The organism is Xanthomonas sp. BRIP62411 (assembly GCF_003993525.1).
Classification (GTDB): domain Bacteria; phylum Pseudomonadota; class Gammaproteobacteria; order Xanthomonadales; family Xanthomonadaceae; genus Xanthomonas; species Xanthomonas euroxanthea.
In genome coordinates this window covers 114725-172145 of record NZ_QEZI01000026.1, presented here as the reverse complement: position 1 = coordinate 172145, position 57421 = coordinate 114725, and the positions used below count along the sequence as shown (strand labels likewise).

The following is a 57421-nucleotide window of genomic DNA, read 5'->3' as shown; positions in this document are numbered from 1 at the left end:
GTCCAGCAACGTCAACGCCTGCTCGTGGCTGGTCACGCTGGCCTGCAGGTACTGCGTTTCGAACTCCTTGCCGTCCAGGCCTTCCAGGCGCTTGCGGGTGTCGTCGGCGCGGCTGGACGCGGCCTGCGCCAGCGTGCCGCTGCGATCGGGCGCAAAACGGCTGAGGTCGGTCAACGCTGCGCTGTGTGCCTCGTCCATCTTGCGGGCGAACTGCAACGTCTCGCCTTCAAGGCCCTTGACGACCGCCAGCTGCGCAAGCGTGCGCTCCTGCTCGTTGAACACCACCAACGCACCCAGTGCCTGCTTGCGGTCGCTGGACAGCATGGTGGCTGCACGCAGCGGGTCACCATGCGGCGGGGTGCTGCCGGCCTTCGCCGGCGCACTGAGCGACTGCTGTTGAACGTCGCGGTCGTTGTTCGTCGGGCTGGCCGTTTCACCGGTGTCGCCCTGACGACGCTGCCACGCCTTGTACGCCACGTAGCCCACCGCGCCGGCGGTCAGCATCTTGAAAATTCCCATCGTTGTCTCCTTGATTGATCGCGCCAGGCGCGGTCGTTGATTGTCGGGGTCGCATGGTCGCTGCAGGCATGAGCTGCCGGCGATCCAGCGTGGCAGTCGAGAGTGCGAGTGCGCGGGTTATCCAGACGTGACACGCGCATCAACGCCGCGTCGCCAATCGGGCGCGTCCACACCGTGCGCACGTGCCGTGCTGATGGACTTAACGGCGCGCCGCCAACACTGCACGGCGTTGCCGCATACCGACGGCCTTACGGGAGATCTTCATGCTTGCCCTCAACTACCACGGCTCACGCGATGTGCGGGTCGAAACCGTGCCGGATCCGACCCTTGTCGAACGCGACGATCTCATCCTGCGCGTCACCGCCACCGCCATCTGCGGTTCGGACCTGCATCTGTACCGCGGCAAGATTCCGGACCTGCGGCATGGCGATATTCTCGGCCATGAGTTCATGGGCATCGTCGAAGACGTCGGCCCCGATGTCACCGCGGTCAAACCCGGCGACCGTGTGGTGATCCCGTTCGTGGTGGCCTGCGGACGCTGCTTCCACTGCATGCTGCAGGAATTCTCCGCCTGCGAAACCACCAATACCGGCAAGGGCGCCGCACTCAACCACAAGGACATGCGCCCACCGGCGGCGCTGTTCGGCTTCAGCCACCTATATGGCGGTCTGTCCGGCGGGCAGGCCGAGTACGTACGCGTGCCCAAGGCCAATGTCGGGCCGTTGGTGGTGCCCGATGCATTGCACGACGAGCAGGTGCTGTTCCTATCCGACATCCTGCCGACCGGCTACCAGGCCGTCATCGACGCCGGGGTCAAGCAGGGCTCGACGGTGGCGATCTTCGGCGCCGGCCCGGTGGGCCTGATGGCTGCGGCATGCTGCCGCATGCTGGGCGCCGAGCGCATTTTCATGGTGGACCGGCATGCGTACCGGCTGGACTTCGCGTCCAAGGCCTACGGCATCATCCCGATCAACTTCGACGAGGTCGATGACCCGGCCGATGTGATCGTGTCGCAGACCGATGGCCGCGGCGTAGACGCCAGCATCGAGGCAGTGGGATTCGAGGCCGAAGGCAGCGCGATCGAAACCGCACTGACCAACCTGAAGCTGGAAGGCAGCAGCGGCGTGGCGATTCGTCAGTGCATTGCCGCAACGCGCCGCTGTGGTGTGGTCAGCGTGCCGGGCGTGTATGCCGGCTTCATCCATGCCTTCATGTTCGGCGATGCCTTCGACAAGGGCCTGAGCTTCAAGATGGGCCAGACCCATGTGCAGAAGCATATGCCGTACCTGCTGGAATGCATCGGCAATGGCGACCTCAAGCCCAGCGCGATCATCTCGCACCGCATGCCGCTGGCCGACGCCGCGCGAGGCTACGAGCTGTTCGACAAGAAGCAGGACGATTGCCGCAAGGTGGTGTTGACGCCGTAACCGTCAACAGCGCTGCAAACCCTGCAAACGCAAACGGCGCGGTCGATGACCGCGCCGTTTGCATTGCTCGTCGATGTGCGGCCTGGTCAGTCCAGCGGCTTGGCCGGCACGAACGGCGATACCGGGTCGCTGGCCGGAAAGGTTTCTTCCAGCGCATCGTCCTGCAAGGCGTCCTGTTTTTCCTTCTCGCTGCGTTGGTCGTCGTGATCGCCAGCCGAATCGGGCGCAGCTGCGTGGTTGTGGTCGGTGGTCATGGGGTCTCCTGTCGCGTGGATGCGGACCATCCAACGCTACGGTGGTCCGGCGACGGCACAGGTGAAAAACGTCTTCGCATCGGCACGACAAAGGCAACCGTTTAGGGACACCTCGGCTGCATCCAGCCACGCGGCGCGCTGCGGGCGCTGTTGGACGCTGGCAGCCGATGATCGCTGTGGATCCGGCAATCCAGGCCGTGATGCAGCGGAGCAACAAGGCATGCGTGGATGGATGCGCCCTGTGCGTTATGTCTGTCTGCGCATTGCACCGTTCGACATCGCCATCATGATCGGCATGGCGCGCGTTTATCTCCTTACCTGCCTGTCTTCTGTCGATGCCAACGTCGCAGCGTCGATGACGCACGCATACGACCGCACCATTGAGTGCCTCGACCGATGCCTCCGCGCGCGGCACCCGCACCGCAGGCCCACACGCAATGCACGCATCGCAGTGCCGACGACGCGGCCACCCAGGGCACTGCCGCAGCGCAATGCCCGTCTGCTGCATCCAAGGCAGGGGCCGGTTCACACCCCGGCACGCCCAGGGTGTATGGTGCAAGGGCGGCCGGACTCCGGTGTCGCCTTCACTCTATCTGGCCTTTTCCATCAAGAATCTCTGCGAACGCTGCGATGCCGTCTGTTGCCGGCTCACCGTCATGGTCGATCCATCCGACCGCATCCCCAACCACCTGACCAGCGTGACGCCGCAAGGCTGGCACGTGATGGCGCGTGACGAGGAAGGCTGGTGCGTGGCAATCGACGCGGCGCGCATGTGTTGTTCGATCTACGAGACGCGGCCGGCGATCTGCCGGCGTTTCGTCATGTCCGGGCCGTATTGCCGCGACGTGCGTGCCACCTACGACGACCAACGCCGGCGGGGCATTCCCTTGACGCTCTACAACGCATGAGGATTTCGCCATGAACAACTCCCGCCGTCAGTCGATGACCGTGAGCAATCAGCCAGGCAAGCCGCGGTTGTCCGAGCAGCGTCTGGCCGCCGATCTGGAGGCGTTCCAGCAATCCGGCGGCGCGATCGAGCGGCTGGGCGATACCCCGCTGCGTCGCGACAAGAAGCGTGGCGAGCCCGAGACCACGCCTGCGGTCGCCGTCAAACCGGCAGCTGCCAACGCCAAGTAAGCGTGCGCGGCGCCTGCCGGTACAACCGGCCCGCCGCAACCTGCGACCCTGGTCCTACAGCAGCTGCGCGCGATCGATCGCGCCAAGCCCTTGCGCCAGCGAGGCCATTTCATTGGCCAGGTTGATCATGTTGCCGCCGGCCTGTGCTGCGATGGCCATGATGCGCTGATAGGCATCCCAGAAGTCCGGTCCACGGCCATAGGCATCGTGGAACCCTTGCAGCTCCAGGACCAGCAGATCGGACACTTGCATGTCGGAGTGGTCCATTGCGTTCCCTCGTTGGGGGTTTCCCGGCCCGCAGCTTATACCCGTTCACCTAGCAAAACCGGCGCGATCAGACCGCCGGGGATTGAAACCTGAATTGGTTAGAGAGGGTGACCGGGGTGACATCACTGCGCAATTTCCGCCGCTGCCGCGCTGGTTGCGCCTGGCACCGTGGCGCCCCACGGCGCCAGGCAGCCGCCGGCACCTGCCGCGGAGAGGAGCCGGCTCAGCCAGCACCAGCGCGGCTGAATGCCGCCAGCCCTGCCCGCAGCCACAGGCGCTCCGGCCCTGGCGCGGGCGCCGAACCACGCACATTCCCGTGTAAAATGCGCGGTCTTTGACCGGACCAATGGCGAAAGCTGCTCCACGGGCGCCCTTGTCGGGCCCGGCGTTCATTCGCCTGCTCGCTCGCCTCACCGATGCCCACGTTGCCCAGTCCAACCATGCGCTCGCCGACCGGCTCAGCCAATGGATCGACTGGACGCGCGCGGTCGCCGTGTCCAAGGCGCTGGATGGCAAGCTGCCCGAGATCGAAGCGCTTCCCGAGACGCGCCGGCTCGACGTCGAGGCCTGCGCACGCGTGCGCACCGGGTTGGCGACCAGCAGCGTGGTCGACCTGGATGCCGTGGTCGCGCGCGTACGCCGCGATGCGCGCAGCGCCGCCGCTGCCGACAGCAACGCAGCGGCAGCCTTGCCTGCGCCCGACTATGCCCCGTTCCGCCAGCACTACCTGGCCATGCAACGCGCAATGCGCACCGCCACCGGCGACCTGCGTGGCCGCCTGCGCGACATGCTGGCCCTTGAGTCCGGGCAGATGGCGCGGCTGGCCGAGGTGGATGCGGTGATGGAGCTGACCTTGAGCCCGCGCGAGCAGACCCTGTTGAACCATGTGCCGACCCTGCTCGGTGCGCATTTCGAGCGTCTGCGCGATGCCGCGCAGGCGCCAACCCCGGCAGCCGACGGCGACGCCGCGCCACGCGCGGTCTCCGACGGCTGGCTGGATGTGTTTCGCAAAGACATGCAGAGCGTGTTGCTCGCCGAACTGGATGTCCGTTTTCACCCGATCGAAGGCCTGCTTGCAGCGCTTCGTACCCGCTAACTGGGACCTCATGTTCAGAACTCTCGTTCACCTGTGTGTGTTTGTCGTCGGCCTGTTGGCGGTTTGCTGGGTCGGCATCGGTTATCTGGGCTCCAATCCGCTGGGCGCCTGTGTCGCAGCCGTGATCGGCGCCTGCTATGTGGCCGGCGCGCTGGAGCTGTATCGCTATCGCCAGGCCAGCGCCACGCTGGACGATGCCGTTGCCGCGTTGACCACCGCACCAACGGCATTGAGCGAGTGGCTGGAGCGCCTGCATCCGAGCCTGCGCAATGCGGTGCGCCTGCGCATCAAGGGCGAGCGCGTGGCGTTGCCGGCACCGGTGCTGACACCGTACCTGGTCGGCCTGCTGGTGTTGCTGGGCATGCTCGGCACCCTGCTCGGCATGATGGCCACGCTCAAGGGCACCGGTTTTGCATTGCAGAGCGCCACCGACCTGCAGGCCATCCGCGGCTCGCTGGCCGCACCGGTGGAAGGCCTGGCGTTTGCGTTCGGCACCTCGATCGCCGGCGTGGCGACCTCCGCAATGCTGGGGCTGTTGTCGGCGCTGTGCCGGCGCGAACGGCTGCAGGCAGTGCAGCGGCTGGATCTGAAGATCGCCTCCGAGCTGCATCCGCACTCGGACGCGCACCAGCGTGGCGAAGTGTTCAAGTTGCAGCAGCAGCAGAGCGCGCTGATGCCGGCGCTGATCGATCGCCTGCAGACGCTGATGGGCAGCATCGAGCAGCAGAGCATCGCCGCCGATGAGCGCCTGGCCGCGCAGCAGGCCGAATTCCACGCCAGGAGCGAGGCGACCTATGCGCGCCTGGCCACGGCGATGGAGCACGCGTTGCAGGCCGGCGTGGCAGAAAGCGCACGCGCGGTGGGCGCGGCCCTGCAGCCGGCGATGGAAGCGACCATGACCAGCATCGCGCGCGACACCGCCGCGTTGCATGAGCGCCTCACCCACGCCGTGCAGCAGCAACTGGACGGCATCACCAGCGGCTTCCAGCACAGCGCCAGTGCCGCGGCCGCGCACTGGACCACCGCGCTTGCCACGCAGGAGCGCGCGCAGCAAGCGCTCGACACGCAGCTGCAGACCACGCTGGAGCAGCTCGCACAACAGGCCACTGCGGTGCAGGACGGCGTCAGCAGCGCCGTGCAGCAGCAACTGCACGCACTCAACGACGGCTTCCAGCACAGTGCGCAGACGGCCGCCGACCACTGGCAGGCCGCATTGGCCGCGCAGGAACGTGCGCACCTCGCCCTGACCGAGCAGTTGCAGGCCACGTTGGCGCAGATCGATCAGCGCAGCATCGCGGTGCAGGACGGCGTGAGCCACGCCGTGCAGCAGCAGTTGCACGCACTCAATGACGGCTTTGACCGCAGCACCGCCGCCGCTGCCGACCACTGGGCAGCGGTGCTCGCCGAGCAGCAGCGCGCAGGTGCCGCGTTGAGCGCGCAGTTGCATGCCACGCTCGCACAGCTCGCGCAGCAGACCACCGCGCTGCAGGACGGCGTGCACCAGGCCGTGCAGCAACAACTCGATGGCCTGAGCAGCGGCTTCGAAAGCAGCACCGCGGCGGCTGCCGCCACCTGGACCGCGGCAGTGGCCGAGCAGCAGCGCGCAAATCAGGTGCTGACGCAGGAATTGCAGGGCACGCTGAGCCAGTTCGCCAGCACCTTCGACGCACGCTCCAGCGCCCTGGTCGATGCGGTGTCCAGGCGCATGGATCAGTCCAGCAGCGAGACGGCCAGTGCCTGGAACGATGCGCTGGCGCAGCAACGCGACGCCAGCGCCGCCCTGGCGAGCCAGCACCAGGGCGCGCTGGCGGCCGCCACCGCCAGCTTCGACACGCATGCCGCCGCCCTGGTCGGCACGCTGCAGCAATCGCATACCGACCTGCAGGCCGCGCTGGAAGCGCGCGATTCCCAGCGCCTGGCGCTGTGGAGCGAGCGCTTCACCGCGATGAGCGCGGAGCTGACCACGCAGTGGGAACGCACCGGCGAACGCGTCACCCAGCAACAGCAGGCGATCTGCGACACCCTGGCCAGCACTGCCAGCGAGTTGTCCACGCAGGCGCAGGCACAGGCCAGCGCCACCATCAGCGAGGTGGCGCGCCTGATGCAGATCGCTTCCGAAGCGCCCAAGGCCGCCGCCGATGTGGTGGCCGAGCTGCGCCAGAACCTGTCCGAAAGCATGGTGCGCGACACCGCCATGCTGGAAGAACGCAGCAAGCTGCTCGCCACCCTGGACACCTTGCTCAACGCGGTCAATCACGCCTCCACCGAACAACGCGCAGCGGTGGATGCGCTGGTCACCACCTCGGCGGACCTGTTGCAGCGCGTGGGCACACAGCTCACCGAACAGATCGGCAGCGAAACCGGCAAGCTCGGCGCGGTGGCCGCGCATGTCAGTGGTAGCGCGGTGGAAGTGGCCAGCCTGGGCGAAGCCTTCGGCGTGGCGGTGCAGCTGTTCAGCGGCTCCACCAGCGAGCTCAACGCGCGCCTGCAGCACGTCGCCAGCGCCCTGGACGCCTCGCTCGCCCGCAGCGACGACCAACTGGCGTATTACGTGGCGCAGGCGCGCGAGGTGGTGGACCTCAGCATGCTGTCGCAGAAGCAGATCATCGAAGAACTGCGCCAGCTCGACCGCGGTCGCGGCGACGCCGGCGAGGCCGCTGGCGACGAGGCCAGCGCGGCATGAGCGACGAGATCGACATCGACGGCGAATCGGGCACACCGATCTGGGCCGCCTTCGGCGACCTGATGTCGGTGCTGCTGGGGGCGTTCGTGCTGATCCTGGTCGGGGTGATCGGCGTGCAGCTGCAGCTGTCCAGCCGCCTGGATGAAGAGGTCAGACAGCGCCAGGCCGAAGCGCAGCGCCGCAAGACGCTGGAGCAGGCGCTGGCCGCGCCCCTGGCCGCCGGCCGCGTGACCCTGGTCGATGGCCGCATCGGCATCCGCGGCAATGTGCTGTTCGCCTTCAATTCCGATCAGTTGCAGCCGGAAGGCCGCGAGGTGCTGAAGACACTGGCCGCGCCGTTGACCGAGTATCTGGCGGCGCGCGAGGAGATCCTGATGGTCAGCGGCTTCACCGACGACCGCCCGGTGCTGGGCGGCAACCGTCGCTACGCCGACAACTGGGAACTCTCCGCGCAACGCGCGCTCACCGTGACGCGTGCATTGATCGCCGAAGGCGTGCCGGCCGCGTCGGTGTTCGCCGCGGCCTTCGGCTCGCAGCAGCCGGTGGATTCCAATGCCGACGAGACACGCCGCGCCAGGAACCGCCGCGTGGAGATCGCGCCGATCGCGCGCCCTGCCACGTCGCGTGCGTCTTCTGCCGCCAAGCCCACAGCAGCCGCAGGCACGCGATGAGCACGCAGGCGACATCCGCGCACGCGCGCCTGCAGCGCTGGCGCAGCCAGGGTGCCGACCAGCTGGATCCGGTGCGGTTCCACCTGATGGAGACGCTGGCCGCGCGGGCCGGCACCCAGGCCGAGGCAGTGCGCCAGGTGCTGGAAGAAAAGCTGGGCAGGCTGGTCGATGCGTATGCGGCAACGGTGAAGCAAGCCGCACGCGGTCGTGTCGCCGGCAATGCCGCGCAGCCACTGCAACGCAGCGCGCTGGGCGCACTGGCCGAGCAGATGGCAGGCCATGCCGGGTTGATGGAAGTGGACAGCAGAAAGACCGCCACGGCCGACGCCACGCCGTTTCCCGAGCTGCCGGCGCTGGAGGATTTCCGTCGCACCTGGACCACGGTGCGCACCGCCAGCCAGGTGCGGCAGTCGCTGCAGGACGCCCCCAAGGACGCCGGCCCGCTCAATTCCAGCGTGCTGGTGCACCGCTGCATCAGCCTGATGCGCGAGTGCTCACCGGGCTATCTGCAGCACTTCCTCGGCTATGTCGATGCGCTGTCGTGGCTGGAACAGCTGCACAACGGTGGCGCGTTGGCCAGCGAGGACGCCGCGCCCGTGGCGCCCGGCAAGAAGCGCAGCAAGCGTCCTTCCACGCGGCGCAGCTAGCGCGAGCAATCACGCACGCTGCGCTGCACGCGCACGCGCACGCCGCTGGCGGACACCAGCATGGCGCACGCACGGTGCGGTGGCAGCCAGTCCGACGGCCTGCCGTCGTTCGCGCCCACCTGGCTCCTGCGTGGTCCATCGACCACGCAGGAGCATCGATCATCGCTCAGCGTGGCACCGCACCGCTGCTCAAAACCGCAGCCGCACACCCACCGTCCAGCTGCGCGGCGCGCCGGGATACACCCACTGCTCGCTGTAGGAGAACGCGGCGTAGCGGCGGTCGGTGAGGTTCTCGACCTTGGCATACAGGCGCAGGCGCTCGCTCAGGTCGTAATGGCCGACCAGGCGCCACACGGTGTATGCAGGCAGCACGAAGTCGGTATTGCTATCCACCGAACCCAGCCGCTCACCGGTATGCGACACGCCCACGCCCACCGCCGCACTGCGCTTGCCGGTCAACGGCTGCTCATAGTTGAGGAAGGCATTGCCGCTGAAGCGCGGCACGTTCGGAAAGCGGCGTCCCTCGGCCAGTCCGGTACCGGCGGCAGCTGCGCTGCTGCGCGTGACCTGCGAGTCGGTATAGGCCAGGCCCACCGAGGCGGCCAGACGCGGGGTCAGCCGCCCGAGCAGATCCAGCTCCACGCCCTGGCTGCGCATCTGGCCCACCGGCAGCGAAAAACTGGTGTCGGCCGGATCCAGGCTCAGCACGTTCTTCTTGTCGATGCGGAACGCGGCCAGCGTCGCTTCCAGGCCATCGCCGGGCTGCACGTATTTCAGGCCGGTTTCCAGCGAGCGGCTTTTCTCCGGCGCAAAACTCTGCCCGTCCGCCCCCACGCCGCTGTTGGGACGAAAGCCTGCCGCGGCGCTCGCATACAGCGACAGCGCCGCGTCGACATGGAAGATCACGCCGGCACGCGGGCTGACCACACCGTCGGAGGCGCGCTGCGTGGCGCCGCGCAAGTGGTTGTCGAGATCCTGCTGGTAGTGGTCGTAGCGCAGGCCGAGCAAGGCCTTCCAGCGCGCGCCCAGATCGAGCTGGTCCTGCGCATACACGCCCCACACCTGCTGGCGTTCTTCGGTGTCGGTGATCGTGGCCAGCCGCCCCGGCTGCGCAACGCCGTACTGCGGCGCAAGCACGTCGATGCTGTACGGCGTGGCCGCGGAGCGTGCGCGCTGCTGGAAGCGGCTGTCGTCGAAGCGATTGCCATCCACGCCGAACAACACATTGTGGGTGACGCCACCCATCTGCAAGCTGCCAAGCAGTTCGGCACGCGCGGCGATGTCGCGGCCCTGGTAATCGCGGTAGCGGCGCTCACGGCGCAGCGTGCGCTCGTCGGCCTGCAGCGTCCACGGTTCGGTGGAAAACCCGCGCATGCCGCTGTCGCGATAGGTCGCCCCGCCCTGCAGCGACCAGGTCTGGTTCACGCCATGCACCCCGAACACCTGGTGCCCGGTGGAATGCAGGTCGATATCGCCATCGCGCGGCTCACCCAGGAAACGCCCGGCCGGCAGCCGATTGGCATCGCCATCGATGGCGGTGACGCCGCGATCGAACGGCGCATGGATGCGCACGAATTCCAGCTCGTAGGACACCGTGGTATCGGGCGTCGGCATCCACAGCAGCGAGGGCGCCAGCAGCGTGTTGTCGCTGTCGACGGTGTCGCGGAAGCTGTGCTGATCCTTGTGCATGACATTCAGCCGATAGGCCAGGTTCTCGCCCAGCGGGCCGGTGCTATCGAGCGCAGCGCGATAGCTGTCAAAGCGCCCCGCCGACAGATCCACGCTGTGCTGCGGCTGGAACAGGGGCTTCTTGGTGACGATGTTGACCGCCCCGCCCGGCTCGCCCCGCCCGTACAACGCCGAGGCCGGGCCCTTGATCACCTCGATGCTTTGCGTGTTGGCGCCATCGCGCAGGCCGTTGTAGCCGCGGCTGGCGTTGAAGCCGTTGACCATGTAGTCCGAGCTGAAATTCGGGTCGCCGGTGAAGCCGCGCATCGAGTAGCTGTCCCACAACCCGCCCAGGTTGTTGGCCTTGGTGATGCCGCTGGCCAGCTCCAGCGCGCCGGCCAGATCGGTGACCCCGGCGTCCTCGAGCAGGGTCTGGTCCAGCACGCGCGCACTGATCGGCAGATCGCGCAGCGGCGCATCGGTCTTGGTGGCGCCGGTCACGCTCAAGGCGCGGTACGGCGTGTACTGGCTGCGCACCTGCACCGTATCCAGATCGCGCGCCTGCGGCTCGGCGGCCGCGGCTAGGGGGCTGACGCCTGCGCAGCTCAGTGCACCGAGCAAGGGCAGCGTGTTGGACAGACGGCGGCGCGGGGTGGACATCGGGCAGGACTCCTGAAGCACCCGGGCACGCTGGGCCCGGGTCGCACGTGAGACAACGAAGGTTGAGGGGTGAAACGCAGCCGCTATGACGCGGGATCGGCACTTGCATCGAAACCTGGCGCGCGCCCGAAGTCCTCGCGCGTGAATGGCCGGTCGCGGAACAGATAGCCGTAATAGAACGTCCGCAGCGCACGGTGATAGGCGCGGATGCGATCCTGATACGCCAGTTGCGCACGCAGGTCGGTGGCTGCCAGGCGCGTCAGCGCGGCCTGCAGCGCCACCGGCGGCAAGACGCTGGCCACGCGCTGCGCCAGCGCTTCGCGGCGCTGCAGGCCCTGGCGATACGCCGCGACCTGCGGCGCCACCTGCTGATCGCCGTTTTCGTGGAAGGCGAAATACCACTTGTAGTGGAACGCGCCGGTCAGCGGCGCCGAATCGGCCCACTGCGGGTGCTGCGCGTAGAAGGCCCGCATGGTGTCCTGGCGTGGAATGTCCCAGGCATGGTTGACCGCCTCGCGCTGCAGCCGCGCGATCTCGCTGCCTTGATTGACCGGCACCGCCTGGTTGATCGCCACATGCGCCAACGCCGGCGCCACCAGCGCCAGCACCACCCAGCAGGTCGCCAGGGCGGTGGCATGCGCGGCCGGGCGCCAATGGATGCGCCCGACCAGCACCGACAGCAGCACCCAGAACAGCAGATAGGCGCAGGTCAGTGCCAGCACCGCGAGTTGTTGCAGCAGCGGCACCGCATTGACACTTGCCGCGATCACAAACGGCACGCTCAGGCAGGCCAATACCGCAGCTGCACGCACCACCACGCGCCGCACCAGCAACGCCGTGCTCGCACCCGGCAGCGCCGCCAGCATGCGCGCGCGTCCGGCCTCGCGCTCACCCGAGCGCAGATCGAACAGCAGTGCGATCACGAACAAGGGCAGCAGGAACACCAGCACGAAGGCGTAGTCGAAGCGCCCGGCCAGTGCCAGCTCCGGGTTGTAGCTGTCGCCATCGTGGATCTGCGCTTCCAGGCCCAGCGCGCGCACACGCAGGATGTAGGGCGAGACATCGCGCATGCCCACCGCGGCAAATGCCAGTGGCGTGGGCAGGTCCCAGGTCGGGTGGAAGCTGTAGTAGGCCGCGCTGCCCGCGTCGTTGGAGCGCGCCACATAATCCTGCACCGCCGCGATATCTTCCTGTTGCAGCGCCGCGATGCGCGCGATGTTGGCGCGCTGCGCGGCGATGACATGCTGGCCGGAGAGCAGGCTGCACACGGTCAGCACCGCCAGCAACAGCAAGCCGGCCAGCACGGCGCGTGCGCGCAGCAACAGCAGCAGTTCGTATTTCCACAGCAGCATCAGCGCGCCACTCCCACACGCCGGCCCGCGGCGACCAGCAGGCACAGCGCAGCCAGCAGCCAGGCAGCGACCAGGCCGAGCGCGGCGCCGGCGGCCCGCAGCACCTCTGTCGTGGCCGGCGGCTGGAATGCGAACACCGGAATCTGCTGCCAATGCGCGGAGGAGATGCGCTTGCGTTGGTCGGCGCCGGCATCCTGCGCGGTGTCGTCGGCCATGCTCACCGCATCGGCCTGCAGCTGGTTGAGCTGCTGCACCAGCGTGTAGCGGTAACGCTCGGCCTGGGCGAGAAACCGCTCGTGCGCACGCAGGTCGGTTTCCGCCAGCGTCATCGACAACGTGCGCAGTGCAACCGTGGGGCTCAGCAAGGCGAACGTGCGCACCAGCAGATTCTGTTGCTGCTGGATGGCCGAATCGCGCGCGGCATAGCGCTCGAACAGGCCCGATGTCAGCCGCTCGCCTTCCAGCGCTAGCAGGCCCTTGTAGTTCACCGGCAGCTCTTCCACCCGCTGCACGCCATAGCGCGCCAGCGTCTGCTGCTTGAACTGCGCAAAGTGCGGGTCATCCGGGTTGTGGCTGTCGCCGAGGGTGCGCAGGTCGCGCTGGATCGCCACATCGGTTTCCAGCCGCGTCGGCAGGCGATATGCCGCACTGGCCACATCCGGCGCCAGGCGCGGCACCAGCAGGGCCAGCCACACCCACACCGCCAGCGACACCAGCAGCGCATCGCGGCCGCGCCGGCACAGCATCGACACCGACAGCACCAGCGCGCACCACACCAGCAGATACACCGCATACGCCAGTACCAGCAGTGCGACCCGCAGCGCCTGGCCCGGCAACAACGCAACCGGCACCAGCCCGACCAGGGCCGGCAATAAACAGGCCGCCGCCACCGCGGCAAGCGCCAGATATTTGCCGCCGAACAATTGCCGGCGCGTGGCACCTTGCAACAACAGCGCACGCAAGTTGCCGGTCTCCTGCTCGCGCGCCACCGCGCCATAGCCCAGGAACACCAGCAGCAGCGGCGCCAGCACCTGCAACACGAACGCAGGCGTCAGTTGTCCGAAGCGCACCAGCAACGAACTCTGGCGCACATCGCCGAAGTTGGCGGTGTTCTGGCGGTGGCCTTCCAGGAACATGCTGTTGCCGGTGAACGCGTCCACGCCGGCATCGAACGCAGCCAATGCAGGCAGCGGGCGATAGATGAAATGGCCGTAATGCACCACCCGATGGGGGTGGCGGTCCGGCTGCGCCTCGAAGGCCTGCTGTGCGGCCAGTTGCTGGCGCGCGCGGAACGCGGCCACCTCGCGCTGATGGTGCGCAGCGGTCAATGCCGCCACCAGCGTGAGCAGCATCAGCAGCACCACACCGATGGCGGCGGAACGATTGCGCGCCATGTAACGCAGTTCTTCGCGCGCGACCAACAGCACCGCACTCATGCAGCCTGATCCTGGTTGCGCGTAAAGCGCGCATGCAAGGTGCGCACGTCGAAGCCGCTGTCGCCGGCACCGATGTCCCCGGCGATGCGCCCGTGTTCCAGGAATCCGATCCGGTCGGCCACCTCCACTGCGCCGAGCAGGTCGTGGGTCACCATCAGCACCGCGCCGCCACGCTCGCGCACGCTGCCGACCAGCCGGTTGAAGTCGGCGATGGCGCGCGGGTCCAGGCCGGAGGTGGGCTCGTCCAGCAGCAGCACCGGCACCCGGCGCAACGTGGCCACCGCGATCGCCACCTTCTGGCGCATGCCCTTGGAAAACCCCGCCAGCCGCTGGCGCCAGGCCTCGTCCTGCAGACCGGCAGCGGCCAGCGCCTGGCCGATCTCGGCCTGGCTGCGGCGCTGGCCGGCCAGCGCCAGCAGGTAGTCGGCATTTTCCAGCGCGCTCAGGTGCTCGTAGAGCGCGACGTTTTCCGGCAGATAGGCCAGCCGCGTACGCGCGGCGCCGGGGTCGGCGACCGGGTCGATGCCATCGATGCGCAGGCTGCCGGCGCTGGGTTTGACGAAACCGAGCAGGCTGGAAAGCGTGGAGGACTTGCCGGCGCCATTGCCGCCCAGCAAGGCGTAGACGCTGCCGGAGGCGACCTGCAGATCCAGCCCCTGCAGCACGGCGCGGCCACGATAGGCCACATGGAGGTTGCTGATCGAGATCGCGGGAGCGGCGTGGGGACTGGAAGGCATGGCAAGGCAGCAGTTCGACGAAATGATACGTTATCACATTGCGATTGAGGCCTGGAATGCGCCGTCATCGCGAGACGACAGCTGCCCGATGCCGCCGCGACCGTCAAAGCAAGCGCCGCCGGTCAAATGTTACTGTATTACGCAACCGCCCCCGGTGCGTGCAGGTGTTCGGCAGTCCCTGCGACGCGCGTCTGCACCTGGAGAGACCCACCACCCAGGCACGCAGGCAGCTGGAACCGCGATGCGGCACGGCGCTCTTCAAGCGCCGCCGCCGTGCCGGCGCAGCCATGCAGGATCAGCACGCCTTGCCACGTCTTCTCCCTCAATCGAGATCCCGTACGTCCCACATGACTTCCGATACGCGCCCCTTTGCTCCGCACGCTTCGTCCCTTCCCGCACGCGCCCGCGACAACACCATGGCCGAGACCACGACCACGGCCGGCGGCGCCACGCGTGCCGCTGCCGGCCTGCTCGCCGCAACCCTGTTCACCGCCGCGCAGGTGGGTGCGCAGTCCATCGACACCAGCGCGCCACTCCCGCCGGTGCGCGCTTGGCATGGGGCCAGCGAGGCGTTGATCGCCCCGCCGGACGATCCGTGGAGCACGCCGGCGGAGCGCAGCGATTTCGCCAGCACGCCCAGTTACGACGAAACGCGCGCCTGGCTGGAACGCCTGGTCGCCGCCTCGCCGCTGCTGTCGTTGGAGGTCTTCGGCAAGAGCAGCGAGGGCCGCGACCTGCTGCTGGTACGCGCGCACAAGGGCGCCCCCGGCAAGCCGGTGGTGCTGGCGCAGGCCGGCATCCACGCCGGCGAGATCGATGGCAAGGATGCCGGCCTGATGTTGCTGCGCGATATCGCCCAACGCGGCAAGGACACCTTGCTCGACCAGGTGGATCTGGTGTTCGTGCCCATCCTCAATCCCGATGGCCACGAGCAACGCGGCCCGCTGATCGGCGCGGCCTTGCGCGGCCCGCAACAGATGGGCTGGAACACCACCACGCGTGGCATCAATCTCAACCGCGACTACCTCAACCTGGAAGCGCCGGAAACACGCGCGATGGTCGCGCTGCTGCACACCCTCGACCCGGTGCTGTACATCGACCTGCATGTCAGCGGCGGGCTGGATCATCAGTACGACATCACCTTCACCTTTGCCGGCTGGGGCACCTACGCACGCTCGCGTGCCACCGCCGACTGGCTGCAACAACGCTTTACGCCGGCGGTGAACACCGCGCTGCGCAGCCAGGGCCATGCACCTGCGATCTATCCCAGCCTCATCGACGAAGACGCGCCGCGCTCGGGCCTGCGTTACTCGCCGGAAGGGCCGCGCTATTCCACCGGGTATGGCGACTTCGCCGGCATCCCCACCGTGCTGGTGGAGAACCACCGCCTGAAGTCGTACCGGCAGCGCGTGCTGGGCGACTATGTGCTGCTGGAAGCAGCAGTGCGCGTGGTTGGCCGCGATGCAAGAAAGATCGCTGCGGCCAAGCGCGCCGATCGCGCCGCCCGCCCGCAGGAGCTGATGGTCGCCTGGGAACGCCTGCCACAGCCGATCGCCCAGGTGCCCTTCCAGGGCGTGACCTATACCCGCGCGTTCTCGCCGGTGACCGGCCGGCAGGAACTGCGCTGGGAAGGCCGCGACGAAACCTGGACCATGCCGGTGATCGGCTATCGCCAGACCCAGGCCGTAGGCTATCCGCTGGCCTGGTGGATCCCGCCCGGCAACGACGATGTGGTCGCACTGCTGCAGGCGCATGGCATCGCCTACGAACGCCTGCAACAGCCGCGCCAGCTCAGGGTGCAGCAGATCCGCGTGGTGAACCAGGCCGGTGCCCGGACAGCGCAGACCGACGCGGCGGACGAAGCCTTCCCCGCCGGCAGCGTCCGCGTGCCCGCCGATCAACCGATGCGCATGCTGGCGGCCGCGTTGCTGGAGCCGGCCAGCAGCGACTCGCTGCTGGCCAGCGGACGCTTTCGCAATGCCGGCAGCCCCGACAGCGGCTTGTACGGCACCGAGCTGGTGGATTTCACCGAGCGCGTGCTGCACAACGACGCCGCCCTGCGCGCCGCGTTCGAACGCAAGCTCGCAGACGATGCCGCCTTCCGCGCCGATGGCGATGCGCGGCTGCAATGGATCTATGCGCGCTCGCCGTACGCGGCGATCACCGGGTGGCGTTATCCGGTGCGGCGTCAGCTGGCAGAATGAAAATGTCGCATGCCGGTTGCAGACGGGGCGGCAGTAACCGTTTCCAGTCGCGCGTCAGCCGTTATCTGGCGACGCGTGCACGTAGCCGAACAGACTTTCGAAAGCGGCAACGCACCCGCGCCAAGTAACTGGCGCGTTTGCCCGAAGTAACTCAACAACGCCACGCCTGGCCTGCCAGTGCGTGGCGTTTTTTTTGCACGCGCACGCGCTGCAAAGGTGGCAAATGCCGGTTTCTGCCGTCTAAAACGCGCTGTGGCTGGTGTCACTTACTGGGTTCCACCGACGCGGACGATTATGTCCGTAGATAGTCACACCCGCTGTTTCAAACACGCCAATCAATTGCCGCGATAGAGCAAAACTATCGCCCGTTTTTTTTACGCGCGTTGGATTCTTAACCGGCCAATCCCGATTGTAAAAATCCTGCTAAAGCAACGATGCAGACGGCCGCTACCGCATTCCAGGGCGTCACGGCGCCCATCTCCGTTTTTGCCCGCGCGCCATCGATGGTGCTGCGTCCATCACCCACCCAGCCGAGATTTCAATGAAATTGACCGTCAAGCTTCTCAGTGGCGCCATCGCCCTGGCATCGTCGACCTGCGCCTACGCGCAGCAGGACGCGATGTTTTCCTTCAGCGGCTTCGGCACGCTGGGTGTGGTGCATTCGACCGAGGACCAGGCCGACTTCACGCCCGACATCCAGACCGTGGAAGGTGCCGGTGCCAGTCACTCCACCTCGGCACGCCCGGACTCGCGCATTGCCGGCCAGGTCAACGCCAACTTCACCGAGAAGTTCACCGGCGTGCTGCAGGTGACCAGCGAATACGCCGAGCGTGCCGATTACACGCCGAAGGTCACCCTGGCCCACGTGAAGTATCAGTTCGGCCCGCAGTTCGCCGCGCGCCTGGGGCGCATCACCGCGCCGCTGTACATGCTGTCCGAATACCAGCGCGTCGGCTACGCCACGCCGTGGGTGCGTCCGCCGTACGAGGTCTACAACTATCTGCTGCCGATGGACGGCGTGGAAGGCGTCTACACCATCAACGCCGGGCAGAGCGTGGTCAGCGTGCAGGGCTTCTATGGCCGCATCGACTCCAAGAAGGCCGACGTGGACGCGCTGCGCGGTCTGGCCATCGGCCTGGAATCGGGCGCATCCACCTTCCGTGCCGGCTACATCGTCGGCACCAGCACCTTCGACACACCGTCGCTGGATCGCCTGTTCTCGGCCTATCAGCGCATCAATCCCGCGCTGGCCGATCGCCTGACCACCTATGGCGTGGACGGCAGCTTTGCCAGCGTGGGTTATGCCTACGATCCGGGCAACTGGTTCCTGCGCAGCGAAGTGATCCGCGCCGATTACTCGCCTTCGCTCAACGGCAAGACCACCTCCGGCTATCTCAGTGTCGGCGGGCGCTTCGGCACGCTGACGCCATCGATCACCTATGCCAACGTCGATCGCAAGGGCCCGAGCATCGCGCCCGGCCAGGATCCGGTCGGCGTGATGACGCGCGCACTGGCGCAAGCCGAGAGCGGCCGTCACAGCTTCACCGCCGCGTTGCGTTGGGATGCGCGTGAGAGCGTTGCGTTCAAGCTGCAGGCCAGCCACATCAACAACAACGCGGGTTCGTTCGGATCGTTGAACAACATCCAGCCGGGCTTCCGTCCGGGCGGCAGCTACAACCTGCTGTCGGCCTCCGTCGACTTCGTGTTCTAAGAGAGCCCCCATGACCATTTCCAAGTGTTTTGCAGTCTCGCTGCTTGCCGCGTTGTCGCTGACCGCGTTCTGCGCCAATGCCGATGTCGTGGTGGTGATGGCGGCCAAGGGCGGCCCGGACAGCCTCAGCGCCGCGCAGGTGTCGCAGATCTTCCTGGCCAAATCCAGCAGCCTGCCCGGTGGCGGCGCAGCGGTGCCGATCGACCAGGAAGAAGGCGTGGCCACCCGCGATGAGTTCTACAAGAAAGTCGCTTCGCGCGATTCGGCGCAGCTGAAGTCGTACTGGTCGCAGCTGATGTTCACCGGCAAGGCGCAGCGCCCCAAGCGTGTCAGCGGCGACGACGCGGTCAAGAAGGCCGTCGCCGCCACGCCGGGCGCCATCGGCTACATCAGTGCCAGCGCAGTCGACCCGAGCGTCAAGGTCGTCCTGAAGCCGTGACCCGCCACCTGCTCGAGACTCACGTCATGAGACGCATCCTGTCGCTACCGTTGTTCTGGAAAATCCTGATGCCGGCCGCGGTGGCGATCCTTTGCCTATCGAGCTATGTGGCCTTCAGTACGCTGGTGTTCCACCGCAACAACGACCGCCTGGAAGCGGTACGCGACGTGCATTTCCCGCTGCTCGATGCCATGACACGCAACGTGGCTGCGCTGGACAAGCTCATCAACGGGCTCAACGGCGCCGCTGCCGCCGGCGATGCCGACATGTTGGCGGCCACCAAGCCGGTGGCCGAAGAGATCCACGCTTCCTACGTGAAACTGCAGAAGGCCGATCCGGCCAATGCCAGGGAGCTTGCCCGGCTGGGCAAGCAGTTCGACGACTACTACGGCCTGGCCCAGGGCGTGGCCGCCGCGTTCGTGGAGCAGCGCGAACCCGACGCGGCGCAGATGAGCGCCATGGCGCCGGCACTGGAGACCTATCGCACCACCCTGACCGCCATGCAGAAGCGCGCCGATGCGCGCTTCCGCGGCACCGTGCAGGAAGCGGTGGACAGCTCGGTGGCGGCAAGCATCGGCGGGCTGGTGCTGGGTGTGGTCGGTGCGGTGCTGTGCATCGCCTTCGGCTGGATCGTGGCACGCGCCATCACCCAACCACTGAACCGTGCGGTGGGCATTGCGCACGCGGTGTCCTCGGGCAAGCTGGACAACAGCATCTCGATCGACCGCAACGACGAGGTCGGCCAGCTGCTGCAGGCGATGGACAGCATGCAGCGCCAGCTGCGTCGGGTGATCCAGGCGCAGACCGAGATGGGCGACAGGCACGAGGCCGGCATGGTCAGTCACCGCATCGCCGAGCAGGAATTCCCCGGCGAATTCGGCAGCATGGTGCGTGCCAGCAATGCGCTGGTGTCCAGCCATATCGCGGTGACGATGCAGATCGTTGCATTGACCGAACGCTATGCCGCCGGCGACCTGTCGCAGCAGCTGGAGCCGTTGCCGGGCGAGAAGGCGGTGATCAGTCAATCGATCAACGATGTGCGGGCCAGCCTGCTGTCGATCAACGGCGAGATCAAGCGGCTGGCATCGGCCGCAGCCGCGGGCGACTTCAGCGCACGTGGCGACGAGACCGCGTTCGAGCATGACTTCCGCCAGATCGTGGTGGACCTCAATCACCTGATGGGCAGCTCGGACAAGAGCCTGGGTGCGGTGTCGCAGGTGTTGCAGGCGATTGCCGGCGGCGACCTGACCACGCGCATGCACGGCGACTTTGCCGGCGTGTTTGCGCGCATGCGCGACGATGCCAACACCACGGTGGACCGCCTGACCGACATCGTCGGGCGCATCCAGCACTCCTCGTCCGAGATCGATACCGCTGCCGGCGAAATCGCCGCCGGCAATCAGGACCTGTCGCGGCGTACCGAACAGCAGGCAGCCAGTCTGGAAGAGACCGCCGCCTCGATGGAGGAGCTCACCTCCACCGTCAGGCAGAACGCCGAACATGCGCTGCAGGCCAACGAGCTGGCACGCAGTGCGGCCAGTGTGGCCTCCAAGGGCGGCGAGGTGGTCAGCCAGGTGGTCGGCACCATGTCGGGCATCGAAACCTCATCGAAGAAGATCGCCGAGATCATTTCCGTCATCGATGGCATCGCCTTCCAGACCAATATCCTGGCCCTGAACGCGGCCGTGGAAGCGGCGCGTGCCGGCGAACAGGGCCGTGGCTTTGCGGTGGTGGCCTCGGAAGTGCGCACGCTCGCCCAGCGCTCGTCCGCTGCAGCCAGGGAGATCAAGGAGCTGATCGACGCCTCGGTGGGCAAGGTGGCCGAAGGCTCGGTGCTGGTGCACAAGGCCGGCACCACCATGACCGAGATCGTCGCCAGCGTGAACCGGGTCACCGACATCATGGGCCAGATCACCGCCGCCTCCAGCGAGCAATCGGCCGGTATCGAACAGGTCAACCAGACGGTGATCCAGATGGACGAAACCACCCAGCAGAATGCAGCGCTGGTGGAAGAGGCCATGGCAGCGGCCCGGGCGATGGAGAAGCAGTCCAGCACCCTGACCCAGTTGGTCTCGCTGTTCCAGCTGGAGCCTGCCGGCGCGCAGCAGCTGGAACGAGACGCCGCATAGGCGATCGACCGGATCGTCCCGCGATGTCCCCGACGCCCCTCTTCTGCATGGACTGCAGAAGGGGGGTTCCTGTATTCCCAGGCGGCAGACACGGGGGTGATCCGGCGTCGTTTCACGTAGCGCCATGCGCATGGCGCACCGAGGACGATCGGTGCGGTGTCCCGACGTCGCTCCCGGCGTGCTCCACCTGCCAGCCAGCGCTGGCTTACCCGACCTGGACATGCGGGGTTGTCCGACACCCGCGACCGCGCTTTGCCGATGGCCCAACGGCGCGCCATCGCGAAAGCCCGGTCCGGAAGGCGCGTCTGCGCACTCTATGCATACCCCTGTGCTTATCGCCTGCCGGGTCATATGCCGAACAATGCGCAAAACAGATCACAGTTCTGCGGAAAAAAGTGGCGCGACCGCACAGTCCTCACGGCTACGTCACCACCAAGCAACATTTGCGTGCGATAGCTGTCGCGCTCGCTGAACACCGAGCCAACTGTCCCCCATCCAGCGCGCGTTCCGCTGAGCGTCGATCTGCCCCCCGGCAGCCGGCGGTGGCCTCGTGCGTCCGATTGATTTCCAGGAGATTCACACCCATGCGCTTCCGGACTTTCTTCGCCGTCCTGCTCTTCACCGCTGCCAGTGCCAGCGCAAACGCCCAGGTCGTCACCCTCAACAAGGGGGGCTATACCTTGCGCTACGACTGCACCAACCACACCGCGTTGCGCTATGAGTACGTCCTGCAGGCCGATACCGGTTCGGCGGCGCGTCCGTCCAGCTTCAATCTGGATACCGAACTGCCCAGCGGCTGCGCCGGCCAGACCTCCACGGCCTCCTACGCCAGCGTGCGCACCGGCTACGATCGCGGCCACCTGGTGACCTCCAACCACATGGACTACAACGCGACCTACATCCGTCGCGCCAACCTGATGTCCAACATAGTGCCGCAGGTGGCCAGCTTCAATCAGGGCATTTGGGTGCGCGCGGAAAACGTGGCCGAGTGTTATCGCGACATCGCCAGCGTGCAGGTCTACGGCGGAGTGATCTACAGCGACACCACCAACGATTACTTCCTGAGCAGCCACGGCATCCGCACCCCGGATTTCTTCTGGAAGACGATCATCACCGCCAACCCCGGCGGCGGCACCCGCGCGATCAGCTGGCTGATTCCCAACAGCGCCAACCTCGGTTCGCTGGACAGCTACATCGTCAGCATCGACGAACTGGAAGACCTCTACGGCGCCAGCACCATCGGCATCACCGCACCGGCCGACGTCAAGGCCATGCTGCCCGCCACCACCTGGCCGCAGCCGAGCAATTGCGACCTGGGCTGAGCGCGGGCTGCGCGCGTCTCTCGCCGCGTCGATCAACAGCGGCTGACGCCATGTTGCGAGCAATCGTCAGGTGGGTGCGGACGGCGCGCCCGGAACCGGAGTGTCCGCATGGCCCTTGCCGATGCCGGGCACCGGCCGTGCCCGCCTGGCGCTGAGCGCAGCAGCCTGGCCAGCCGCGCTCCATCGCGGGGCGTGTGATCCAGCAGACAAGGTCCGGGATTCCCGGGCCTTGTCGTTGCAGGCAGCGCCACGCATGGCCCGCCGCAACGCGCACTCAGGCATCGGACGCGGCAAGCGCCGCAAACCAGTCCGCGTAGGGCGTGTTCTTGACCAGATGCCGATTGAAGTCCTTTGCGCCATCGCTCCACCACACCGGGCCGCGCTCTCCCAGCGCCGTCTTGGCACGGTCCACCGCCGCACGCGCCGTGGCCAGCCGCCCGGCATCGTCATCGCGCCTGGCCGCCTTGACCGCGCGCCGCGCATCCATCAACGCGCCGACCAGCCCGGCACGCACGTCTTCGCGCAGATGCGGGTTGGCGGTACGCCAGAGCCGGCCACGCACGATCAGATACCGGCCATCGGGCGTGGTGACGGGCGCAGTGGCGGCCGTCATTGCCAACGCACTCGCAAACAACCCCGTGACGTTGGGCAGGCCAAGCCGCGCCTACTCGACCCGCGCAAAGCGGGGACGCGCAACGCCGTCCACCTCGACCTGCGCGACGAACATCGCATACGGCCGCACCCACAGACCGACATCGCTGTCCAACGGGCGGTAGAGCACCAGCGGGGCCAGCGTCTCGCTGCAGCGCACGACGCCGAGCACGTCATAACGGCCGCCCTTGAAGTGGCGGTACTGGCCCAACGCGATGCTGGGTAATGGCGACAGAGAGGTGTCCATGGATGTCACAGGATGGGCAGCCCCCAAGTCTAGGCAGCCCGGTCCGCGACAGCCAGCACATGCCGCGCAACCGGCGGCATGCGGGTGTCACCGATGCACGGCGCGGACAACGCCGCGACGTGCTTACTGGTCGTCGTCCTCTTCGTCCTCTTCGTCTTCATCGCCCAGGTCGCTATCGTCCTCCACCGGGTCCTCGATGCCATCGTCGTCATCGATCTCGCTGTCCTGCGCAGGCCCTTCCTGGATTGGCGCAGTATCCCTGCCCGGCGCCTTGACGCCATTGGGCGGGGTCGGATCGTCCACGCCGCGATTGCCGTTTTCGTCGTTGCTCATGGTCAGCTCCAGCGGTGAAAGACCGCACGGCCACCCTCCTCCCGCCGATGTGACGTGCACGTGTGTCCTGCACGATCGCAGCGCAGCCCATGCCGGCCACGCCTGAGCCGAGCGGGCGCCACCGCATCCGGCCGGTGCCTGTGGCCGTACTGATGAAAACGCCCACGGAGCCACCCGCATGCCGAGCTTGATCCGCAACCTGGAAAACCTGCTCGCCGCCTGGAAAGCCGAGGCCAGCACCTTCGATGCCTGCGACATGCCGGCCTCCGCGCTGGCCTTCCGCGACTGCCACCGTCGCCTGTCCGCGTTGCTGGACGAACATGCGCGCCACACGGCCGCGCCAGTGGTCGAGCGGGCCGCGCACGAGCAGCAGAACTCAGTGCCCCAGCTGCAGGCGCGCGCCATCGCGCCGATGGGTCCCTAGGGTGTCGATCAGCGTGTCGCTGGCCTGATTCACGCCCATCACCTCGACCTCGGCGCCGTGCGCGCGCAGCTTGAACACCACCCGATCCAGCGCCGCCACCGCGCTGATGTCCCAGAAGTGCGCGTGGCTCAGATCGATCAGCACCTTGGGCGGCGTGCCCGGGAAATCGAAGCTGGCCACGAACTGCCCGGCCGATGCAAAGAACACCTGGCCGCGCACCGCATACACGCGCACTCCGTCGTCACGATCGCTGGCCTGCACCTGCAACATGCGCCCGACCTTGCGCGCAAAGAACAACGCCGACAGCAGCACCCCGGCCAGCACGCCGCGGGCCAGATCGTGCGTCCACACCGTGACCACGACGGTGCCCAGCATCACCACCGACGAACTCCCCGGGTGCGTGCGCAGATCGCGTAGCGAGCCCCAGCTGAAGGTGCCGATGCTGACCATGATCATCACCGCCACCAGTGCCGCCATCGGAATCTGGCGCACCCAGGGCGCGCCATACACCACCATCAACAGCAGGACGACGCCGGCCACCAGGCACGACAGGCGCCCGCGTCCGCCCGAGCGCACGTTGATCACCGATTGCCCGATCATCGCGCAGCCGGCCATGCCACCGAAGCACCCGGCCAGCAGGTTCGCCAGTCCCTGGCCTGCGCATTCGCGATTGCGCTGCGACGGGGTGTCGGTGAGGTCTTCGACAATCTGTGCGGTCATCAGCGACTCCAGCAGGCCCACCACGGCCAGCGTCGTCGACACCGGCAGCAGGATGCGGACGCTGTCCCACGTCAGCGGCACGTCCGGCAGCAGGAACACCGGCAGGCTGTCGGGCAGACGGCCCATGTCGCCCACGTTGCGGATGTCGATGTGCCAATACGCGCACACCGCCGTCAGCACCACGATGGCGACCAGCGGCGAGGGAATCGCCGTGGTGAAGCGCGGCAGCAGATAGATGATGGCCAGGCCCGCCGCACACACCGCATGCACCGGCCATGGCATGCCGACCAGCTCCGGCAGCTGCGCCAGGAAGATCAGGATCGCCAACGCATTGACGAAGCCGGTGATCACCGAGCGCGAGACAAAGCGCATCAATGCACCCAGGCGCAATGCCGCCGCGATCAGCTGCAGCACGCCGGCCAGCACGGTGGCCGCCAGCAGATACTGCAGCCCGTGTTCCCTGACCAGGTCCACCATCAACAACGCCATTGCGCCGGTGGCGGCCGAAATCATCCCGGGCCGGCCCCCGGCGATGGAAGTCACCACCGCAATGCAGAACGCTGCGTACAGCCCGACCTTGGGGTCGACACCGGCAATGATCGAAAACGCGATGGCTTCGGGAATCAGCGCAAGCGCGACCACGATGCCGGCGAGCACATCGCCACGCACGTTGCCGAGCCATTGCTGGCGCAACGAGAAAACTCTGGACATTGAAACGCCTCCGCGCACCGGCAAACACACGGCGCGACGACATGAACGTCAAACACCTGGACCTTCGCAGCAACTGCGAGCGCGTGATGCCTTAGGTCAGGGTGGTGTCATGTGTCGGAGGAAATCGCGCTGGACGAAGCTTCATGCTAACGCGCTGATGTCGGTGTGCACAACCGATGGCGCGCTGCTGCGCATGCACATCGAGCAGTCGAAGCCGGGCAACGCTGCCGATGCCGGAGCACCACCAACCAGGCCGCTGGAAGATGCGTGCTGGTATCGCATGGTGCCGCTGGCGCGGGGCAAGCTGCATGCGTCGCGGGCGCAGGGCATTGCCGGAGACGCCGGCTACATTCGGTGGATGTGCCGGACCAGCACGCGCCCTGTCGCTTCAGCCGCTGCCGGCAGCGCGTGGCTCAGTCATCGCCGAGCACACGCTCGCCCATCAGTTCGCGCTCGCGCTTTTCCAGTTCCTCGGCATAGCGCTTGCGCACGAAGCTTTCCGACAACACGCCCAGCACCTTGCGTTGGGCATCGATCACCGCCAGCTCATCGGCCTGCGTGGCGTCGAAGACCTTCATCACCGCCACGATGTCGGTGTCTGCCAGCAATGCCGCATCGCGGTGGCTGGCGTAGTTGCTTACCGGCGCATCGGCCTGCACGTTGTCCGCATACAGCACCGCCAGCGGCACCACACCGGCGTAATGGCCGGCGGCGTCTTCCAGCACCACGCGCTGCGTGGACCCCAACGGAAACCGCCGGCGAAACTCGCTCACCGTGGTGTCGTGCGCGGTGTGGTTGGCGTCCTTGCGCATCATCTTGCCGGCCGACAGATTGCGCACCCAGCCCACGTCGCGTGCACTGCGGATGTTTTCGCCACGCAGATGCAGGCGCCAGGTGGAGAACGAATAGCCAAACACCTGGCGCACCACCGTATTGGCCACCAGCACCGCCACCATCACCGCGCTCGCCAGCACAAAGTCGTGCGTGCCTTCCAGGATCAGCATGGCCATCGTCATCGGCGCACCGACAATGGCTGCCGCCAACGCGGCCATGCCCACCAACGAGGCGCTGGTGATATCCACCGCCGCGGCGCCGACCAGCAGGTTCAGGAATACCGCAAACAGGCTGCCCACCAGCGAGCCCATGAACAGCGAAGCGAAGAACAGGCCGCCACGGAAGCCGAAACCCAGCGAGATGCCCGACGCGATGCATTTGAGCACCAGCACACCGGCCAGTACCTGCAGCGTGCTGCTGCTGGTCAGGTCCAGGTGCAGGGCGCCATGTCCCGACGACAGCACCTGCGGCGAATACATCGCCAGCGGAATCAGCAGCAACCCGCCTACCACCGGGCGGCCCCAGATCGGCAGCGCGATCCGCCCCACGGCGCGTTCGATACCGGCCACCAGCCGCATCACCGCGATGCCGATCAACGCGCAGGTCAGCCCCAGCGCAATGTAGATCGCATAGTCGCGCGGCTGCAATTGATAGGCCACCGCCGCCGGCAACGAATACGGCGCGGCACCGAGCGCGTTGGCCATGAACGCGCCGGCCAATGCCGCTGCGGCCACCGGCGCAAGCGCCGAGGGCGTGTAGGCGCCGATCACGATCTCGAATGCGTAGAACGCACCGGCCAGTGGCGCCCCGAACGCACCGGCGATCGCACCGGCCGCACCGGCACCGACCAGCGTGCGCATGTCGGCCCGGCGGACCCGCAACACACGGCCCAGCTGCGACCCTGCGCCCGCGCCCATCTGCGTATAGGTCGCCTCCAGCCCCACCGACGCACCAACGCCGTTGGACAGCAGCGTCTGCACCGCAACGATCAGGTTGTCGCGCATCGACATCCGCCCGCCGTGCAGGGCATTGGCTTCCACCGCATCCACCAGCGGCCGCTTCCGCCGCCGCGCCAGCAAGGCCACCAGGCCCACCAACAGGCCGCCCAGCGGCAACACCAGCAACTGGGTGGTGGTGATCGCTTCGGCGGTGCTGAGCCGCTCGCCCGGCGCGAGCGTGTACAGCCAGGCCTGCAGTGCGTGCGCAATACCGGCCTGTACCACCATCAGTGCCGCGGCGATCAGCCCCACCACGGCTGCCAGCCCGATGAACCACAGATCGTTGGCGCGCAATTGCCGGCGCAACCACCCCAGCGGCCGGCGCCAGGATGCGACTGCCGGATGCACGACATGCGTGGGGTTGTGAGGAAATGGCTGCATGGAAGACCAGCGCTCCGCCGGATCAGGGTGCCGGCGCGCGGGGAGACGTCAGCGATGCGGCCTAGTGTGCAGCAACCTGGCTGACCTGCCGCAGTCTGGCCGCGGCAGGGCACGCAACGAACACGGCGGCGCAGCGGGCGCAGGCCACGCGCCGGGGGACGGCGCGCTCACCCCAGCGCACACAGCGGCGTTTCCCCGGGGCGCAAGGTCAGCACACGCACACCGGTACGCGTCACCGCCACGGTGTGCTCGAACTGCGCCGACAACGTGCCATCGCGCGTACGCACCGGCCAGTGATCCGGCTCGGCGCGGATCGCCGCCCTGCCCTGGTTGAGCATCGGCTCGATGGTGAACACCATGCCTTCCTGCAGCGGCATCCCGGTGCCGGCATGCCCGTAGTGCAGGATCTGCGGCTCCTCATGCATCTGCCGGCCGATGCCATGCCCGCAATATTCCTTCACCACGCCATAGCCCTGCTCGCGCGCATGCCGCGCGATCGCATGACCGATATCGCCCAGCCGCGCGCCCGGACGCACCGAGGCAATCCCCTTCCACATCGCCTGATAGGCAGCCCGCACCAACCGCCGCGCCGGATACGCCACCTCGCCCACCAGGTACGTCGTGCTGGAGTCGGCGATATAGCCGTTCTTTTCCAGCGTGATATCCAGATTGACGATCTGCCCGTTGCGCAGCACGTCCGCAGCCGATGGCACGCCGTGGCACACCACATCGTCGATCGAGGCATTGAGCACGAAGGGAAAGCCGTACTGCCCCTTGCTGGCCGGCCGTGCGTCCAGCTCATCGACAATCATCCGCTCGACGAAGTCGTTGAGTTCCAGCGTGCTGCGGCCTGCCAGCGGCAGCCGATCCAGCGCATGGAACACCTGCGCCAGCAACGCCCCGGCGGTGGCCAGCAGCGCAATCTCCGCCGGCTGCTTGATCATGCCCGCGCCGGTTTCAAGGATGGCGGCCGCACGCCCGCCGCACGCAGCTGCTGCGCCACGATCTGCTGAAACGACAACTCCGGATGCATCTCGCACAGCATGCCGACCTTGATCCAGAACGTGGCCTGCGCATTGATCGACCGGCTGGTCACCGTGCACGCGCGACGTAGCTGATCGTGCAGTTCGTCATCGATATTGACGATGCCCATGCAAGCTCCAATGTCAGGAATATACGAATCGTATATGAAACGTATATCCGCGCACAAACGCGGGTAAAGGCCCTCGGCTGCGCTCGGGGTATGCCAAGCGAACGCAGCCGGGAAGGAAACCGGGAACGGAGCGCTAGTGGCCGGCAACCGGCGAGCGTGCGCCCGCGGCAAACCCATGGCGTCTGGCACGCCATGCAATCAACCATCCGATGGCCAGCAGCAAGGCCATGGCAACCGGGAAGGTCTGCGCGCCCCAGTGGTCCAGCAGCACGCCGCCCACCACGCCACCGCCGGCGATGACGCTGTTCCAGGCCACCACATTGAGCGATAGCGCCACATCGGCGCCTTCGCCTGCGCTGTCGGCAAGTGCCGTCTGCAGCAGGGTCGCCGCACCGCCGAAGGTCAGCCCCCATGTCGCCACACATACGTAGACCACAGGTTGCACGTCCTGCAGGAATGCCAGCACCACCGAGATCGCGAGGAACGTTGCCAACGACACCAACACCGTGCCACGCAGATGCTGCTCCACCAGCCTTGCTGCCACGCCGATGCCAGCCAGTGCCGCAACGCCGAAGATCAGCAGCAACACGTCCACGCGATGTCCCAGCCCGGCGTGTACGGCGAACGGCGCCACATAGGTGTACAGGATGTTGTGGGCCAGCATCCACGCCATCACCGTGGCGAGCACGGGACGCACGCCCGGCGTGCCAAGCACCTTGCGCAGCGGCACCCGCTGCGCTGCCGACTGGCCCGGGTAGTCGGGCACCTTCAGCAGCACCCACACGATCAGGATCAGCGTCAATCCGGACATCGCCGCAAACGCACTCCGCCAGCCCAGCAGGCCTCCCATCCAGGTGCCCAGCGGCACGCCGAGGGAGAGCGCAACCGGCGTGCCCACCATCGCAATCGCCATGGCCCTGCCCTGCTGGTCCGGCTGCACCATGCGCCGCGCATAACCGGCAAGCAGGCTCCACGCCAGGCCTGCCGCTGCGCCGGCAAAGAAGCGCGCCGCCAGGGTCAGGCTGTAGTTGCTCGACAGTGCGGTGACCGAGTTGAACAACAGGAAGCCGACGATGGTGAGCAGCAGCACGTTACGCCGCCGCCACTGCTGGGTCGCAATGGTCAGCGGGATGGCGGCCATCACCGAACCCAGCGCGTACGCGGTCACCGTCTGCCCGGCCAGTGCCGGGCTGATGCCAAGGCCCGCGGACAGTTGCGGCAACAACCCTGCCGGCAGGGTTTCGGTCACGATGCAGATGAAACCGGTCATGGCCAGCGCCAACAGGGCGGCGATTGGTAATGGCGGCGGGATCGCACCGGCGGTGGATGCAGTTGGAGAGGTCACACGCTGTCCTTCGTTGGGGAGGGAGATTTCTGCACGGCTCGCTATATCTATATTGATCGATACACATCTAGACCAAAAAAAACAGGTCGTCTTGGGACCTGCCGGCCGGCAACACCACGCCATGATCTGTATCGTTCGATATATATATCCGCGCGGTGACCGCGTTGTCAACGATATCTGTATCGACTAGTCTTGATGTAGAGATCGGAGGGCGCCATGGCGCAAATGGGAAGGCCGCGCAGCTTTGACCGCGACGCCGCGGTCGAGCAGGCGCTTCACCTGTTCTGGGAACAGGGCTACGAATCCACCTCGCTGAGCCAGCTCAAGGCCGCGATTGGCGGCGGCATCACCGCGCCCAGCTTCTATGCCGCATTCGGCTCGAAGGAAGCGCTCTTCAGGGAATGCATGGACCGCTACCTGGCGACCTACGCAAAGGTGACCCACTGCTTGTGGGACACCACGCTCGGCCCGAAACAGGCGGTGGAACTCGCGCTGCGCCGCTCGGCCAAGATGCAGTGCGAGCGCGGCCACCCGAAAGGCTGCATGGTCACGCTGGGAGTGATGAGCGCGCCGTCGCCGGAGTTCTCGGCACTGTGCGCACCGCTGACGCGCTCGCGCGCCCGCACGCGCGCCGGCATCCGCGCCTGCGTGGACCGCGCCATCGCCAGCGGAGACCTCGGGCCGGCCGCCGACGCCGCCGCACTGACCTGTGTGTTCGACAGCTTCCTGCTCGGGCTCTCCACGCTCGCCCGGGATGGCATGAGCTTCAAGGCGATGGATGCCGCCATCACCCAGCTCATGGGGTTCTGGGACGCCCAGGCCGGCTAGGCAGGCCGCGCTTCAACCTGTGCGCCGCAGCGGCCAGGAACGGCAGCGCGCATTGCGCTGACTTTCTCAGTCGAAGGTGCCGATCGCAGCAAGCCGCACCAACTCGTCCACCACGTAGCGCACCTTCGGGCGCAAGTGGCGCGTGCGCGGCCAGAGCGCGTAGATTTCGATGCAATAGCCCGTGCACTCTTCCAGGACGAGACGCAAGCTGCCCGACTGGATGTGCGGGCGCACCAGCGAGATCGGCATCTGGCAGATGCCCAGACCTCCGATCGCAGCGTCGATGACAGCGTCCCCGTCATTCAACTGGTGCGTTCCTTCAGGTACGAAATCGCGGTCGGCCACCTTGCCGCCAAACCGCCAGCCGACAGGCTGGCCATTGCGGAAGCCCACGACGCTGCGATGCGCCTGCAGGTCCTTGATCGTGCGAGGAGTGCCGTGCGCGGCGAGATACGCGGGCGATGCGCATAACACCAGGCGCTGGCGTCCCAGCTTGCGTGCCACCAGGCCACCCGAACTTTCGAGTCCGCCAAACCGGATCGTCAGGTCGATGCCTTCCTGGGCCGGGTCGATCAGATGGTCATTGAAGGAGAGCGTGTAGTGGAGGTCGGGATGCGCTGCGCCGATGCGGAGCAGGATCGGCAACATGACGTGGCGGCCGAAAGACGAGGGCATGTCCACCCGCAGCCGGCCGGTGGGCAATGACGACTGCGAGGCCAGGCCGGCTTCTGCACTGGCGATCTCTTCCAACGCAGCAGCGCATGCGGCGAAGTAGGATTCGCCGTCGGCGGTAAGCGCGATGCGGCGCGTGGTGCGATGGAACAGGCGCACGCGCAGCCGCGCCTCCAGGCGGGCGATCGCCTTGCCCACCGCCGAACGCGAGATCCCCAGCGACGCGGCCGCCTCGGTGAACGTGCTGGAACGGGCCGCGGTGACGAAGGTGACCAGCCCATTGAGTGTCTCGACAGGAATCATCCGACTTCCGTTGGGGAATTGTTGTCCCCAATGACGGGACTCCTGGCACCTTTATGTGCATCGAAGTCAACCTTACCTTCTTTAGCCCTCCCCACCAAATACCCTCCCCCCATGACATCAACGATTTTCCAACCCTTCGACCTCGGCGACACCCGGCTGAGCAACCGCATCGTGATGGCACCGATGACCCGCGCCCGCAATCCGGAGTACGTTGCGAACGCATTGACGGCCACGTATTACGGCCAACGCGCGAGTGCAGGCCTGATTGTCAGCGAGGGCACGCCTGTCTCGCAGCAAGGCCAGGGCTATATCGACGTGCCCGGCATCTGGTCGCAGGAGCAGGTTGCCGGCTGGAAGGTGGTGACCGATGCAGTGCATGCGCGGCAGGGCAAGATCTTCGCCCAGCTGTGGCATGTGGGCCGCATGTCGCATACCTCGCTACAGCCCAATGGCGCCGATCCGGTGAGCGCGAGCACGCGCCCGGTTGCATCCAGCTCCAAGAGCTTTGCATTCATCTACCGCGAGGACGGAACGCGGGGGACGGCTGAGCCCAGCCCGGCGCGTGCGCTCGAGACCGAAGAAGTGCCGGGCATCGTCAGGGATTTCGAACAGGCGGCCCAACGCGCGATCGATGCAGGCTTCGACGGCATCGAGATCCACGCGGCCAATGGCTACCTCTTCGAGCAGTTCCTCAACCCGATCACCAACGACCGTGTCGACGCCTACGGCGGCTCGCTGCAGAACAGGGCGCGGCTCATCCTCGAGACCGTGGATGCGGTGGCAGCGCGCATCGGCTCGCGCAAGGTGGGAATCCGCCTTGCACCGAACAATCGCCAATTCGACATGCCCGCATACGCGGAGAGCGAGGCCAGCTACCTGTACCTGGCCGAAGAACTGGCCAAGCGCGGGCTTGCGTATGTGCATCTGAACGACAACCACGCAAACGGCTCTCCCGACATGAGCGAAACGTTCCTCGCAGCGTTCAAGCGCAGCTACGGCGGCACCGTGATCCTTGCGGGCAAATTGACCCTGGAATGGGCCACTCGGTTGATCGACCAGGGGGTGATCGACCTGGCCGCGTTCGGCCAGCCTTTCATTGCAAACCCGGACCTCGTCGCCCGCCTGCAGACAGGTGTCCCGCTCGCCACTCCGGATCGCGACACCTACTACGGCGGCGGTGCAGAGGGTTACATCGACTATCCGGCCGCAACCTGATCGCAACCTGACAAGACGCATCCACCGCGTCGATGCACCGCCGGCAGCTGCCGCTGCGCCCTGCGAACTCGCCTCCATGGGACATCGCAGCGCGCAGCGGCATGCTCCTGCGCGGGGCTGCAGCGCGCATGGAGGTGGACGCGAGTGACGCGTCGTCCCTTGCGCTGGCAGCATGCGTGATTGCCGGCGGCGCGCCATCGACCTGCAATAGCGCGCGCACAAACGCCGGGCAACGGGCGCCGAATGCCAGGTGGCGCGTGACACTGGCAACGACGACCACCAAGACCATGCGCTGCCGACGGCAAGACCGCCCAGCCGCAGCTAATTGCGCGGCAATTTCCCGGCCAACCTCAAATCAAACGCCTGCAGATCGCTGAGCCGACTGCAGAGCACCACGCTATCCAGGCGCGTGGCGCCTGCCACCATGGGCGGCGATGAACATTCCGACAGCCGACCGGCAGTAGGACTCGATTTCATGGCTGTCTTCTGCTTTCCGCGCATCGAAGCGCGCGATGATCAGCAGGTCGGCTCCCTTGAAAAGCGCCGCAAACAAGCGCGCGGACCCGAGAGGATCGGGCACGTCCAGCAGTGCCCGCTCATGCAACTGACGTAACAACGCCGCGATTTGGGCAATGACATACGCGGGGCCGCCCTCGTAGTGGAGCCTGCTCAAGGAATTCTGGTTCGTCTTGTCGGCCATGACCATGGCTTCAACGCTGCGGACATCCGGGCTCAACAGGGTGCGAAGCAGCGATGATCCAACGGCCATCAGTTGGTCTTCAGCCGGGCCGTCGACGCTTTCAGAAAACATCTGCGGCGCAAATTGGTGGCACCGGTCTGCGATGGCCGCGCTGAACAGCGCCTCCTTGCTCTCGAAGTGCCGGTAGATGCTGAGCTTGGAGATCTTCGCCCGCTGGGCGACCTTGTCCAATGTGGTCGCCTGGAAGCCCAGTTCCACAAAAAGCGCATAGGCAGCGTCGATGATCGTTTGACCAAGCGCCGCATTGGTTGGCCGGCCGCGCCGGCTTTGGCTGTTCTGGGCCACTCGAATTTGAGTCCTTGACAGTATCCTAATTCTGTATTTAGGATACTAACCAGTACCAAAAATGGCAACCCGCAGGCTGGCGCGTTTCCAGCTCCAGGCGTTTCGCCAGGCCGGCGGCCTCCTTCATTGACAGCTCGGTACCTATTCCTATGGATGACGTCATCATCATCGGCGGCAGCTTTGCAGGTCTCGCCGCCGCCCTGCAGCTTGGCCGTGCCCGCCGCAAGGTCACTGTCCTGGACACCGGCCGGCCGCGTAACCGCTTTGCCGGACACTCGCACGGCGTGCTCGGCCACGATCACAAGCCACCGCTGGACATCCTGATCGAGGCCCGGCAGCAACTTGCGCGCTATCCAACGATCAGGCTGATCGATGCGCGGGCCGAGCGGGTGTCAGGCGTTATCGACGATTTCTGCGTGCTCACCGACGATCACGAAAGCCTGAAGGCGCGTCGCCTGATCCTGAGCTATGGCGTTGTCGACCAGATGCCTGCGGTGCCGGGCTATGCCGAAAGCTGGGGGACATCCATCGTGCCCTGCCCTTACTGCGATGGCTTCGAAGTCGCCTCGCAACATTGGGGCCTGGTCTGGTCCGGCCCGCAGTCGATGCACCAGGTCCGGCTGTTCCACGATTGGACTGACAGGCTGACGGTCTTTGCCGATGGCCACGCCATTGCACCCGATCTGCGGGCCGATCTGGCAAGCCGCAACGTGCCTGTGGCCGATGGCCGGATGACCGGGATTGCCCGTCTCGGGGACCACGGTGCCACCATCAGCATCGATGACGGCTCCGACGTTGCGGTCGATATCCTGTTTGCGCATCCGCGCACCACGCCATCTGCAAGCCTGCACGAATCGCTGGGCTTGGCCACGGTCAACACGCCAACCGGCATCGCGCTCAAGGTCGACGAGCGCCGCGAAACCAGCATGCCCGGCATCTACGCCGCAGGCGACCTCGCCAATCCCGGAATGGCCTCGGTCACCACCGCATCATGGCAGGGCGCCACGGCGGGTATCGCCGCCCAGCAATCGATGCTGGTTTGAGACAGACCGACGAATGTCGAGCACATCACCTTCGATCTGCCACATCGCGGCTTCCACGCATTGCAGCGGCCGAGGGTCTCAACAACGACGTTGGGCCCGACTACGAAGTCCCCAACGGCAGATACAGTGTCAGCGCACTCTCTGCAGCCTCACGAAATCCGTAGCTCTTGTAGAACCCGGCTGCCTTCGTATGCAGAGCATCCACCAGCAGCACTCGCACGCCCAACTGCTCTCGCAGACTCAAGCAACGAGCGATCGCATGTGCCAGCAGGTAATCCCCATGCCCCTTACCCTGCTCTGCTGATGAAACCGCCAAGCGTCCCATCCGGATCGCGGGCACCGGGTAGTTGGGCAGGCGCTTGCGATCCTGCTCCTGTAACGCTGTCAGCAAGAGCTGGGCCGCTGACAAGGTGTAGTAGCCCAGAATGTTGCCAGCAACCTCATCATCCACCAGGACATGGGTCGTGCTGATGCCATCGCTGTGATGCTGCACCGCCTGCCGCCGCAGATACGCATCCAGTGTCGACTCCCCGCAGCTGAAACCGTTGCGGTCGTGCCGCTCTGGCTGGAGTTGCTCAACGATTAGCACGCACTTAGCCCTGCGCGACGCGGGCGAGCGCCTTCCTCAACTTGGCATTGGGCTGGAAGGGTGCGTCCAAGGCTTTCAGGAATCGCTTGGATTCCTCCGCCGACAACGTCACTGTCAACTCGGCGGCCATGACGCTCTCCGCCTCGCGCATGACCGCATCACGCACAAAGGCCGAAAGTGGCACGCCACGCAGATCGGCGGCACGGGAAATCCTCGCCTTGTCGGCCGGGTTCAATCGCAGGTCGAGACGGGCAGCAGCGTTGGTCATTGCAAGCTCCTATTTGTACGGAATATTACCGTACAGGCCGCCCGTGTCAAATAACCAGCCCCGCCACAGGCGGGCGTCGTGGTGGACCTTCAACGACCTTGGTGGCTTGGACAAGACAGCAGACAGGCGGTGCGCGTGACAACCGCTAGCGAGCAGACGGGCGCTTTGGCCAGTGCCTGGCATCAGAGGTTGGACAACATGGTTGCCTGCCTTGACCTGCAACGCGTGTGCTCGCTCGCCGGCTACAGCGCCCAGCCCGAAAGAGCGTCAGGCACGCCTACGCAGTGCCGGAGTTTCTCGAAATGAGCTCTGCCAACTCCAATGCTTTCTCGTTGACACGCGCCATGAGCTGGAGCGAGGATGCGTGCGTCGCCGCATATTCGGCGACCGGGATTGGCGTCCCGGAACCTGAGGCGCACCAGCGCCCATCGATCAATGCATGGCGCTTTTTTTATCGCTCGCATCATCGCGGGCGCATGCCGGCCAGCTTTATGGCGGGCGGTGCGCGGGGGTCGCAAGGCCCACCGGTCCTCAGGCCGGCACGCCAACCGCGTACCGTCCGTCACCCGGATTGGCGTCGGGGTGACGGATTTCCAAAACCTGAGGAAATCCACATGTCCTACGACACCCAAGAAACACCCGCGTCTGTGGCGCGTCAGATTGCCCAGCATGTTGGCCTGATCGCCCATACCTTCGAATGCAGCCATACCGCGTGGCTGAGCCGGTTGGCACGCGCCGCAAATACAGGTAAGGCCGTCCACGCCCTCACATTTGCAGACTGCAAAGCAGCGCTCGCTGCACTCGACGCCTTGCATGCGCAGATGCGGCGATGAGCACGCGCAAACAGTTCCGCGTCTGCACGGGCGTCACCCTCAGCTTCGAAATGATGCAGGGCTATGTGCTGGCCATGCTGCATTCCCACGCGCAACCCGGTCTGCCGCCGGTCCTGATCGCCTGCGAAGCCACCGGCTTTGATGACGTGTTGCCAGGCGGCGATGCGCAGAGCGTGGTGCTGGGCCGGTTGCATGTCTGCATGCATGAAGACCCGGCAGTTGATGTCCTCACTTGGCTGCGCAGGCAAGCGCACCGCAACGGAGCGGCACGATGAATACCGCACACGCAATTGCTTATCCATAAGACGCCAACTACGCGATCAGCGAAGAAGGACACGACGTTCCCCGGTAGTTGCCGAGCCACAACAATGGCACTTGGACGCGCGTCCAAGTGCCTGCTTTCTGGTGGTGGTCCACCAGGATTCGAACCTGGAACCAAAGGATTATGAGGCAGCACAATTGAGCTTATTTGACACTCACTTGGCTACGCTAATTTGCGGGCTGTACCTCTTGAGGTTGTTGATGAGGTTGGTTGGCACGTCAATTTTGAGCGTCGAGCTCAATAGCCAAGTCGCCATTAAATCGTGTACCGTTATATGGTGCACCAAATAAATGCAGGACAACTATGGCACGGAAACAGCAGAGCGTAGGTGAGCAGCTCTCGTTCGCGCTCTATGGCGCGGCTGGCCGAGTTACGCGGCTGCATAAACCCCTATTGGAACCACTTGGCCTGACCTTCCCCCAGTACCTGGTCATCCTGAACCTGCTAGACGGTGCCCCACAGACCGTAGGCGAATTGGGGTCCCGCCTTGGAATGGATCCAGGCACGCTCACCCCGCTGCTGAAGCGCCTGCAGGTCGCTGGCATGGTGACCCGCACACGTGACCTGGACGACGAACGTCGGGTACTGGTCGACCTTACTGACGCCAGCCGAGCGATCGAACGTGAGATCCGTGCGGTTAACGGTCAGATCAAAGCAGCCTGTCAGTTGACGGAGGCGCAGATCCAGTCGCTGTGCAAAACCCTCGAAGGACTGGCCCACCCAGCGCCGGAATGATCGGCATCTAAGGATGCCGCCAATGAGGATAAGAAAAACCATATGAAAATAGGAATTCTGGGCGCGGGCAGTATCGGTACGACGCTCGCGCGGAAGCTGGCTGCGGCTGGACACTTCGTGAAAGTTGCTAATTCGCGTGGCCCTGAGACAGTTGATCTGCATGCATTGGCAACTGGAGCGCAGGCGGCCACCGCCGAGGCAGCTGCGAACGGTGTCGAAGTTCTGATCCTGTCGATGCCACACGCCGGCTTTGCCGAGGCGAAACACCTCGTTACACCGCTCCCCGCGCAGACGTCGGTGATCGATACATCGAACTACTTCCCCCAACGGGATCGGGTCAATCCTGCGATTGAGTCTGGCGCCGTCGAGAGCCAGTGGGTCCAGGGCTTCTTCGGCCGGCCCATTGTCAAAGCATGGAACGCCGTCGCTGCGGCGCCTTTTGCCGAGTGCGGCCGACCACAGGGACATCCCGGACGCATCGCCATCCCTGTCGCCGCCGACCGTGCCCGTGACCGGCAAGTGGCAATGGCACTGGTAAACGATACCGGCTTCGATGGCTTCGACGCAGGCGTGCTTGAGCACTCCTGGCGACAGCAGCCCGGCTCGCCAGCGTATTGCACCCATCTCACCTACCCAGAAATCGGTGCTGCACTCGCTGCGGCCGAGCGCGACCGGCTTCCCAAACGTCGCGACTTGTCGGTCGCGATATTTGCAGAGCGGTTCGGTCACGGGGTCAATCCAGACGCCTGCACGATCACCAGGATCAGTCGCGCACTACAGATGTAACGCCAACAAGAGGTTCTATTGCCATGAAGATAGGAATACTTGGAACCGGGTTCATGGGTCGAGTCCTAGCCCGGAAACTCGCCGCAGCGGGGCATGACGTCAAGGTCGCAAACTCCCGCGGCCCTGGCAGCATCGCTGAAGAAATTCTTGAGACGGGCGCACATGCCGCAACAGCAGAAGAAGCGCTCCAGGATGTGGACGTGGTCATCCTGGCCATGCCCCATCCCGGCTTCGAGAAGATCAGGCACTTGGTAGCGGGCCTGCCCGAGCAGACAACGGTCATTGATATTTCCAACTACTTCCCCGGACGGGACCCCGTCAATCCTGAACTTGATGGTGACAAGGCAGAAAGCGAATGGGTACGTGACTACTTCGGCAGGCCCATCGCCAAGGCGTGGAACTCCATTGGAATGCTGTCTTTCGAAATCAACGGGCGCGGCAAGGGTGAGCAGGGGCGCATTGCCCTTCCCGTCTCGGCAGACCGGCCACAGGATCAGGAAATTGCCTTGCGCTTGGTGGAAGACACCGGATTTGATGGCTTCTACGCTGGATGTCTCGCCGATTCTTGGCGCCAGCAACCCGGCTCGCCGGTGTACATCACCGACCTGACTTTCGATGAGATGGGGCCTGCACTAGCGTCTGCAGAGCGGGACCGCCTGCCCAAGCGCCGTGACCTGTCCGCGCAGGTGTTTGCCGAGCGCGTGGGCGAGCGCGCATCCCCCGACGCAGAAACGGTGGTCAAAATCGCGCGTGCACTGTTCATTTAATAATTTGGAGATGCATATGAAGGCGTGGCAGGCGAGCTCCTTCGGAAAATCCAGCGATGTGCTGGAGCTGGTTGACGTTGACATACCCAGCCCTGGGCCTGGAGAGGCCCTGCTCAAGGTACTGGCGACGAACATCGGTCTGCCAGACCGCATGATGCTGGAAGGGCGTTACTTCTTGACTCCGCAGCCACCGGTGACGCCAGGCCAGGAAGTGGTGGGGATCGTGGAGGTGGCCGGGCCTGGATATCCCTTCCCCGTCGGCACGCGTGTGATCGGCGGCGCCAATTTCATGAGTGGTTCGGGTGGATTGGCCGAGTACTGCATCTCGCCGAGTGATGGAGCGGTACCTGCAGCCGATGACATGCCGGACGAGCAGGCCGCGGCGTTTCTCGGCACGTTTCACGTAGCCTATGTAGGGCTAGTCAATCGCGCTCGCGCGGGCGTCGGCGAGACTCTGTTGGTGCTGGGCGGAAGTGGTGGCACAGGTTCAACAGCAATCCAGCTTGGCAAAGCGCTGGGCCTCAGGGTGATTGCGACCGTCAGAAGCGCTGATAAAGCCGCATTCTGCACCCGACAAGGAGCTGACCACGTGATCGTGACCGGTACGGAGTCACTGAGCGAACAGGTACGCAAGATCACCAACGGCAAAGGCGCCGACATCGTGTACGACACGGTTGGCAATCCACTGGCGGAACCGGCGCTCGAGGCAATAGCCATCGGCGGGCGATACGTCCTGGTTGGTTTTGCAGGCGGGGCAGATTTCCCGAGGATCGAGCCGCTCAAGATCCTAACGCTAGGCATCTCCGTCACCGGTGCACTGCACAGCGTGCGTACCCCCGAAGAACAAGAAGATGCCGTCACTGTCCTCGGTAAGTTCTTCTCGGAGGGAAAAATCTCGATGCCCATCGACCAAGTCGTGGCCTTCGCTGATGTGCCTCAGGCCCTGGAGCACCTCGGGGGTGGGGTGAGTGGCAAGCTGATCGCACGAGTCGGCGTGAACTGACTCCGACACAGCACGCTGAGGGGGGAGTAACGGGAGCGGCCCGCCCCCCCGCCCGACATTGACGACGCTGAAGTGGCGCACAGTGAAAAGCTATCCAATCTGCGAAGCGTCAGTGTGTACCCGCAGGGCTTACCGCATCAGCCGTAACAACAACTCCCGGCATGGCGACGATCGTGATCGCCCTGCTTGCACTAGCAGCCTTTGCGCCAGCAGTCGCTACCCGCTGGTCACTGCGGCCAAGACCTGGGCCGCCAACGATGCCGGCTGGTTCACCATCCTGGCTGTCGCCGCATTCCTGGTAGTCGTGATCGGGGTTGCGGTGAGCGGTTATGGCCGCATCAAGCTGGGGCCGGACCACCGTCCACCGGATTGCAACTATGGCTTTTGGTTTGCAATGCTGTTCGCTGCAGGCATGGGCATCGGGCTGATGTTCTTCGGCGTCGCCGAATCCATCACGCATTACGCACTCCGCCGGTCGGCGTGCCGGAATCGGCGGCGGCGGCGCGCCAGGCGATGCGCATCACTTTCTTCCAGTGGGGCATCCATGCCTGGGCGATCTATGCTGTCGTCGCACTTTCCCTGGCCTACTTCGCGTATCGGCACAACCTGCCGCTGCGCGTGCGATCTGCGCTCTATCCGCTGATTGGAGATCGCGTCCACGACCCGCTCGGACACGCAGTGGATGCGTTCGCCGCGCTAGGGACCATCTTCGGCCTGGCCACCTCGCTCGGCCTGGGGGTCATGCAGATCAACGCCGGCCTGAACTATCTTTTCGGCCTGGAGGTCAGCACGCGCTCCGCGCGCGCCGGCATCAATGACATGGCTGGGTATTCGCCGATGGTCACAATGCTTGGCTTGCCGGCATACCGATAGCGGTGGCGCCAAGCCTTCGAGGCCGTGGGACGAACCTCTATGCAGAGGCCGTTCGAGTCCGCCACCCGAAAGGCGGCCACTTTAGGTTTGAGCGCGCGAAGCTTGGCATCCGTGAGCAGGGGAGTCAGATATTTGTGAGTCGGAGTAACCGGTTGCCGCTCCACGACTCACAGCCCGACTCACTATGTCGCCGGATGCAATTGGATACCACTGGACGTCAAAAGGCCCAAAACAGCTATTTTCGAGTAGTTTCCCGCGAGCCTTGGACTAACTCGGACGTCACTGGACTGCTTTTTGGTGGGCCCACCAGGATTCGAACCTGGAACCAAAGGATTATGAGTTTGTCGTCAACGCGCCCTGCCTAAGAAAATCAATCGTAAGGCAACGTAAGCAACTGAACAAAAAAGTAAGCTGCGACAGTAGCTTAGCGCAGCTTGGCGAAGATGGACAAAACTCAGCTCTGTACCGCTTGAGTACCGCTATCGGAAACAATCTTAAACCCGTAGACGTTCATGACGACTGCTCCCACGGGTTGACGACGGTCACACCTGTCGGCTGGAAATCGGCCGCGTTGCGCGTGACCACCGCCATACCGTGCACCAGGGCCGTCGCCGCGATGAGCGCGTCGCGTTCGCCGCGCTTGTCTGGTACGTGCAGCCGAGCACAGCGTTGCGCCACAGCGGTATCGATAGGCAATGTTCGCCCATAGAACTCGGGTAATACATGCTGCTCCAGCCAGGAGCGCAGTGTGGCCCCCTGGGCCAGGTCCCTGCGTTCAATCGACAGAACCCCAAGCTCTAGCTCCATAACTGTGATGACGGATACGAATAGGTCGGCGGCGTCAACACGTTCCGCCCACGCCGCCACATTGGCATCGGCCTTGCCGAGACTTACTTTTCGCAGCTCCGACAGCACGTTTGTATCGAGCACGTACATCATTCCAGATCAGCCGGCAGGGCTCCAATAGTCACGCGCGGTGGCTCGAACTCGATCTCCGCGACGCCTGGCATCGCTAGCGCATCGGCAATATTGCGCCGCTGCTTCGTGAGCCGCTGATAGTCCTCGAAGCTCAACAGCACGTGCGCAGGCTTGCCGCGATCCGTGATGAACACCGGACCGCTCTTGGTGGCCTTCTTTGCTCGCGTCACGTCCTGGTTCAGCTCGCGACTGGATAGGGTTGTGATGGTCATGCACGCTTCCGGAATCACCATGATGTAGTAACGTTACTACAAAATTGATTGGGAAGAAAGACGCTGCTCAAGACATCGACGTCCTTCACTAATTAACGAAAAGCGTGATCGAAGGCCATTTCAGGCCGACAAGGCCTTGAAACTCCCAAGGACAGCATCGCACCCTGAATAAAGATGGCCGTCTTCGCAGGACTGCACGCACGTCCCCAAGATGTGGGTGAGGGCATGGCTGCCGGCTACGGCGATACGGAGAGCGGATGAACGACAAGCGCCCGTATCGGCTAGCCAAACCGCGATCACAACACTAAGGCCTTACAGACGAATGCGGAAAGATTCACTTGCCTACGCCGGCTACTGGCGCAACTCGCTTGCAGATGCTGAGGCGGGACACGGGGCTCTGCAGCCCGCCGACGCACAAAAATTTCAGAACCTGTCCCGTGCGGAGCTGGATGTTGGCCGCATAAGCCAAGGCATCATCGATGCCTGCTTCGCCAAAGAAGCCGAACAGACCGAGTTCGTCGAAGTAATAATCCGCCCAAAGGTCTACGTGTCTCGCATTGAACACGGCAAACAGAGGCGCACCGGAGCACCAGCAATTGTGACGCCAATCATTGCACCCGCGATGCTGGCACGTGACGGCAGGCTGTATCCGCTCTCTCGAACGATCATGCCCCGCGACATTCTGGAACCCTTGGAACGCGGTACGTTCGCGGTCGGCGAAGTATCCGATCAGGATGCTTATCTCACCACGAACACCATTGCCGGGATCAACGTTGCGACAAATGACGGCGAGCCGCTCAGCGATGCCGAGTTCGACCAGGAATGGGCACGTTACAGGGCTGCTTGCGATCAATTGCTGGACCAGGTTGGTCAAGGCTGGCCTGGTGCTGAGGACGAATACGAACTCGCCAAACATGGGTATCTCCTGAAAAAGGAGTCGTTCCCGGCCAGCCAGCACATCCTCGCCCTCTACGACCATATCCGCACCGATTCGCCGACCGCCCCCCTATTCGATCGTTACGCCAGCACCGAGATTCCCTCTCCTGAACCCTGCTTGCCTGACAACGCCGCGTTCTCCAGGCGATTGGCGCATGCCAGCGACCAGTTTTCACTGGCAGCCGCGCAGCGCGATGCTTTGGCTCACCTGTTGGCTGCAGAAACAGGCGAGATCCTGGCGGTCAACGGGCCTCCCGGCACCGGCAAGACCACGCTACTGCTATCGGTGGTCGCCACACTATGGGCCGAAGCGGCGATCAATGACGATGAGCCGCCGGTCGTGGTGGCGGCCTCAACCAACAATCAAGCTGTCACCAATATCATTGATGCGTTCGGGAAGGATTTTGCAACTGGAGAAGGTCCGCTCGCCGGCCACTGGCTGCCCGGCGTCAACAGCTTCGGCGCCTACTTTCCTTCCGCAAGCAAAGAGCGCGAAGCATCAAAAAAGTACCAGACCAGCGAATTTTTCGAGGCGGTGGAGTCGGAGGCCTATGTCGCCAACGCGCAGAAGGCGTATCTAGACGCCGCTGGCGCTGCATTCTACAACATGGCTAGGGAACAGCTCCAAGTCCAGGCAGTTGTCGATGCATTGCGCGCGTCGATTCAAGCCGAAGCGAAAAAACTTACCGCCATCGAAAACGCATGGTTAGCGCTGCTCACCGCACGCTCAGCACTTCGAGCAGAGTTGGGCGAAGAGCCTGCCAACAGTTTGGCGCAACGCCGCCATCTGCATGAAACGTCACTGGCTGAGAAACGCGCGATCGACGAGTTGTCCGAGCAATGGGAGCACTATCTTGCAAAGGAATCTCTCGTCTACACCTTCTTCTCTTGGCTTCCGCCTGTCACCAAGAAGCGTATGCGGTTGGCTCGCTTGTTTCTGAAGCCGATCTGGCCCACCCAGTACGCGCAAGGCGCTTGGGAAACCATCGATCAGATCGAGTCGGCCGTTAAGGCTGTCGCCAGCAAAGCGGACCGGAATCTACGCGAGCAGATCCATAGCCTCGAACGCGGCGAAGCTGTCCTTGAAGCAGAGCGCGCTTGCCTCACGCACTGGCAAGCCGCGCTGGTTCCGCTCGACGTATCGCACCAGGCAAGCAGCTTGTCCATGGCTGATTGCGATTCGCTTGCCGACATGCGCATCCGCTTCCCGATCTTTCTGCTGACAACCCATTACTGGGAAGGCCGATGGCTGCTGGAGATGCAGGAACTGCTGCCTGGGATTGAACAAGAGCGAAAGAAAACTGGACGAGCCACTTTGGAAAAGCGTTGGCGGCGCCGCATGAAACTGACGCCCTGCATCGTCTCGACGCTCTTCATGCTGCCCAAGGAAATGCTGGTTTCTCGGCACAACGGCAGCGGCTTCGTTCCCGACTACCTCTATGGCTTTGCCGACCTTCTCATCGTCGATGAAGCTGGACAAGTGCTTCCGGAAGTCGCTGGCGCGTCATTTGCACTGAGCAAGAAAGCCTTGGTGATCGGCGACACATTGCAGATCGAACCGATCTGGTCGATTCCGCCAAGCGTTGACATCGGCAACCTGCACAGTGCCAAGCTGCTTTCAATCGAGAATCAGGAGGATGACTACGACCACCTTTCGCAGATCGGCAAGACCGTCGCTGGTGGCAGCGTGATGCGGATAGCGCAAACGTTAACCCGATACCATTACGACACAGATCTTGCACGGGGCATGTTTCTGTATGAGCACCGCCGCTGCTTCGACGAGATCATCGCTTACTGCAACGCGCTGTGTTACCGGGGCAAGCTCATTCCGACCCGAAAACTGAAAACCCAGGCACCTGCCGATCAACAGGATGGGCTGCCCGCAATGGGGTACCTCCACATCGACGGAATCTGCCAGAAGAGCGGCAGTGGCAGCCGGTATAACCTGCATGAGGCGGAAACCATCGCCGCCTGGATTTCAGAACACCGCGCTTCGCTGGAAGCCACCTACGGACAGCCACTGCACAAGATTGTGGGGGTGGTGACCCCCTTCGGCGGACAGGTGCAAGCGATCTCCAATGCCTGCCGCAGCGTGGACATCAAGGTCGGCAACGACGATGACGGCATGACTGTCGGGACCGTGCACTCACTACAGGGCGCCGAGCGCCCGGTAGTGATCTTCTCTCCGACGTACACCAAGCATGCAGATGGCGGCTTCATCGACCGCAGCACGAGCATGCTCAATGTTGCAGTTTCCCGAGCGAAGAATACGTTTCTGGTATTTGGCGACATGGATGTATTCGAGTCGGCTTCCATAACGAAGCCGCGCAGCCTGTTGGCCACCTATCTCTTCCGGGATTCCACCAACGCCCTCCACTTCAAACATCTGGTACGGCAGGACTTGCGGGGGACGGATGCTGCCATTCATCCCCTAAGGGACGCGCAGGAACACGACGCTTTTCTGCTAGCTTCCCTCGCTAAAGCAGGCCGCGAAATCCATATTGTCTCTCCCTGGATCATCCTGGATCGCATCAAGGAGATCGGCGCGCTCGTGGCCATGCGTGCCGCAATCCGGCGTGGCGTGAAAGTAACGGTCTATACGGATCCGGAATTCAACACTGACGGCAGCTACGAAGGACGTGATAAAAAACGCCAGACGCTAGACGCCACCGCCGCGATCCTGCGCGACGCGGGCATTCAAGTCGCTTTCGTCACTAGAGTTCACAGCAAGGTGCTGATCGGCGACGACGATTTGTACTGCGTCGGTTCGTTCAACTGGTTCAGCGCCAGACGGGACGCACAGTACGCACGCCACGAAACCTCTCTGGTGTATCGAGGACCGGGGCTGACAAGCGAGATAGACGTCATGCGAGCGAGCTTGCGGGACCGCATCAAGGGCGACTCGCACTGAGCTATCAGCGCAGGATGTCTGATCGCAATAAGCCACTCAGCCTTAGGAAGGACTGTTTTCCAAGACCGTGATAAAGCCAGTTTTCGGACTGTACCTTTAGCTTCTCTGCCTATATGAGACGAGGCATAAAATCCTGATTGAAGTGGTGGGCCCCACCAGTAACCACAAAAGAGCCCGCACGCCTTTTCTCACTTAATTCATCATCCCGTCGAGCATCTCAGTTACCGCCATTATTACCGCCAACAAATCTGGCGATCACGCCGCGTCCAGCTAGCGTTGCGTCTTGGGTGCGTCTAGATCAGTGCCGGAACTGTGTTCCATGTGATATGTGATAAGGGACGTCCCAGAAGGCTTGATCAGCGCGACCTAGCAACGCGCAAATTCTTCAGCGGAGCCTATCGGGAGCCCAGAGCACCGCCATTTCAGCGATTCGCTGGACGTCACGCATTGGATCCGAGTCGAAGCGCCTTAAATAACAGGCGTGGTAGTTCCATTCCTCCACGTACCTACTGCCGCCGTGCACCAGCTCATTGCGAAGCTGGAATAGGCACTTCGCTCTATTGATATCAACCTCTTCAAAACCAAGTTTGCCAAGGCCTTCTAGAATAGATGCCTCAACCGAGCCCATCCGCCCCAAGAGTGCGTCTAGGGCAACAAATAAATTCACAAATCCTGCAGTTCCGCTTGCATTTATCCCCATATTTAGGAAGTGTGCGGCCTTTTCAATCCTCGCAACCAAATCAGGCGGACATATCTCCAGCGCAGCAAACCAGCTGCTGACTTGCGATACTCCGGTCTGGTCCAAAATCACGTCATCCAAAAAGCGCGGAATCAGCGGCTCAGTATCGCTCCTCTCCCTCACTTGTTCGGGAGCCGAGACGTGCGGGAATTGCGCACAGTATTCGTAAGTGCGCACACTTCCCTTCAAGTATGGGTACGGGGCAGCCCTTGATGCGCAGGAAAACACCACTGCCAAGAAAGCACGCGCCTTTAGAATGTTTGAAGATTTAATGCCAGACCGTGTGCCGCTGGCATCTAATACCAAGACAGAATAATAATCTGCGGGCGGAGAAAAGGCTGGGTCTATGCCTGGACCGTCGGAAATGCCAGGCTTCCAACCATTGAAGACAAAGTCCTTCTGCAGGATCCGACTCCAGGCATCTCTATCCCCTACTGCCACGACGTCTATTCCGTAGCTCTCTACGCTAAAGCTAGGCAACTGCAATCGAGGTACAAGGAAGACCGTACAGTACCTTCCCATAACTATCGATAGATTTGCCTGCATAAGCGCAAAGATCTTGGCGGCGCATTGACTCACGTCTCCCTTAAGGCACTCGAAGAGGGTTGACCTCTTGGCGAAAACAACCTCATCTGCTAAGAATATATGTGAATCATTACAAGTTTCTTGGAGGGTCTTCAGCACGACTTCCTGAGCCGTCTTCTGATCACACCCCAAGAATTTGGAGGAGCTGCCGAGAAGCAACGATGCGACGCTCGTTCGGGCGATCCGAGCACGCTTATCGAACCACCATGAAATCGCAATTCCGGTCGGAAACGTAAACGGCCGATGGACCCCAGGAAAGAACTGCGCACTAGGCATTTCTCCTTCCGCAGGCCGTACCAGATGGATACTCTTCAAAAGGTTGAGGATCTGCGCGCGTTCTCGGGCGTGCATAGCGAGGCTCCAAGGTTTGAGTGACGATTGAACGCTGGAGGCAGTAAACAGCCATACAGCTCGATCGTGGCCGAGGATGCAGCACGACCGGGGCCTAGACTACAACTTCATTCGCGGCCTCTGCCCACTGACCTCCTAACCCGCGCGCGCAATCGTTGCCCCGCCACGCCTGCACGCTTCGTATGGGGCTTTCGGTGCGACCTGCATGCACGCAACCGCAACCGCAGCAACCCCATGGGTGGTACGCCAGGGGTGACGATATCCCTGCGGATCCACGCACCAGCTAGGCGTGCGGAACGCTAGACCCGACGTCCCCCGCCCCGAGTAGCGGCCGGGTTTAGAGTCCAGGGTTGATGATATCGATGTTGGCAAGATGTTGGGCATACGCGGACGGCGTCATGCCGCTGATCGCGTTCTTGGGCCGCTCCTCGTTGTATCCGCGTCGCCAGCGTTCGATTTCGGTGCGCGCGCAGTAACGTCGGGAACCAATGCTCGTTGAGGCATTCGTCGCGTAGCCGGCCGTTGAAGGATTCGACGTAGGCATTCTGGTTCGGTTTGCCCGGCTGGATGAGCCGTCGCTGCACACCGCGGGCATGCGCCCAGGCGACCATCGCCTTGCCGCAAAACTCCTTGCCGTTATCGGTTCGGATCACCTGCGGCAAACCGCGACTGTGCGCCAGTCGGTCAAGCACGTGCGTCACACCGTGGCCCGAGATTGCGCGCTCCACGTCGATGGCGACTGCTTCGTGGGTTGCATCATCCACGATGACCAGACACTTGATCACCCGACCGTCGGCGGTGCGATCGAACACAAAGTCCATCGACCACACCTGGTTGGCCTACGCCGGCCGCAACAGCGGCTGACGCTCGCCTACCGGGACTTTCTTGCGCTTGCGGCGGCGGACTTGCAGCTGCTGCTCGCGGTACAACCGCTCCACCCGTTTGTAGTTCACGAGGCGCCCTTCCTGTCGCAGTTTGAGATAGATCATGCCCACCCCATAACGGCGATGGCGATGCGCCAACGCAACAATGCGCTCGCGCAGCTCAACGTTGCGACCTTCGCGCGGGCAATAGCGCAGCGCACTGGCGCTCATGCCGATCACTGCCAACGCACGGCGCTCGCTGGCACCACGCCCGATCCACTCGCGCACAAGCGTACGACGCGCCGGTGCACTCACCACTTTTTTCGCAGCGCATCCTTGATCAGGTCGTTCTCGAACAGTTGCTCGGCCAGCAACTTCTTCAGCCGGCTGTTCTCGGCCTCCAGATCCTTGAGCCGCTTGGCATCGGAAACGCTCATGCCACCGAACTTGCTACGCCACAGGTAGTACGAGGCCTCATTGAAGCCATGGCGCCGGCATAGGTCCTTGATTGCCATGCCGCTTTCGGCTCGCGCAGAAAGCCGATGACCTGCTCGTCAGTAAAACGTTTCTTCACGTCCAATCTCCTTCGGGTAGGGAATTGGACTCCAAACTGCGGTGCTACTCATAATCGGGGGGACGTCGCCGGAGCAGCAGTACCTTGCGGCTAATCAAACACGAGATACGCAAACGGAAACGCGATTGCAAGAACTCGCACAAGCACGCGATAACAGCCAGGATGATATAACTAGGAACGGACCGCGAATGTAGTGATTGAATGTGATCCCAGCAGATTTTGAGGGTCGGCAGAGACTCGTGCAAAAAAAACAGCCAAAGTGAACTAACTCGCTGCCAATAAAGGTTCTTACACGAATTCCTGCCGACTCTCTATATCGGCTGAACCCATCATCAGGCGTACGCCGCTTCAAGTACCTGGTCGAGGTTGGTGATGCATTCAAGCATCTGCCGGACTATAGCTGCGTCGAACTCCTCCACCCGATCCTCTTCGTGGGTTCCCTTATTCAGATTGTTCCACTCGATCTTGTGTTTCTGGCCATGGCTCAGGATTTCGGCAAGGTGTGGCACCGCGTCTTGATACACGGTCACGTCGTTCCTGGAGAGAAGCTGATGCAGCCCCGTCGCCAGGCTCATGAGATCAGGGTCTCCCGGGCCGCGCATGCCCACACTGAGCTGGGTGGCCAGCCTTTTGTTGGCGATCTTCTTCCAGAGACGATTTAGCTCATCTTCGAAGGCTTTCCGAAGATAGCTCAGGCAATCACGCGTGCGCCCATCCGTGAAGCTCTGCTGGGCCACCATAAGATAGTGGCGAGGCGAATTGAGCTTTACGGCGATCTTCTTAGCAGCAATCGGCACCAGGAAATCGATCCGGGTTACAGTGTCTGTGTACTTCTTCAACGGCACGGCGTTCTCAAGGCGCTTCACGAAATCCTCGCCGTGCGTGGTGACGATCAGCTGTCTCTTGCCAACTTCCGCCGGATTCAAGATGAGGTCAATAATCGCGCTCCGATGCTCGTCGTCGATCGAGTTCACGACATCATCGAAGATCAGGAACGGTAGACGATCAGCAGTGATCTTCGCCAGCAGAATGGCGAGCCCGAGGCATCGGATGTGGCCTTCGCTGAGAACTTGGAGCGCATCGCATACATCCCCGTTCGCGAATTCGATCTGTATCCTCTCGCCGGCGGCTGTCGGCAACTGCAGGGACCTCAGACTATCAGACGGATGATCGTTCTTGTTGATCTCGTTGTAGAACTTAAGCGTCTTCTCATTGAGGTCTGCAGCTAGCGCCAAGGGAAGCGCAGCGTTGTAGGCCAAGAGCTTCTCGCGAAGCGATCCATACGCGGCGCTATAGCTCAGATTCCTTGCGATTCCAGGCTTCTCGGCCTCCACTTCCCTGATGAGATCCTCGTTCTCCGCATTGAATCTATCGATAGCCTGCGTTGCCTCTGTCTGACTGCTCGCGTTAGCAGCGGTGAGGGTCGAGATGGCAACAATTTCCTCAAGGTCACTAGCAATAGCGAGATTAGCTTGCTCGAGAATGCTAATTGCGACTTTGGACTGATCGACCTTTTCGTTGTGTACCGTGGTCGCTTCCTTGAGCGCCTGTAGGAGCTCGCGTCGCGACGTCATAGTTTGGAGGAATGACTCGATACCCGCGGCCCCTTCAGCCTCAGAAGCCTCGCCGCTGAGAGCGCTCAACTCAGGCGCTCGAACGAAGCCTATAGCTGAAGCGGCACCCGGAAGCTTGGTGATCCCTGCCTGTAGGGCCTGCCAACGGACTCTCAGCGCCTGGTCAATTTCCTTGATTCGTGCTTCCGCTGTCAGGGCGAGATCAAATTGCGCGAGTTTTGCCTCGGCGTTGCAATACGGGTCGACGGGCACGGCAAGTTGACCGTTTCGATAGAGCTCGGATGCGCAGGCGGGGCATTCATCCCCGAACTGGTCGCGGTTCCCCAAGATAGACGCGTATAGGTCTCGCAAGGACAGCTGGTGCTTGTACTGGTTGAGGAACTCGGCCGACTCCGCGCGCTCTTTGATGAGCAGCAGCAACCCTTCGGTGTCAACCAAGAGCCCGTCAGTTCCAGTACTTGGGGCCGTTTTAAGGTTCTGCAGTTGGCCGATCTGGGTGTGGTTATCCTTCTGCTTGCCGCCGTTGCCGTCCGGACCCGTCAAGCTGACTTTGATGTCATCCAGACTCTTGCACCCTGCATGCTTTGCGAGCAACGCAGCACCTCGCGCCTCAGCGGCCCTGTCCTTTTCAGGGAGACTTTCGAGTACGGCTTGGTGTCCAGCAAGGCCCTTGGCTAGGGTGGCCAGCTCCGTTTTCTTCCTCCCTACCAAATCTAAGTAGGACTCGAGACTTTCGTTGAACTGCCTTGCAAACGTGTTGAATTCATCCAAGCCGAACAGCGCCGCCAGGCGGGTCTGCTGCGCGGCCGGTGTATTGGCAGCCACGCGCGCAAAGCCATCGATTCGATTCTTTTCGATGAAGCAAAATTCGAAACTGCGGGAATCTGGCTTTATTTGAATGCCTTTTTCTGTCGCGGTATCTCCATACAAGATGGGCTTGATTGCCTTCCGCGACGTGGCGTTCTTGATGTAGTCCGCAATCGAAATCCGCTTTGATTCCGACTCGTGAATCGAACCAAGCAATGCGAACTCCAGCGCCTCACAGAGACTGGATTTTCCCGTCCCGTTCGGCCCGTAGACGAAGGTATAAGGCGTACTGAACTCGAAGGTGTGCTTATCGGAAAAGCCGCGAAAGTGCTCTACCTCTAGCTTTGTAAGCTGGAGAATGCTGCTCTCGTTGGAGTTCACCTCCTCGGCTACCGCTTCAAGTTCCGGGGACGCCCCATCCCCGTGATCGACGATCAGTTTCGCTACAAATCGACCACGCAGGCCCCCAGCCGATCCCACTGCCGCGATATCGCCGAACTTTCCAAGTATCAGGTTGGCCAACTTCTTTTCGTCATCGGTCATATTCGGGGCCGCTTTGACCACGAAGCGCTTGAATTCGGCTAGAGATTTGGTCATGTCCGTCCTGGAGGTAAATATCGTCGGTTGCAAGGTTGGGTTCGGTTAGCTCTGGCGCCTGCCCCCGGTCTGCCCAGAGGAGCAGTCTCAGAGAACGCAAGTGCGATAATTTGCGGAAGTTAACGCAGTGTCAAGGGTTGCCGCTTATCTGAACCAGGTCATGTTGCGTTGCCGTTGTGGAGGCGACGCCCCCCTTTGCAGGGTCAATCCACTGAGCTCTCAACGCTAGCTTCGGTACGCTAATTGTCGGCCGAGCTTATCCGCCAAAACTAGTAATATCTCAATATCGAAGTGTGCGCACACATTACCGGGCTCCGGCCTATCCTGCATTGTCCATTCTGCAATTTTTCGACCTCATTGCTGCGCTCACCGAATCACTCGACGCCGCACCCGATTTTCACCACTACTGCTGCCACCCTCTCTGCTATCACTAGCCAGGAATTTCGTCATGACGAAATTTCTCAGCTGGCTTTTCCGTCCCCATGCTCGTCAGCGTTTCTAACGCAAACCGTATGTTGTAGTGAGAAACCACCTAGGGCTCACCAAGTAGGTCCGTGTTGTAACCTTGAAAATTTCGTCATGACGAAAAAAAAGGACCAACGACACCGCGACTTCGAGCCAGAGTTTTACTAGCAGCTGGCATGGCTCATTACTGTGCACACAAGTTCCACGCTGAATCTGTCTTGCATCCATGAGTAAATTTTTTAAGCTCGACAAAATTTTGGGTTGTTAGCCAAAAAAAAACCCGCCTAAGCAGGGCCTCGTCCTTATTCACTTTGAACCTGACCACCTCTAGCTCGGCCCCAGTTCTTTCCCACGTTGCTTAGTACATGTTGTCGATATGAGGGATTCCATACCGTATTGCCAGCGATAAGGTGATTAGTTCGCCCAGCCGTCACCATCATGCCTGATTCAAGATCGCGGCGAGTGGAAACGGGGTTGACTGACCGCACCACGGCGGACCCTACTCCAGATGCCAGCAGCCAAGCCGCCCAAGGTGATCGCTGCAGACGTCATGCCCCCTGCAAGTGCAGCCCCTTTTTGATAAGCGACATACATAAGCCGCAGCATGACCACGATGATGATGACTAGGCGCACGCAGTCAAAAAATGGGCTTGCCTCGGCGCTGTCTATGTTTGTTGCGCCGACCACGGCAACGAAGATCTTCATGGCAAATGCCAGAACTGCGCTTACAAGCGCGATCTGCAATATGGCGGTAATCACCTCACCAAACCACCGATCAAAAAATGCTCTAGTGGCAGGCCACATAAGCAACATGATAAAAAATGGACCAATGCCAAAAAGCAATTCGAGCAGCGTTTTAGATGCGACGATCATTGCACCAGCAGGAGCGGCAATAATGAGAGTTGCAGTTGCAATAATAATTGCTTCAAAAAACTCTCCAATCATCATCCCGATTTCGGTCATACCCCTATCAGAGGCGCGGTTCCAAAGCTCGCTTGCTAAGGCCAGCCCCTTTCCGACCGACTGGTCAACAACTTGATAAACAGTGGCCGGACTCGCACCGTTGTCGCCTGAGAACGCCTGTGTTATTCCAACTTCCAAGCCGTGACCGGTAGCAACTATAAAGTTCATGTAGGTGCCTGCGCTCAATGCAAACGCGCCGATCAACGCAAATTCTCCGAAAGATATTATGAGCTGGGAAAACGGCCCATCAACTCGGCCCCGGGTCATCAAAATTCCAATGATGGAATAGTAAAGAGATCCCATAAGAACCGCAGTTCCCGCGATCTTTTCAATTACCACAGGAACCGTTGACTCGACATAAACACCCATCGCGTTTGTAATGGAGTCGCCTATGAACTGAAAAAATCATCGGGTCTGACATGTTTTATTTTTCCTTTTTTACAGAGGGCAGCGGGGAGTAACCGCGACGCGAATTAGCTATTTCGTTCTCTGCCTGTTGCGCGTTAATACAGTTCGGCGCTAGGCCCTTTTCGCCGGGGTTATTCTTGCAGGCCGTCAGCATCGCATTTCGTTGGTCTCTGTCGGACTTGTACTCCGCGACAGTCCGGATTGGCTCGTTGTTGTTGCAGCCAGCAAAAAAGGAAAACGAGCGAAGTCACATAGACAAACTTTTTCATAGTTACATCCTCTTGGTAGAGCGCGGAATTTGCGTGGGCGCAGCGGACACTTCCGAAGCAACTATTATTTGCCGTGTTGCAAGCCACCTCAGTGCCGCCTCCGGCATCCCAGCGCGTGTTGCATCTAGAAAACGCTGCCTGCCATTCACGAATGCAAGCGCGATGCAGGTCGCTGTCAAAGCGAACGCTACAATCTCCGCTTCCCAACTCGCAAGGCTCTTGATTCGGGGAATAGAAACTACAAGCGTGTCGTGTGCAATCCAGTAGAGAGCGACCAGTGCAAAGAACATTGCTACGATATCGAGGCAAAACATGTGTGCGTCGCCACGCAATGCTTCATTGAAACGAGAAGACCCAAATTTCCGAACTGAAAGCCAGAACCTGATAGGTAAATTCACGTATCCGATGAGTAGGATTAATTCGATGAAATGCCGCATAATTCCTCCTAGAACTCGACCGGATTCAAAGGAGAATAGCCACGACGCGAGTTTAATTTCGCATTGATTTCGCGTTGTCGTTGCTGCTGAATTTTTTCCTCAGCTACCGCCATCATCTGAAACAACTGGAGTTTGGTTTGCTCGTTGGCGATCATCGCTTGTTCGCTAGCGATGCGTCTTTGTAGCTCAGCGATCGCCTTTGGATCCTGTGTGTTGTTGATTTCGCCCATGAGCGAGCTGATCTGATCGAGACGTGATTTTGCAGCTTCATATGCATCGCCAACGAATGCCTTGTCCTGCGCCGGTTTCGCAGCTGCAGCCTGGCAGGCAGTTCGCTGCACATCGCCCACAAGACGTGCGCATGTGTCGAAGATCTTGTTAGCTTCGTAGATGGCTGCTGCCGAGCTGCTAAGGCCGCTGTACCCGCCATTGCGCACAGAGTCATAGACGCTTTGCCAATCCTGGGGCAAGTAGTCGCGCAATTCCGGATCGTTCATGATCTGACCCAAACCGCGCGGGCCAGTGACTGCGTCGTATTGCTTCTGCATTTGGTTAATCTGGCTGACCATCTGGTCATACTGTGCCTTCCACTTCGCTATCGTCTCGATCTGATTGATCGTAGAAGGAACGTCGGCCACGACGGTGACCGGGACACCGGCGTAGGCATAACCGCCGAGCATCAGCGAGCCTACGAGAAGAAATGATTTGTTGATCTGCATGAGTGCCACTCCTGTTGCGTTAGGAGGGGCGAGGCCGACTGTTCCGGCTGGGTCAGGAGGGGCTTAGCCTCCGCAGCTTCGCCTTTGGCGGTTAGCTCACTATGCGACCATTCTGTTCATGGTTGTCAGGGCCTTCTTTTCAGCCCGGCACCCGGTACGCACGAAGCGTTCTTGGGGCAACTCGACCCAGGGTCTTGGAAACGTATCGTCTTTACCAGTTGCTTCGGACGATGATTAGATTTTCGCTCAAATACGGTACATCTGCCAGATCTTCCAAAGCCTGATCGACGGTGCGGAACCATAGCTGCATGCCATACCTATCGACAACTACTCGGGATTCGGCGCCGTCGTTGATACGCATTGCGTATCCCCTCTTTCGTTCGGCATGTAAGATCACCTGAATTTCCCCTCTTCTTTCCAGACTGTCACAGTAGTCTTCGAGGTTATGAAACGATAAATGTTTATCAGGCGTCGTGGTGCTCATTAGCTTTTACGTTTTCACCCTAAGCATTGCACCTATCTGATCCATGTACGGCTTGCTGGCCCCTGGTGACGATCGCTGAAGGCTACGAACTGGCTCAATCGCTTTCTTCTCGCTCGTGCTCTTTCTTGCCTCCGATACGGCTACTCCAGCTACTGGCTCAAGTTCACCTCTCTCGTAGCCAACGTTCTGGGGTGGTCTTGATGCTGTTGGTCGAAAGCACTCCGGCAAGCTCGTCCAAGAGAAGCTGTGCTTCGTCAACGTCTATTCCAGCCATCAGCAGTTCCACTGCACGCCTTTGTGACGCATTTAATGAGCGCGGCCAGAAAAGTTCTCTTCCATCCGGGACGCCTGCATCTGTGTCGCCATCGTTTTTACCGTTGATGACCTTACACGCAGTAGGTTGTAGTGGTTTTTCATCAATAGTCTTAATTAAGTTGGTACTGCTCTTCTTGGTACTACTTACACTTGGTTTATCCCCCTGTGCACCAAGGCCTGAGAGACCATTGGATGAGTCGCCATGCTTTGGACGGCCATACCCCGGTTTTTGGGGGTATGGTTCAGGGTTTGATGTAGTCGTAGCGATGTGCTGCTCAGGCGTATCTGTGACAACTTGCAACCACTTTATTTTTCCTTGCGAATCACGCTCCCGCTTTTGCTGGAAGTAACCAGCAGCTTGCATTTCTCTCCGAGCGCGAAGCCACTGCTGCTCGCTCAACTTGAAGGTCTTACGTACATGCCAAATATTTAACTTGAAATCAGAACTTCTCCCAAGCATCCAGGATAGGACAACACGCGCCGTCTATCCCAATCGGCTGTCGGTCAAGATGTCATCAGGCACTGCCGAGAACGCACGACGTTTGATACTGATAAATTCGCTCATAGCTAGACTAGCCTGCAACGCAGTCGGCAGGCACTGCTTCTCCGTCAAGTGACAATGCATCCTTGACTTGAAGCGTTCGGAAGTAGACACGCCTCCCTACACGCAACATTGTGGGCCTGAGTTTTCGAGAAACCTCATTATTCGAGTACAGCGCTACACGCATTCCGTCGGGAGAACGTCCTAAAAGAGCGGCAACGTCAACCAACTTCATAAGCGGCCCATACTTCTGCA

Annotated in this window: 51 protein-coding genes, 1 other RNA gene and 4 pseudogenes (1 of these 56 only partly in view); 25 read left to right on the top strand and 31 right to left on the bottom strand. The window is 62.9% G+C overall.

All coding sequences use genetic code 11. From position 1 onward, the window contains the following. A protein-coding gene (locus EO139_RS19380) for a DUF4142 domain-containing protein (protein ID WP_126972042.1) crosses the window boundary here: on the bottom strand, positions 1-519 show its 5' portion. It extends 126 nt beyond the left edge of the window; the window shows 519 of its 645 coding nt (coding positions 1-519); the start codon lies at positions 517-519; the stop codon falls past the left edge of the window. Between the two features lie 263 nt (positions 520-782). Between EO139_RS19380 and EO139_RS19375 the strand changes: the two genes are divergently transcribed. Further along, a complete protein-coding gene (locus tag EO139_RS19375; RefSeq protein ID WP_104583183.1) occupies positions 783-1946 on the top strand; it encodes a zinc-dependent alcohol dehydrogenase in 1164 nt (387 codons plus the stop codon). Positions 1947-2032: 86 nt separating this feature from the next. On the opposite strand, the gene EO139_RS21485 is transcribed toward EO139_RS19375, so the two are convergent. Then, complete coding sequence (locus tag EO139_RS21485) at positions 2033-2200, bottom strand: hypothetical protein (RefSeq protein ID WP_164739097.1); 168 nt, start codon at positions 2198-2200, stop codon at positions 2033-2035. Between the two features lie 491 nt (positions 2201-2691). Here EO139_RS21485 and EO139_RS19365 point away from each other — a divergent pair, with 491 nt between their 5' ends. Both EO139_RS19365 and EO139_RS19360 read left to right on the top strand, forming a co-directional pair. Beyond that, a complete protein-coding gene (locus EO139_RS19365) occupies positions 2692-3108 on the top strand; it encodes a YkgJ family cysteine cluster protein (RefSeq protein ID WP_104650172.1) in 417 nt (138 codons plus the stop codon). A 10-nt stretch (positions 3109-3118) separates the two neighbouring features. Further along, positions 3119-3337 (top strand): hypothetical protein, encoded by a 219-nt coding sequence (locus EO139_RS19360; protein WP_104583181.1) that lies wholly within the window; start codon positions 3119-3121, stop codon positions 3335-3337. A 54-nt stretch (positions 3338-3391) separates the two neighbouring features. On the opposite strand, the gene EO139_RS19355 is transcribed toward EO139_RS19360, so the two are convergent. Beyond that, positions 3392-3604, bottom strand: coding sequence for a hypothetical protein (locus tag EO139_RS19355; protein WP_104583180.1), 213 nt, complete (start codon positions 3602-3604; stop codon positions 3392-3394). 346 nt (positions 3605-3950) lie between these two features. Between EO139_RS19355 and EO139_RS19350 the strand changes: the two genes are divergently transcribed. The 4 genes from EO139_RS19350 to EO139_RS19335 are packed head-to-tail and all read left to right on the top strand — an operon-like array spanning position 3951 to position 8701. Continuing rightward, positions 3951-4700, top strand: coding sequence for a DUF3348 domain-containing protein (locus tag EO139_RS19350; protein ID WP_164739927.1), 750 nt, complete (start codon positions 3951-3953; stop codon positions 4698-4700). A gap of 10 nt (positions 4701-4710) precedes the next feature. After that, positions 4711-7383 (top strand): DUF802 domain-containing protein, encoded by a 2673-nt coding sequence (locus EO139_RS19345; RefSeq protein WP_164739926.1) that lies wholly within the window; start codon positions 4711-4713, stop codon positions 7381-7383. Beyond that, positions 7380-8054 carry an OmpA family protein gene (locus tag EO139_RS19340; RefSeq protein ID WP_126972036.1) on the top strand — a complete coding sequence of 225 codons (675 nt, stop codon included), beginning with the start codon at positions 7380-7382 and terminating at the stop codon, positions 8052-8054. The genes EO139_RS19345 and EO139_RS19340 overlap by 4 nt, the downstream gene beginning before the upstream one ends. After that, a complete protein-coding gene (locus EO139_RS19335; RefSeq protein WP_126972034.1) occupies positions 8051-8701 on the top strand; it encodes a DUF2894 domain-containing protein in 651 nt (216 codons plus the stop codon). The genes EO139_RS19340 and EO139_RS19335 overlap by 4 nt, the downstream gene beginning before the upstream one ends. Positions 8702-8890: 189 nt before the next feature. Here the strand turns inward: EO139_RS19335 and EO139_RS19330 are convergent, their stop codons facing one another. From EO139_RS19330 to EO139_RS19315, 4 genes are all read right to left on the bottom strand, one after another. Next, positions 8891-11029: a TonB-dependent siderophore receptor gene (locus EO139_RS19330; RefSeq protein WP_126972032.1), complete on the bottom strand. Its 2139-nt coding sequence runs from the start codon at positions 11027-11029 to the stop codon at positions 8891-8893. Between the two features lie 83 nt (positions 11030-11112). Beyond that, positions 11113-12381, bottom strand: coding sequence for a DUF3526 domain-containing protein (locus EO139_RS19325; RefSeq protein ID WP_126972030.1), 1269 nt, complete (start codon positions 12379-12381; stop codon positions 11113-11115). Beyond that, a complete protein-coding gene (locus EO139_RS19320; RefSeq protein WP_126972028.1) occupies positions 12381-13817 on the bottom strand; it encodes a DUF3526 domain-containing protein in 1437 nt (478 codons plus the stop codon). Before EO139_RS19320 ends, EO139_RS19325 begins: the two co-directional genes overlap by 1 nt. After that, entirely contained in the window at positions 13814-14554 is a 741-nt protein-coding gene (locus EO139_RS19315; protein ID WP_126972026.1) for an ABC transporter ATP-binding protein, read from the bottom strand. Before EO139_RS19315 ends, EO139_RS19320 begins: the two co-directional genes overlap by 4 nt. Positions 14555-14970: 416 nt before the next feature. On the opposite strand from EO139_RS19315, the gene EO139_RS19310 reads away from it, so the two are divergent. The 5 genes from EO139_RS19310 (at position 14971) to EO139_RS19290 (ending at position 22359) form a co-directional block, all read left to right on the top strand. Continuing rightward, entirely contained in the window at positions 14971-16758 is a 1788-nt protein-coding gene (locus tag EO139_RS19310; RefSeq protein WP_241235984.1) for a M14 family metallopeptidase, read from the top strand. Between the two features lie 541 nt (positions 16759-17299). Continuing rightward, positions 17300-18469: a hypothetical protein gene (locus EO139_RS19305; RefSeq protein WP_104583172.1), complete on the top strand. Its 1170-nt coding sequence runs from the start codon at positions 17300-17302 to the stop codon at positions 18467-18469. A 10-nt stretch (positions 18470-18479) separates the two neighbouring features. Continuing rightward, positions 18480-18908, top strand: a complete 429-nt coding sequence (locus EO139_RS19300) for a substrate-binding domain-containing protein (protein WP_104583171.1) — start codon at positions 18480-18482, stop codon at positions 18906-18908. After that, a complete protein-coding gene (locus tag EO139_RS19295) occupies positions 18905-21037 on the top strand; it encodes a methyl-accepting chemotaxis protein (protein WP_104583170.1) in 2133 nt (710 codons plus the stop codon). The genes EO139_RS19300 and EO139_RS19295 overlap by 4 nt, the downstream gene beginning before the upstream one ends. A 584-nt stretch (positions 21038-21621) precedes the next feature. Beyond that, entirely contained in the window at positions 21622-22359 is a 738-nt protein-coding gene (locus EO139_RS19290; protein WP_104650158.1) for a DNA/RNA non-specific endonuclease, read from the top strand. 40 nt (positions 22360-22399) lie between these two features. On the opposite strand, the gene EO139_RS19285 is transcribed toward EO139_RS19290, so the two are convergent. From EO139_RS19285 to EO139_RS19270, 4 genes are all read right to left on the bottom strand, one after another. Next, positions 22400-22476: non-coding RNA, sX9 sRNA (locus tag EO139_RS19285), on the bottom strand. 157 nt (positions 22477-22633) lie between these two features. Then, positions 22634-22972: a hypothetical protein gene (locus tag EO139_RS19280; protein WP_126972023.1), complete on the bottom strand. Its 339-nt coding sequence runs from the start codon at positions 22970-22972 to the stop codon at positions 22634-22636. Between the two features lie 51 nt (positions 22973-23023). Next, entirely contained in the window at positions 23024-23257 is a 234-nt protein-coding gene (locus tag EO139_RS19275) for a DUF1653 domain-containing protein (protein WP_104650156.1), read from the bottom strand. 123 nt (positions 23258-23380) lie between these two features. Next, positions 23381-23590 carry a hypothetical protein gene (locus tag EO139_RS19270; protein ID WP_119128246.1) on the bottom strand — a complete coding sequence of 70 codons (210 nt, stop codon included), beginning with the start codon at positions 23588-23590 and terminating at the stop codon, positions 23381-23383. A 178-nt stretch (positions 23591-23768) separates the two neighbouring features. On the opposite strand from EO139_RS19270, the gene EO139_RS19265 reads away from it, so the two are divergent. After that, on the top strand, positions 23769-24014 hold the full coding sequence (locus EO139_RS19265) for a hypothetical protein (RefSeq protein WP_126972021.1): 246 nt from the start codon (positions 23769-23771) through the stop codon (positions 24012-24014). On the opposite strand, the gene EO139_RS19260 is transcribed toward EO139_RS19265, so the two are convergent. The 5 genes from EO139_RS19260 to EO139_RS19240 form a co-directional block, all read right to left on the bottom strand. After that, positions 23967-25445 carry a SulP family inorganic anion transporter gene (locus tag EO139_RS19260; RefSeq protein ID WP_241235983.1) on the bottom strand — a complete coding sequence of 493 codons (1479 nt, stop codon included), beginning with the start codon at positions 25443-25445 and terminating at the stop codon, positions 23967-23969. The two genes, EO139_RS19265 and EO139_RS19260, sit on opposite strands and share 48 nt — an antisense overlap. A 413-nt stretch (positions 25446-25858) precedes the next feature. Next, entirely contained in the window at positions 25859-27658 is a 1800-nt protein-coding gene (locus tag EO139_RS19255; protein WP_126972019.1) for a chloride channel protein, read from the bottom strand. A 167-nt stretch (positions 27659-27825) separates the two neighbouring features. Continuing rightward, positions 27826-28602 (bottom strand): type I methionyl aminopeptidase, encoded by a 777-nt coding sequence (map, locus tag EO139_RS19250; protein ID WP_126972017.1) that lies wholly within the window; start codon positions 28600-28602, stop codon positions 27826-27828. Then, positions 28599-28811 (bottom strand): ParD-like family protein, encoded by a 213-nt coding sequence (locus EO139_RS19245; protein WP_104583161.1) that lies wholly within the window; start codon positions 28809-28811, stop codon positions 28599-28601. The genes map and EO139_RS19245 overlap by 4 nt, the downstream gene beginning before the upstream one ends. A 133-nt stretch (positions 28812-28944) precedes the next feature. Continuing rightward, on the bottom strand, positions 28945-30156 hold the full coding sequence (locus EO139_RS19240; protein ID WP_343136471.1) for an MFS transporter: 1212 nt from the start codon (positions 30154-30156) through the stop codon (positions 28945-28947). A 216-nt stretch (positions 30157-30372) separates the two neighbouring features. On the opposite strand from EO139_RS19240, the gene EO139_RS19235 reads away from it, so the two are divergent. Continuing rightward, positions 30373-30984 (top strand): TetR/AcrR family transcriptional regulator, encoded by a 612-nt coding sequence (locus EO139_RS19235; protein WP_104583160.1) that lies wholly within the window; start codon positions 30373-30375, stop codon positions 30982-30984. Between the two features lie 66 nt (positions 30985-31050). Here the strand turns inward: EO139_RS19235 and EO139_RS19230 are convergent, their stop codons facing one another. Further along, complete coding sequence (locus tag EO139_RS19230) at positions 31051-31959, bottom strand: LysR family transcriptional regulator (RefSeq protein ID WP_104583159.1); 909 nt, start codon at positions 31957-31959, stop codon at positions 31051-31053. A 111-nt stretch (positions 31960-32070) separates the two neighbouring features. Here EO139_RS19230 and EO139_RS19225 point away from each other — a divergent pair, with 111 nt between their 5' ends. Next, a complete protein-coding gene (locus EO139_RS19225; RefSeq protein WP_126942206.1) occupies positions 32071-33174 on the top strand; it encodes an alkene reductase in 1104 nt (367 codons plus the stop codon). Between the two features lie 397 nt (positions 33175-33571). Here EO139_RS19225 and EO139_RS19220 read toward each other — a convergent pair whose 3' ends face one another. Then, positions 33572-34219 carry a TetR/AcrR family transcriptional regulator gene (locus EO139_RS19220; RefSeq protein WP_126972015.1) on the bottom strand — a complete coding sequence of 216 codons (648 nt, stop codon included), beginning with the start codon at positions 34217-34219 and terminating at the stop codon, positions 33572-33574. Between the two features lie 149 nt (positions 34220-34368). Here EO139_RS19220 and EO139_RS19215 point away from each other — a divergent pair, with 149 nt between their 5' ends. After that, positions 34369-35262: an NAD(P)/FAD-dependent oxidoreductase gene (locus EO139_RS19215; RefSeq protein WP_126972013.1), complete on the top strand. Its 894-nt coding sequence runs from the start codon at positions 34369-34371 to the stop codon at positions 35260-35262. 100 nt (positions 35263-35362) lie between these two features. On the opposite strand, the gene EO139_RS19210 is transcribed toward EO139_RS19215, so the two are convergent. Together EO139_RS19210 and EO139_RS19205 are read right to left on the bottom strand one after the other, a co-directional pair. Continuing rightward, positions 35363-35851: a GNAT family N-acetyltransferase gene (locus EO139_RS19210; RefSeq protein WP_126972011.1), complete on the bottom strand. Its 489-nt coding sequence runs from the start codon at positions 35849-35851 to the stop codon at positions 35363-35365. Between the two features lie 4 nt (positions 35852-35855). Next, positions 35856-36119: a DUF1778 domain-containing protein gene (locus EO139_RS19205; protein WP_104583154.1), complete on the bottom strand. Its 264-nt coding sequence runs from the start codon at positions 36117-36119 to the stop codon at positions 35856-35858. 614 nt (positions 36120-36733) lie between these two features. Between EO139_RS19205 and EO139_RS19200 the strand changes: the two genes are divergently transcribed. The 8 genes and pseudogenes from EO139_RS19200 (at position 36734) to EO139_RS21590 (ending at position 41438) form a co-directional block, all read left to right on the top strand. Then, positions 36734-36952 carry a hypothetical protein gene (locus tag EO139_RS19200; protein WP_126972082.1) on the top strand — a complete coding sequence of 73 codons (219 nt, stop codon included), beginning with the start codon at positions 36734-36736 and terminating at the stop codon, positions 36950-36952. After that, on the top strand, positions 36949-37227 hold the full coding sequence (locus tag EO139_RS19195; protein WP_164739925.1) for a hypothetical protein: 279 nt from the start codon (positions 36949-36951) through the stop codon (positions 37225-37227). The genes EO139_RS19200 and EO139_RS19195 overlap by 4 nt, the downstream gene beginning before the upstream one ends. A gap of 350 nt (positions 37228-37577) precedes the next feature. Continuing rightward, positions 37578-38009, top strand: a complete 432-nt coding sequence (locus EO139_RS19190) for a MarR family transcriptional regulator (RefSeq protein WP_104583151.1) — start codon at positions 37578-37580, stop codon at positions 38007-38009. A gap of 36 nt (positions 38010-38045) precedes the next feature. Further along, positions 38046-38795 (top strand): annotated as a pseudogene (locus EO139_RS19185) (NAD(P)-binding domain-containing protein); the annotation flags it as partial. Next, a complete protein-coding gene (locus tag EO139_RS19180) occupies positions 38717-39562 on the top strand; it encodes an NAD(P)-binding domain-containing protein (RefSeq protein ID WP_241235986.1) in 846 nt (281 codons plus the stop codon). The pseudogene EO139_RS19185 and the gene EO139_RS19180, both read left to right, overlap by 79 nt. A 16-nt stretch (positions 39563-39578) precedes the next feature. Continuing rightward, positions 39579-40565 carry an NADPH:quinone oxidoreductase family protein gene (locus EO139_RS19175; protein ID WP_126972007.1) on the top strand — a complete coding sequence of 329 codons (987 nt, stop codon included), beginning with the start codon at positions 39579-39581 and terminating at the stop codon, positions 40563-40565. 82 nt (positions 40566-40647) lie between these two features. Next, a pseudogene (locus EO139_RS21745) lies at positions 40648-40977 on the top strand (BCCT family transporter); the annotation flags it as partial. A gap of 68 nt (positions 40978-41045) precedes the next feature. Beyond that, positions 41046-41438 (top strand): BCCT family transporter, encoded by a 393-nt coding sequence (locus tag EO139_RS21590; RefSeq protein WP_206515166.1) that lies wholly within the window; start codon positions 41046-41048, stop codon positions 41436-41438. Here the strand turns inward: EO139_RS21590 and EO139_RS21835 are convergent. From EO139_RS21835 to EO139_RS19155, 3 genes are all read right to left on the bottom strand, one after another. Then, the gene (locus EO139_RS21835; RefSeq protein ID WP_343136470.1) at positions 41330-41602 is read right to left on the bottom strand and encodes an Arm DNA-binding domain-containing protein; all 273 of its coding nucleotides are present in this window, start codon (positions 41600-41602) and stop codon (positions 41330-41332) included. The genes EO139_RS21590 and EO139_RS21835 overlap by 109 nt on opposite strands. Before the next feature lie 346 nt (positions 41603-41948). Next, a complete protein-coding gene (locus EO139_RS19160; RefSeq protein WP_126972005.1) occupies positions 41949-42374 on the bottom strand; it encodes a type II toxin-antitoxin system VapC family toxin in 426 nt (141 codons plus the stop codon). Continuing rightward, a complete protein-coding gene (locus tag EO139_RS19155) occupies positions 42374-42628 on the bottom strand; it encodes a type II toxin-antitoxin system Phd/YefM family antitoxin (RefSeq protein WP_039421286.1) in 255 nt (84 codons plus the stop codon). Before EO139_RS19155 ends, EO139_RS19160 begins: the two co-directional genes overlap by 1 nt. Before the next feature lie 322 nt (positions 42629-42950). On the opposite strand from EO139_RS19155, the gene EO139_RS19150 reads away from it, so the two are divergent. Beyond that, entirely contained in the window at positions 42951-46475 is a 3525-nt protein-coding gene (locus tag EO139_RS19150; RefSeq protein ID WP_126972003.1) for an AAA domain-containing protein, read from the top strand. 385 nt (positions 46476-46860) lie between these two features. Here EO139_RS19150 and EO139_RS19145 read toward each other — a convergent pair whose 3' ends face one another. From EO139_RS19145 to EO139_RS19105, 8 genes and pseudogenes are all read right to left on the bottom strand, one after another. After that, positions 46861-47898, bottom strand: a complete 1038-nt coding sequence (locus tag EO139_RS19145) for a hypothetical protein (RefSeq protein WP_126972001.1) — start codon at positions 47896-47898, stop codon at positions 46861-46863. Positions 47899-48487: 589 nt separating this feature from the next. Next, a pseudogene (locus tag EO139_RS19140) lies at positions 48488-49587 on the bottom strand (IS3 family transposase). 332 nt (positions 49588-49919) lie between these two features. Then, a complete protein-coding gene (locus EO139_RS19135) occupies positions 49920-52565 on the bottom strand; it encodes an AAA family ATPase (protein WP_126971999.1) in 2646 nt (881 codons plus the stop codon). 912 nt (positions 52566-53477) lie between these two features. Further along, entirely contained in the window at positions 53478-54362 is an 885-nt protein-coding gene (locus EO139_RS19130; RefSeq protein WP_241235982.1) for a type IV secretion system protein, read from the bottom strand. A 55-nt stretch (positions 54363-54417) separates the two neighbouring features. Beyond that, positions 54418-54624, bottom strand: a pseudogene (locus tag EO139_RS19125) (EexN family lipoprotein); the annotation flags it as partial. Between the two features lie 491 nt (positions 54625-55115). After that, positions 55116-55826, bottom strand: coding sequence for a P-type DNA transfer protein VirB5 (gene virB5 / locus EO139_RS19115; RefSeq protein WP_126971995.1), 711 nt, complete (start codon positions 55824-55826; stop codon positions 55116-55118). A 211-nt stretch (positions 55827-56037) separates the two neighbouring features. Beyond that, a complete protein-coding gene (locus EO139_RS19110) occupies positions 56038-56310 on the bottom strand; it encodes a hypothetical protein (RefSeq protein ID WP_126971993.1) in 273 nt (90 codons plus the stop codon). A 163-nt stretch (positions 56311-56473) separates the two neighbouring features. Continuing rightward, positions 56474-57025: a hypothetical protein gene (locus tag EO139_RS19105; RefSeq protein WP_126971991.1), complete on the bottom strand. Its 552-nt coding sequence runs from the start codon at positions 57023-57025 to the stop codon at positions 56474-56476. Positions 57026-57421 lie beyond the last annotated feature (396 nt).

What these genes read in the sequence shown, in the direction of transcription:
- EO139_RS19235 (WP_104583160.1), top strand. Translation starts at nt 30,373, where the DNA reads ATGGCGCAAATGGGAAGGCCGCGCAGCTTTGACCGCGACGCCGCGGTC.
- EO139_RS19200 (WP_126972082.1), top strand. Translation starts at nt 36,734, where the DNA reads ATGTCCTACGACACCCAAGAAACACCCGCGTCTGTGGCGCGTCAGATT.
- virB5 (WP_126971995.1), bottom strand. Translation starts at nt 55,826, where the DNA reads ATGCAGATCAACAAATCATTTCTTCTCGTAGGCTCGCTGATGCTCGGC.
- EO139_RS19260 (WP_241235983.1), bottom strand. Translation starts at nt 25,445, where the DNA reads ATGTCCAGAGTTTTCTCGTTGCGCCAGCAATGGCTCGGCAACGTGCGT.
- EO139_RS19355 (WP_104583180.1), bottom strand. Translation starts at nt 3,604, where the DNA reads ATGGACCACTCCGACATGCAAGTGTCCGATCTGCTGGTCCTGGAGCTG.
- EO139_RS19225 (WP_126942206.1), top strand. Translation starts at nt 32,071, where the DNA reads ATGACATCAACGATTTTCCAACCCTTCGACCTCGGCGACACCCGGCTG.
- EO139_RS19325 (WP_126972030.1), bottom strand. Translation starts at nt 12,381, where the DNA reads ATGCTGCTGTGGAAATACGAACTGCTGCTGTTGCTGCGCGCACGCGCC.
- EO139_RS19310 (WP_241235984.1), top strand. Translation starts at nt 14,971, where the DNA reads ATGGCCGAGACCACGACCACGGCCGGCGGCGCCACGCGTGCCGCTGCC.
- EO139_RS19175 (WP_126972007.1), top strand. Translation starts at nt 39,579, where the DNA reads ATGAAGGCGTGGCAGGCGAGCTCCTTCGGAAAATCCAGCGATGTGCTG.
- EO139_RS19245 (WP_104583161.1), bottom strand. Translation starts at nt 28,811, where the DNA reads ATGGGCATCGTCAATATCGATGACGAACTGCACGATCAGCTACGTCGC.
- EO139_RS19330 (WP_126972032.1), bottom strand. Translation starts at nt 11,029, where the DNA reads ATGTCCACCCCGCGCCGCCGTCTGTCCAACACGCTGCCCTTGCTCGGT.
- EO139_RS19345 (WP_164739926.1), top strand. Translation starts at nt 4,711, where the DNA reads ATGTTCAGAACTCTCGTTCACCTGTGTGTGTTTGTCGTCGGCCTGTTG.
- EO139_RS19155 (WP_039421286.1), bottom strand. Translation starts at nt 42,628, where the DNA reads ATGACCATCACAACCCTATCCAGTCGCGAGCTGAACCAGGACGTGACG.
- EO139_RS19375 (WP_104583183.1), top strand. Translation starts at nt 783, where the DNA reads ATGCTTGCCCTCAACTACCACGGCTCACGCGATGTGCGGGTCGAAACC.
- EO139_RS19360 (WP_104583181.1), top strand. Translation starts at nt 3,119, where the DNA reads ATGAACAACTCCCGCCGTCAGTCGATGACCGTGAGCAATCAGCCAGGC.
- EO139_RS19350 (WP_164739927.1), top strand. Translation starts at nt 3,951, where the DNA reads ATGGCGAAAGCTGCTCCACGGGCGCCCTTGTCGGGCCCGGCGTTCATT.
- EO139_RS19265 (WP_126972021.1), top strand. Translation starts at nt 23,769, where the DNA reads ATGCCGAGCTTGATCCGCAACCTGGAAAACCTGCTCGCCGCCTGGAAA.
- EO139_RS19150 (WP_126972003.1), top strand. Translation starts at nt 42,951, where the DNA reads ATGCGGAAAGATTCACTTGCCTACGCCGGCTACTGGCGCAACTCGCTT.
- EO139_RS19230 (WP_104583159.1), bottom strand. Translation starts at nt 31,959, where the DNA reads ATGATTCCTGTCGAGACACTCAATGGGCTGGTCACCTTCGTCACCGCG.
- EO139_RS21485 (WP_164739097.1), bottom strand. Translation starts at nt 2,200, where the DNA reads ATGACCACCGACCACAACCACGCAGCTGCGCCCGATTCGGCTGGCGAT.
- map (WP_126972017.1), bottom strand. Translation starts at nt 28,602, where the DNA reads ATGATCAAGCAGCCGGCGGAGATTGCGCTGCTGGCCACCGCCGGGGCG.
- EO139_RS19275 (WP_104650156.1), bottom strand. Translation starts at nt 23,257, where the DNA reads ATGGACACCTCTCTGTCGCCATTACCCAGCATCGCGTTGGGCCAGTAC.
- EO139_RS19305 (WP_104583172.1), top strand. Translation starts at nt 17,300, where the DNA reads ATGAAATTGACCGTCAAGCTTCTCAGTGGCGCCATCGCCCTGGCATCG.
- EO139_RS19280 (WP_126972023.1), bottom strand. Translation starts at nt 22,972, where the DNA reads ATGACGGCCGCCACTGCGCCCGTCACCACGCCCGATGGCCGGTATCTG.
- EO139_RS19190 (WP_104583151.1), top strand. Translation starts at nt 37,578, where the DNA reads ATGGCACGGAAACAGCAGAGCGTAGGTGAGCAGCTCTCGTTCGCGCTC.
- EO139_RS19215 (WP_126972013.1), top strand. Translation starts at nt 34,369, where the DNA reads ATGGATGACGTCATCATCATCGGCGGCAGCTTTGCAGGTCTCGCCGCC.
- EO139_RS19365 (WP_104650172.1), top strand. Translation starts at nt 2,692, where the DNA reads ATGCCCGTCTGCTGCATCCAAGGCAGGGGCCGGTTCACACCCCGGCAC.
- EO139_RS19205 (WP_104583154.1), bottom strand. Translation starts at nt 36,119, where the DNA reads ATGACCAACGCTGCTGCCCGTCTCGACCTGCGATTGAACCCGGCCGAC.
- EO139_RS19270 (WP_119128246.1), bottom strand. Translation starts at nt 23,590, where the DNA reads ATGAGCAACGACGAAAACGGCAATCGCGGCGTGGACGATCCGACCCCG.
- EO139_RS19110 (WP_126971993.1), bottom strand. Translation starts at nt 56,310, where the DNA reads ATGAGCACCACGACGCCTGATAAACATTTATCGTTTCATAACCTCGAA.
- EO139_RS19320 (WP_126972028.1), bottom strand. Translation starts at nt 13,817, where the DNA reads ATGAGTGCGGTGCTGTTGGTCGCGCGCGAAGAACTGCGTTACATGGCG.
- EO139_RS19255 (WP_126972019.1), bottom strand. Translation starts at nt 27,658, where the DNA reads ATGCAGCCATTTCCTCACAACCCCACGCATGTCGTGCATCCGGCAGTC.
- EO139_RS19335 (WP_126972034.1), top strand. Translation starts at nt 8,051, where the DNA reads ATGAGCACGCAGGCGACATCCGCGCACGCGCGCCTGCAGCGCTGGCGC.
- EO139_RS19130 (WP_241235982.1), bottom strand. Translation starts at nt 54,362, where the DNA reads ATGGGTGTTTATGTCGAGTCAACGGTTCCTGTGGTAATTGAAAAGATC.
- EO139_RS19195 (WP_164739925.1), top strand. Translation starts at nt 36,949, where the DNA reads ATGAGCACGCGCAAACAGTTCCGCGTCTGCACGGGCGTCACCCTCAGC.
- EO139_RS19290 (WP_104650158.1), top strand. Translation starts at nt 21,622, where the DNA reads ATGCGCTTCCGGACTTTCTTCGCCGTCCTGCTCTTCACCGCTGCCAGT.
- EO139_RS19160 (WP_126972005.1), bottom strand. Translation starts at nt 42,374, where the DNA reads ATGTACGTGCTCGATACAAACGTGCTGTCGGAGCTGCGAAAAGTAAGT.
- EO139_RS19300 (WP_104583171.1), top strand. Translation starts at nt 18,480, where the DNA reads ATGACCATTTCCAAGTGTTTTGCAGTCTCGCTGCTTGCCGCGTTGTCG.
- EO139_RS19315 (WP_126972026.1), bottom strand. Translation starts at nt 14,554, where the DNA reads ATGCCTTCCAGTCCCCACGCCGCTCCCGCGATCTCGATCAGCAACCTC.
- EO139_RS19135 (WP_126971999.1), bottom strand. Translation starts at nt 52,565, where the DNA reads ATGACCAAATCTCTAGCCGAATTCAAGCGCTTCGTGGTCAAAGCGGCC.
- EO139_RS19340 (WP_126972036.1), top strand. Translation starts at nt 7,380, where the DNA reads ATGAGCGACGAGATCGACATCGACGGCGAATCGGGCACACCGATCTGG.